The organism is Asticcacaulis sp. AC466 (assembly GCF_000495815.1).
In the GTDB taxonomy this organism is placed as follows: Bacteria; Pseudomonadota; Alphaproteobacteria; order Caulobacterales; family Caulobacteraceae; genus Asticcacaulis.
This window is the reverse complement of record NZ_AWGE01000017.1, coordinates 1-55,137: the sequence shown is the minus strand read 5'-3', so window position 1 is coordinate 55,137 and position 55,137 is coordinate 1. Positions and strand designations below refer to the sequence as shown.

General features: G+C 59.8%; 59 protein-coding genes, 2 tRNA genes and 1 riboswitch (1 of these 62 only partly in view). Of the genes, 25 read left to right on the top strand and 36 right to left on the bottom strand.

The features are described from left to right. Window positions 1-1,227, bottom strand: partial view of an MFS transporter gene (locus AEAC466_RS38350; RefSeq protein WP_023459227.1) — the 5' portion only. 39 nt of this gene lie to the left of the window's left edge; 1,227 of the gene's 1,266 nt are visible here — the first part of the coding sequence; its start codon is at window positions 1,225-1,227; its stop codon lies beyond the left edge, outside the window. A gap of 472 nt (window positions 1,228-1,699) precedes the next feature. Here AEAC466_RS38350 and AEAC466_RS38345 point away from each other — a divergent pair, with 472 nt between their 5' ends. Then, complete coding sequence (locus AEAC466_RS38345; protein WP_031239179.1) at window positions 1,700-2,488, top strand: FadR/GntR family transcriptional regulator; 789 nt, start codon at window positions 1,700-1,702, stop codon at window positions 2,486-2,488. Window positions 2,489-2,630: 142 nt separating this feature from the next. On the opposite strand, the gene AEAC466_RS38340 is transcribed toward AEAC466_RS38345, so the two are convergent. From AEAC466_RS38340 to AEAC466_RS38295, 10 genes are all read right to left on the bottom strand, one after another. Next, a tRNA-Phe gene (locus AEAC466_RS38340) sits at window positions 2,631-2,706 on the bottom strand. Window positions 2,707-2,814: 108 nt separating this feature from the next. Further along, window positions 2,815-3,054, bottom strand: coding sequence for a DNA gyrase inhibitor YacG (locus AEAC466_RS38335; protein WP_023459225.1), 240 nt, complete (start codon window positions 3,052-3,054; stop codon window positions 2,815-2,817). Next, window positions 3,051-4,061, bottom strand: coding sequence for a ribonuclease E/G (locus AEAC466_RS38330; RefSeq protein ID WP_023459224.1), 1,011 nt, complete (start codon window positions 4,059-4,061; stop codon window positions 3,051-3,053). The genes AEAC466_RS38335 and AEAC466_RS38330 overlap by 4 nt, the downstream gene beginning before the upstream one ends. Beyond that, the gene (locus AEAC466_RS38325; RefSeq protein WP_052025166.1) at window positions 4,058-4,612 is read right to left on the bottom strand and encodes a Maf family protein; all 555 of its coding nucleotides are present in this window, start codon (window positions 4,610-4,612) and stop codon (window positions 4,058-4,060) included. The genes AEAC466_RS38330 and AEAC466_RS38325 overlap by 4 nt, the downstream gene beginning before the upstream one ends. 33 nt (window positions 4,613-4,645) lie before the next feature. Further along, a complete protein-coding gene (gene infA, locus AEAC466_RS38320; RefSeq protein ID WP_023450735.1) occupies window positions 4,646-4,867 on the bottom strand; it encodes a translation initiation factor IF-1 in 222 nt (73 codons plus the stop codon). A 159-nt stretch (window positions 4,868-5,026) separates the two neighbouring features. Beyond that, complete coding sequence (locus AEAC466_RS38315) at window positions 5,027-5,545, bottom strand: porin family protein (protein ID WP_023459222.1); 519 nt, start codon at window positions 5,543-5,545, stop codon at window positions 5,027-5,029. A 355-nt stretch (window positions 5,546-5,900) separates the two neighbouring features. After that, complete coding sequence (locus tag AEAC466_RS38310; protein ID WP_023459221.1) at window positions 5,901-6,353, bottom strand: UPF0262 family protein; 453 nt, start codon at window positions 6,351-6,353, stop codon at window positions 5,901-5,903. Between the two features lie 79 nt (window positions 6,354-6,432). Beyond that, entirely contained in the window at window positions 6,433-6,891 is a 459-nt protein-coding gene (locus tag AEAC466_RS38305) for a DUF2948 family protein (RefSeq protein WP_023459220.1), read from the bottom strand. After that, entirely contained in the window at window positions 6,891-8,186 is a 1,296-nt protein-coding gene (gene murA, locus AEAC466_RS38300; RefSeq protein ID WP_023459219.1) for a UDP-N-acetylglucosamine 1-carboxyvinyltransferase, read from the bottom strand. Before murA ends, AEAC466_RS38305 begins: the two co-directional genes overlap by 1 nt. 93 nt (window positions 8,187-8,279) lie before the next feature. After that, window positions 8,280-8,516, bottom strand: coding sequence for a hypothetical protein (locus AEAC466_RS38295; protein WP_023459218.1), 237 nt, complete (start codon window positions 8,514-8,516; stop codon window positions 8,280-8,282). A 161-nt stretch (window positions 8,517-8,677) separates the two neighbouring features. Here AEAC466_RS38295 and AEAC466_RS38290 point away from each other — a divergent pair. Further along, a tRNA-Thr gene (locus AEAC466_RS38290) sits at window positions 8,678-8,752 on the top strand. A 60-nt stretch (window positions 8,753-8,812) separates the two neighbouring features. Here the strand turns inward: AEAC466_RS38290 and AEAC466_RS38285 are convergent. The 3 genes from AEAC466_RS38285 to AEAC466_RS38280 all read right to left on the bottom strand — a co-directional run bounded on the left by AEAC466_RS38285 (window position 8,813) and on the right by AEAC466_RS38280 (window position 9,820). Then, a complete protein-coding gene (locus AEAC466_RS38285) occupies window positions 8,813-8,995 on the bottom strand; it encodes a hypothetical protein (protein WP_023459217.1) in 183 nt (60 codons plus the stop codon). Continuing rightward, window positions 8,995-9,159, bottom strand: a complete 165-nt coding sequence (locus tag AEAC466_RS44575) for a hypothetical protein (protein WP_023459216.1) — start codon at window positions 9,157-9,159, stop codon at window positions 8,995-8,997. Before AEAC466_RS44575 ends, AEAC466_RS38285 begins: the two co-directional genes overlap by 1 nt. Before the next feature lie 148 nt (window positions 9,160-9,307). Continuing rightward, window positions 9,308-9,820: a DUF4112 domain-containing protein gene (locus AEAC466_RS38280; RefSeq protein WP_023459215.1), complete on the bottom strand. Its 513-nt coding sequence runs from the start codon at window positions 9,818-9,820 to the stop codon at window positions 9,308-9,310. Between the two features lie 73 nt (window positions 9,821-9,893). Here AEAC466_RS38280 and AEAC466_RS38275 point away from each other — a divergent pair, with 73 nt between their 5' ends. Then, the gene (locus AEAC466_RS38275) at window positions 9,894-10,829 is read left to right on the top strand and encodes an endonuclease/exonuclease/phosphatase family protein (RefSeq protein WP_023459214.1); all 936 of its coding nucleotides are present in this window, start codon (window positions 9,894-9,896) and stop codon (window positions 10,827-10,829) included. A gap of 13 nt (window positions 10,830-10,842) precedes the next feature. Here AEAC466_RS38275 and AEAC466_RS38270 read toward each other — a convergent pair whose 3' ends face one another. From AEAC466_RS38270 to AEAC466_RS38255, 4 genes are all read right to left on the bottom strand, one after another. Next, complete coding sequence (locus AEAC466_RS38270) at window positions 10,843-11,421, bottom strand: hypothetical protein (RefSeq protein ID WP_155913755.1); 579 nt, start codon at window positions 11,419-11,421, stop codon at window positions 10,843-10,845. A gap of 97 nt (window positions 11,422-11,518) precedes the next feature. Further along, the gene (gene rlmJ, locus AEAC466_RS38265; protein ID WP_023459212.1) at window positions 11,519-12,352 is read right to left on the bottom strand and encodes a 23S rRNA (adenine(2030)-N(6))-methyltransferase RlmJ; all 834 of its coding nucleotides are present in this window, start codon (window positions 12,350-12,352) and stop codon (window positions 11,519-11,521) included. Then, entirely contained in the window at window positions 12,349-12,696 is a 348-nt protein-coding gene (locus tag AEAC466_RS38260) for an MmcQ/YjbR family DNA-binding protein (RefSeq protein WP_023459211.1), read from the bottom strand. Before AEAC466_RS38260 ends, rlmJ begins: the two co-directional genes overlap by 4 nt. Further along, complete coding sequence (locus AEAC466_RS38255; RefSeq protein WP_023459210.1) at window positions 12,693-14,378, bottom strand: amino acid kinase family protein; 1,686 nt, start codon at window positions 14,376-14,378, stop codon at window positions 12,693-12,695. Before AEAC466_RS38255 ends, AEAC466_RS38260 begins: the two co-directional genes overlap by 4 nt. A gap of 183 nt (window positions 14,379-14,561) precedes the next feature. Here AEAC466_RS38255 and AEAC466_RS38250 point away from each other — a divergent pair, with 183 nt between their 5' ends. After that, entirely contained in the window at window positions 14,562-15,473 is a 912-nt protein-coding gene (locus AEAC466_RS38250; protein WP_023459209.1) for a DMT family transporter, read from the top strand. 88 nt (window positions 15,474-15,561) lie between these two features. Here AEAC466_RS38250 and AEAC466_RS38245 read toward each other — a convergent pair whose 3' ends face one another. Continuing rightward, window positions 15,562-16,380, bottom strand: a complete 819-nt coding sequence (locus AEAC466_RS38245) for a DMT family transporter (RefSeq protein ID WP_023459208.1) — start codon at window positions 16,378-16,380, stop codon at window positions 15,562-15,564. A gap of 156 nt (window positions 16,381-16,536) precedes the next feature. Here AEAC466_RS38245 and AEAC466_RS38240 point away from each other — a divergent pair, with 156 nt between their 5' ends. From AEAC466_RS38240 to AEAC466_RS38225, 4 genes are all read left to right on the top strand, one after another. Continuing rightward, complete coding sequence (locus AEAC466_RS38240; RefSeq protein WP_023459207.1) at window positions 16,537-17,916, top strand: aminotransferase-like domain-containing protein; 1,380 nt, start codon at window positions 16,537-16,539, stop codon at window positions 17,914-17,916. A gap of 80 nt (window positions 17,917-17,996) precedes the next feature. Then, a riboswitch (SAM riboswitch) is annotated at window positions 17,997-18,103 on the top strand. Window positions 18,104-18,188: 85 nt separating this feature from the next. After that, a complete protein-coding gene (metX, locus tag AEAC466_RS38235; protein WP_023459206.1) occupies window positions 18,189-19,196 on the top strand; it encodes a homoserine O-succinyltransferase MetX in 1,008 nt (335 codons plus the stop codon). A gap of 2 nt (window positions 19,197-19,198) precedes the next feature. Beyond that, window positions 19,199-20,368: a cystathionine gamma-synthase gene (gene metB, locus AEAC466_RS38230; RefSeq protein ID WP_023459205.1), complete on the top strand. Its 1,170-nt coding sequence runs from the start codon at window positions 19,199-19,201 to the stop codon at window positions 20,366-20,368. 34 nt (window positions 20,369-20,402) lie between these two features. After that, window positions 20,403-21,284, top strand: coding sequence for a TIM barrel protein (locus tag AEAC466_RS38225; protein ID WP_023459204.1), 882 nt, complete (start codon window positions 20,403-20,405; stop codon window positions 21,282-21,284). 59 nt (window positions 21,285-21,343) lie between these two features. Here the strand turns inward: AEAC466_RS38225 and AEAC466_RS38220 are convergent, their stop codons facing one another. Next, a complete protein-coding gene (locus tag AEAC466_RS38220) occupies window positions 21,344-21,766 on the bottom strand; it encodes an organic hydroperoxide resistance protein (protein WP_023459203.1) in 423 nt (140 codons plus the stop codon). Window positions 21,767-21,872: 106 nt separating this feature from the next. On the opposite strand from AEAC466_RS38220, the gene AEAC466_RS38215 reads away from it, so the two are divergent. Further along, window positions 21,873-22,310: a MarR family winged helix-turn-helix transcriptional regulator gene (locus tag AEAC466_RS38215; protein ID WP_023459202.1), complete on the top strand. Its 438-nt coding sequence runs from the start codon at window positions 21,873-21,875 to the stop codon at window positions 22,308-22,310. A gap of 76 nt (window positions 22,311-22,386) precedes the next feature. After that, window positions 22,387-23,952: an alpha-N-arabinofuranosidase gene (locus tag AEAC466_RS38210; RefSeq protein WP_023459201.1), complete on the top strand. Its 1,566-nt coding sequence runs from the start codon at window positions 22,387-22,389 to the stop codon at window positions 23,950-23,952. A 152-nt stretch (window positions 23,953-24,104) separates the two neighbouring features. Here the strand turns inward: AEAC466_RS38210 and AEAC466_RS38205 are convergent, their stop codons facing one another. From AEAC466_RS38205 to AEAC466_RS38185, 5 genes are all read right to left on the bottom strand, one after another. After that, window positions 24,105-25,025, bottom strand: a complete 921-nt coding sequence (locus AEAC466_RS38205; protein ID WP_023459200.1) for a 3-keto-disaccharide hydrolase — start codon at window positions 25,023-25,025, stop codon at window positions 24,105-24,107. A 17-nt stretch (window positions 25,026-25,042) separates the two neighbouring features. Then, entirely contained in the window at window positions 25,043-25,852 is an 810-nt protein-coding gene (locus AEAC466_RS38200; RefSeq protein ID WP_023459199.1) for a PhzF family phenazine biosynthesis protein, read from the bottom strand. A 71-nt stretch (window positions 25,853-25,923) separates the two neighbouring features. Then, window positions 25,924-26,583: a DUF3617 domain-containing protein gene (locus tag AEAC466_RS38195; RefSeq protein ID WP_155913753.1), complete on the bottom strand. Its 660-nt coding sequence runs from the start codon at window positions 26,581-26,583 to the stop codon at window positions 25,924-25,926. A 126-nt stretch (window positions 26,584-26,709) separates the two neighbouring features. Beyond that, window positions 26,710-27,444, bottom strand: coding sequence for a uracil-DNA glycosylase (ung, locus tag AEAC466_RS38190; protein ID WP_235074320.1), 735 nt, complete (start codon window positions 27,442-27,444; stop codon window positions 26,710-26,712). Between the two features lie 55 nt (window positions 27,445-27,499). Further along, the gene (locus AEAC466_RS38185) at window positions 27,500-27,994 is read right to left on the bottom strand and encodes a DUF3617 domain-containing protein (RefSeq protein ID WP_023459196.1); all 495 of its coding nucleotides are present in this window, start codon (window positions 27,992-27,994) and stop codon (window positions 27,500-27,502) included. A 271-nt stretch (window positions 27,995-28,265) separates the two neighbouring features. Between AEAC466_RS38185 and AEAC466_RS38180 the strand changes: the two genes are divergently transcribed. Continuing rightward, a complete protein-coding gene (locus AEAC466_RS38180) occupies window positions 28,266-30,218 on the top strand; it encodes a CocE/NonD family hydrolase (RefSeq protein WP_023459195.1) in 1,953 nt (650 codons plus the stop codon). A 61-nt stretch (window positions 30,219-30,279) separates the two neighbouring features. Here the strand turns inward: AEAC466_RS38180 and AEAC466_RS38175 are convergent, their stop codons facing one another. Further along, window positions 30,280-31,032 (bottom strand): helix-turn-helix transcriptional regulator, encoded by a 753-nt coding sequence (locus AEAC466_RS38175; RefSeq protein ID WP_023459194.1) that lies wholly within the window; start codon window positions 31,030-31,032, stop codon window positions 30,280-30,282. A gap of 225 nt (window positions 31,033-31,257) precedes the next feature. Here AEAC466_RS38175 and AEAC466_RS38170 point away from each other — a divergent pair, with 225 nt between their 5' ends. The 4 genes from AEAC466_RS38170 (at window position 31,258) to AEAC466_RS38155 (ending at window position 35,679) form a co-directional block, all read left to right on the top strand. Then, window positions 31,258-31,863 carry a TetR/AcrR family transcriptional regulator gene (locus tag AEAC466_RS38170; protein WP_023459193.1) on the top strand — a complete coding sequence of 202 codons (606 nt, stop codon included), beginning with the start codon at window positions 31,258-31,260 and terminating at the stop codon, window positions 31,861-31,863. Window positions 31,864-32,098: 235 nt separating this feature from the next. Next, on the top strand, window positions 32,099-32,989 hold the full coding sequence (prpB, locus tag AEAC466_RS38165) for a methylisocitrate lyase (RefSeq protein WP_023459192.1): 891 nt from the start codon (window positions 32,099-32,101) through the stop codon (window positions 32,987-32,989). Between the two features lie 26 nt (window positions 32,990-33,015). Then, the gene (prpC, locus tag AEAC466_RS38160) at window positions 33,016-34,170 is read left to right on the top strand and encodes a bifunctional 2-methylcitrate synthase/citrate synthase (protein ID WP_023459191.1); all 1,155 of its coding nucleotides are present in this window, start codon (window positions 33,016-33,018) and stop codon (window positions 34,168-34,170) included. Between the two features lie 57 nt (window positions 34,171-34,227). After that, the gene (locus tag AEAC466_RS38155) at window positions 34,228-35,679 is read left to right on the top strand and encodes a bifunctional 2-methylcitrate dehydratase/aconitate hydratase (RefSeq protein ID WP_023459190.1); all 1,452 of its coding nucleotides are present in this window, start codon (window positions 34,228-34,230) and stop codon (window positions 35,677-35,679) included. Window positions 35,680-35,688: 9 nt separating this feature from the next. Here AEAC466_RS38155 and AEAC466_RS38150 read toward each other — a convergent pair whose 3' ends face one another. Continuing rightward, complete coding sequence (locus AEAC466_RS38150; RefSeq protein ID WP_023459189.1) at window positions 35,689-36,621, bottom strand: CAP domain-containing protein; 933 nt, start codon at window positions 36,619-36,621, stop codon at window positions 35,689-35,691. Between the two features lie 128 nt (window positions 36,622-36,749). Between AEAC466_RS38150 and AEAC466_RS38145 the strand changes: the two genes are divergently transcribed. Next, on the top strand, window positions 36,750-37,232 hold the full coding sequence (locus AEAC466_RS38145) for a GNAT family N-acetyltransferase (protein WP_023459188.1): 483 nt from the start codon (window positions 36,750-36,752) through the stop codon (window positions 37,230-37,232). Between the two features lie 5 nt (window positions 37,233-37,237). On the opposite strand, the gene mmsB is transcribed toward AEAC466_RS38145, so the two are convergent. The 5 genes from mmsB to AEAC466_RS38120 form a co-directional block, all read right to left on the bottom strand. Continuing rightward, entirely contained in the window at window positions 37,238-38,116 is an 879-nt protein-coding gene (gene mmsB / locus AEAC466_RS38140; protein ID WP_023459187.1) for a 3-hydroxyisobutyrate dehydrogenase, read from the bottom strand. Further along, window positions 38,113-39,156 carry an enoyl-CoA hydratase/isomerase family protein gene (locus AEAC466_RS38135; protein WP_023459186.1) on the bottom strand — a complete coding sequence of 348 codons (1,044 nt, stop codon included), beginning with the start codon at window positions 39,154-39,156 and terminating at the stop codon, window positions 38,113-38,115. The genes mmsB and AEAC466_RS38135 overlap by 4 nt, the downstream gene beginning before the upstream one ends. A gap of 1 nt (window position 39,157) precedes the next feature. Continuing rightward, complete coding sequence (locus AEAC466_RS38130) at window positions 39,158-40,282, bottom strand: acyl-CoA dehydrogenase family protein (protein WP_023459185.1); 1,125 nt, start codon at window positions 40,280-40,282, stop codon at window positions 39,158-39,160. Window positions 40,283-40,359: 77 nt separating this feature from the next. Further along, window positions 40,360-41,856, bottom strand: a complete 1,497-nt coding sequence (locus AEAC466_RS38125) for a CoA-acylating methylmalonate-semialdehyde dehydrogenase (protein WP_023459184.1) — start codon at window positions 41,854-41,856, stop codon at window positions 40,360-40,362. A 68-nt stretch (window positions 41,857-41,924) separates the two neighbouring features. Then, entirely contained in the window at window positions 41,925-42,998 is a 1,074-nt protein-coding gene (locus AEAC466_RS38120; protein ID WP_023459183.1) for a Leu/Phe/Val dehydrogenase, read from the bottom strand. A gap of 556 nt (window positions 42,999-43,554) precedes the next feature. Between AEAC466_RS38120 and AEAC466_RS38110 the strand changes: the two genes are divergently transcribed. Then, window positions 43,555-44,034: an Lrp/AsnC family transcriptional regulator gene (locus tag AEAC466_RS38110; RefSeq protein ID WP_023459181.1), complete on the top strand. Its 480-nt coding sequence runs from the start codon at window positions 43,555-43,557 to the stop codon at window positions 44,032-44,034. 4 nt (window positions 44,035-44,038) lie between these two features. On the opposite strand, the gene AEAC466_RS38105 is transcribed toward AEAC466_RS38110, so the two are convergent. Continuing rightward, on the bottom strand, window positions 44,039-44,272 hold the full coding sequence (locus AEAC466_RS38105; protein ID WP_023459180.1) for a BolA/IbaG family iron-sulfur metabolism protein: 234 nt from the start codon (window positions 44,270-44,272) through the stop codon (window positions 44,039-44,041). 301 nt (window positions 44,273-44,573) lie between these two features. On the opposite strand from AEAC466_RS38105, the gene AEAC466_RS38100 reads away from it, so the two are divergent. The 5 genes from AEAC466_RS38100 (at window position 44,574) to AEAC466_RS38080 (ending at window position 48,709) form a co-directional block, all read left to right on the top strand. After that, on the top strand, window positions 44,574-46,079 hold the full coding sequence (locus tag AEAC466_RS38100; protein WP_023459179.1) for a porin: 1,506 nt from the start codon (window positions 44,574-44,576) through the stop codon (window positions 46,077-46,079). A 61-nt stretch (window positions 46,080-46,140) separates the two neighbouring features. Further along, window positions 46,141-46,932 (top strand): molybdate ABC transporter substrate-binding protein, encoded by a 792-nt coding sequence (modA, locus tag AEAC466_RS38095; RefSeq protein ID WP_023459178.1) that lies wholly within the window; start codon window positions 46,141-46,143, stop codon window positions 46,930-46,932. Between the two features lie 7 nt (window positions 46,933-46,939). Beyond that, on the top strand, window positions 46,940-47,305 hold the full coding sequence (locus AEAC466_RS38090; protein WP_023459177.1) for a VOC family protein: 366 nt from the start codon (window positions 46,940-46,942) through the stop codon (window positions 47,303-47,305). Beyond that, the gene (modB, locus tag AEAC466_RS38085; protein ID WP_023459176.1) at window positions 47,305-47,982 is read left to right on the top strand and encodes a molybdate ABC transporter permease subunit; all 678 of its coding nucleotides are present in this window, start codon (window positions 47,305-47,307) and stop codon (window positions 47,980-47,982) included. The genes AEAC466_RS38090 and modB overlap by 1 nt, the downstream gene beginning before the upstream one ends. Next, a complete protein-coding gene (locus tag AEAC466_RS38080) occupies window positions 47,975-48,709 on the top strand; it encodes an ATP-binding cassette domain-containing protein (RefSeq protein WP_023459175.1) in 735 nt (244 codons plus the stop codon). Before modB ends, AEAC466_RS38080 begins: the two co-directional genes overlap by 8 nt. Here AEAC466_RS38080 and AEAC466_RS38075 read toward each other — a convergent pair. Both AEAC466_RS38075 and AEAC466_RS38070 read right to left on the bottom strand, forming a co-directional pair. Further along, a complete protein-coding gene (locus tag AEAC466_RS38075) occupies window positions 48,699-50,345 on the bottom strand; it encodes a PQQ-dependent sugar dehydrogenase (protein WP_023459174.1) in 1,647 nt (548 codons plus the stop codon). The genes AEAC466_RS38080 and AEAC466_RS38075 overlap by 11 nt on opposite strands. Then, window positions 50,345-50,995, bottom strand: coding sequence for a peptidoglycan DD-metalloendopeptidase family protein (locus AEAC466_RS38070; protein WP_023459173.1), 651 nt, complete (start codon window positions 50,993-50,995; stop codon window positions 50,345-50,347). Before AEAC466_RS38070 ends, AEAC466_RS38075 begins: the two co-directional genes overlap by 1 nt. Window positions 50,996-51,051: 56 nt before the next feature. On the opposite strand from AEAC466_RS38070, the gene AEAC466_RS38065 reads away from it, so the two are divergent. After that, on the top strand, window positions 51,052-51,813 hold the full coding sequence (locus tag AEAC466_RS38065; RefSeq protein ID WP_023459172.1) for a pseudouridine synthase: 762 nt from the start codon (window positions 51,052-51,054) through the stop codon (window positions 51,811-51,813). 87 nt (window positions 51,814-51,900) lie between these two features. Here the strand turns inward: AEAC466_RS38065 and AEAC466_RS38060 are convergent, their stop codons facing one another. Further along, window positions 51,901-52,497, bottom strand: a complete 597-nt coding sequence (locus AEAC466_RS38060) for an alpha-ketoglutarate-dependent dioxygenase AlkB (RefSeq protein WP_023459171.1) — start codon at window positions 52,495-52,497, stop codon at window positions 51,901-51,903. Here AEAC466_RS38060 and AEAC466_RS45220 point away from each other — a divergent pair. After that, the gene (locus tag AEAC466_RS45220; RefSeq protein ID WP_200863978.1) at window positions 52,390-52,941 is read left to right on the top strand and encodes a recombinase family protein; all 552 of its coding nucleotides are present in this window, start codon (window positions 52,390-52,392) and stop codon (window positions 52,939-52,941) included. The two genes, AEAC466_RS38060 and AEAC466_RS45220, sit on opposite strands and share 108 nt — an antisense overlap. A gap of 53 nt (window positions 52,942-52,994) precedes the next feature. After that, a complete protein-coding gene (locus AEAC466_RS38055; RefSeq protein WP_081714676.1) occupies window positions 52,995-54,806 on the top strand; it encodes an AAA family ATPase in 1,812 nt (603 codons plus the stop codon). Window positions 54,807-55,137 lie beyond the last annotated feature (331 nt).

Genomic DNA, 55,137 nt, shown 5'->3' with positions numbered 1-55,137 from the left:
CAACAGCCAGAGCAATGCAGCGCCCACCAGATCAAGCCCGCCAATCAGAATGAAAAAGGGGCCGTAGCCGATCTTCGCAACCAAAAGACCGATGGCCAGGGATATCAATAATGCGCCCAGGTTGGCGGCGGCGCCGACCATTCCGGCGACTGTGGCGACTTCTCCGCGCGGAAACAGATCGGAGGCCATCGTAATCACATTGACGGACAGGGTCTGGTGCGCAAACCCGCCCACGCATAAAAGGGCGATCGCCACATAGGGGCTTGAAACATAGCCGACAAAGGGAATGCATGTCATCATGCATGCGCCGACCGTAAACGCCCACCGTCGCGCGTTGATCAGATTGACGCCTAACCGTTGAATCCATAAGGCCAGAGCCGGGCCGAACAAGCAGCCCAAATCCGCGGCCGCAAAAGGCAGCCAGGCAAACAGGGCAATGTGTTTCAGATCGAAGCCGCGCACCGAACTCAGATAAAGCGGAACCCAGAACACCAGCGTCCCCCAGGTCGGATCAGCGAGAAATCGAGCAATCGCCAGCCCCCAGAAATTGCGCTGGCTCAGTATCCGCAGCGGCGATGGTTTCGGCGCGCGGGACTCCAGATGACTCTCCTGCCCGGCCTTGATGTAGTCGCGTTCCGCCGGGGACAACCCCTTGTGTCGGGCCGGCGACTGATAGCAGGCGTACCACAGCACGGCCCATACCAAAGCTAACCCGCCGGATATGATAAAGGCGGCCTGCCAATTATATTGAATAATAGCCCAGGCCACCAAAGGCGGCGCCAGCATCGAGCCAACCGAGGCGCCGATATTGTAGATTCCGCTGGCGAACCCCCGCTCCTTAGCCGGAAACCATTCGGCGACAACCTTTAGTCCGCCCGGCTGCGCGATTCCTTCGGCAAAGCCTTGCAGACCACGCAGGAAGGCAAGGCTTTGCCAGTTTCCCGCCAGGGCGTGCGCCATGGTAATCACCCCCCAGGCCACAGCAAACAAGGCGAGACCAAGTTTCAGTTTGACGAGGTCCAGGATGTACCCGGCGATCGGCTGAAGCATGATGCCAAATTGAAAAATGCTGGTAATCACACCGTAGTTTTTCTCGGTCATGTGCAACGAAGCCATCATCGTCGGCGCGGCGACGCTCAGCGCGCTTCGGGTGAGGTAGTTGATTATGGTGCCAAGCATGACCAGGCATATGATGCCCCACCTGGTCATTCCCGTGTTTTTGGCCATTCCACCCTCCAATAGCCTTAGGACTCTCCCGGCAAGATGGCGGTCTTGGCTTGGCTCACATGCGAGGCCAGGCAAACACGGCGCGGACTTTCCAGGACATTCGCCCTTTTGCTACCTCTGTTTTTTGGTATGGCTACCACGTTATGTCTGGCTTTATCAAGGCGCGACACACTCCGGCGCAGTCGATCCTTTATTCCGCGTCCGGTATCGCGCATTTGGCACATTTCAGACATCCCTGTATATTTATCAATGTTTTGCTAATATTGTGCTGTGTCATAAGCGGCGGTTACGCGACGAATCACGGCCGTCACCCTTAGGATTGAGTTTGAATCCATGCCGCATTTTGCCCTTTTCAGGCTGGGAAGCTCCATTCAATTCGTCTTACATAATGAAATTTTGGACTTCATGCGGCCTTTCCATATCTGCCAATCAAATATAGCCTGCGGACAACGAGATGCAGAGAGAGCCACATATGAATAAGCCAGGCCGCAAGCGGCTGGCAGCCGTCAGCAAACACGACGGGCTGGAGTCGGGCAAACTGGGCGAGTTGCATACGCAGTTGGCCCAGAAATTAGGGATAGATATTCTTGGACGGAAATGGCTGCCGGGCGAGATTCTACCCAGCGAAGTCGATATGGCCAATACATACGCGATTTCGCGGCCGGCCGTGAGAGAGGCGATCAGAACCCTTGCTGCGAAAGGGATGGTCGAGCCGCGTCGCAGGCGGGGCACTTGCGTTACCGAGCGCGCGAAATGGAACATGCTGGATCCAGACGTCCTGAGTTGGATGTTTGCGTCCAAGCCCGATGAAACGCTCGTGAAGAACCTGTTTGAGATGCGCCTCATCCTGGAGCCGGCCGCCGCGCGGCTGGCGGCGCAAAGACGGACTGAGGCCCACCTAAAAGCCATGTCCGACGCCCTGACGATAATGGGCCGGGAAACGCTGCTCACTGAAACCGGCCTTCAGGCCGATATCGATTTTCACGCCGCCCTCATGTCCGCAGCCGGGAATGAGCAGCTTGGCGCCTTAAACGCCTCAATCGGCGCCACTGTCGCCTTATCCAACCGCTACAAGATTGCCCACGACATTCTGGGCCGCGACCCGGTCCCGGCGCATATGGCCGTGTACGAAGCCATCTTGAATCGCGACCCGGAAGAGGCGCATTGGTGCATGCAGTACCTCGTCAGGCTGGCCGTCAAGGACCTGCTGCATATGGATGCCATCGAGGACCTACCGCCCGAGGCCGGCAAGGAGGCGTAACCAGACGCACCAGTCCTCGTGTTGGCCGCTCTGCGAAGGCTATAAGGATCATGCCCTCGTCAGCCCTTTGTGCAAATAGCGCAAGCGGAAGGCGGGACCTGTAAGTGTACAGGTAATGATAGGATATTTAGGGGAAATGGAGTGGTGCCTGGAGCCGGAATCGAACCAGCGACACGCGGATTTTCAATCCGCTGCTCTACCAACTGAGCTATCCAGGCCTTCTCATGAGCGTGTCCGGTAAGGGACGTCCTCGGGAGGGAGGCAGGTCTATAGGCGAGGTAATTGGGCTTGTCCAGCCATAAGCGACGGTATTTTTGAAAAATTTGTTAGTCTTCCCCATCATCTTTTGAATGAAGGCCGGTTGGGGCGTCACCATCGGTATCTTCGTCATTGACCGACAGACCGCCGGCGCCATCGATGACGTAATCGCCCTTCAGCCAGTGGACCAGATCGACATCGGCGCAGCGCTTGGAACAAAACGGCGCATAGCTTGGCGCGACGTTGACAACGCCTTCGATCGCTTCGCCGTAGGGTTTGCGGCAACGGGTGCAGTAACGGATACTCATAGGATAACCTCTGGCTTGGCGGCGGCGTCCAGGCGAATGATCGCCGACAGCGGGTCGTGGGATGCGGCCAGCAATGGACGCACAATATCTAATACCGATGGCGGTGCGCGCAAGGTCATCAGTCGCCCCGGCTGGTCGGCGGCCCGTTTCACCGCGTCGCGCAGCAGCCGGTGGGCCATACGCAGCGCAGGATCGGCGTCGATCAACGGGCAAGCGCTCCATGGCCGTACAAATTCCAATGTGCCGAATTTTCCGATGGGGGCCACAATGATCGATTCGCCGGAAAGGCCGGCAAGCAGTCTTTCGCGCAAGGTGTCGGCATCGTGCCGTTTGCCGATCAGGTCCATGACGACGAGGCCCGCCAGACCGGACAGACGCAGGCGCCGTCCGATGTCGTTTGCGGCGCGCTCATTACACGCCTTGGCAAAGGCGCGTGGCGTCGCCACGCCGGACTCAACGCCATTTCCCCCCACCGAATCAACATCGCAGGCAATCAGGGCGCGTGTTCGTTCGACGCTGAGAAAACCGCCTTCCGGCAGCGGACCGGACGGATTGAGCGCCCCCTCCTCCGCGTCATCCAGGGCATCGGCTATGGCGTCTGGCTCAGTTAGCTCCGCAACCGGCCCATCAACGCGGGCCAGCAGGCGGGCCTTCAAGTCGCGCACCGCCGTCACTCTGCGTGGCTCACCCTGCGCCACCCCGATCAGGCGCGCACGGGTGCGTTTCTCAAGCCGCGCCTCAGCTATGATTTCAACCTCAAGCGCCGCGCCTTCGGCGATCTTGGCCACGGCCTCCTGCGGGGCGTCGAGGACGGCCTCTGCGCCATCCGCCAAGCGCAGGAAAGCTATGCCACCGGCCTTGGTGCGCAGACGCGCAACCGAGCGCACGCCAAGCAAGGTCAGCGCGGGATCGTTGTCATAGCCTTCGAGATAAAAATGCGGACGGCCATCGACCAGGATCGCGGCCCGCGCCAGGCTGAAGCGGCTGTCATAGGCCAGGGTTTTCACCGGCTGAGGCCCGCGCCTTCGAGCAGGGTGCGCGTTTCATACAGCGGCAGCCCCATCACGCCGGTGTAGCTTCCCACCAATTGCGTCACGAACGCCCCTGCCAGGCCTTGGATGGCATAGCCACCAGCCTTGCCCACCCCTTCGCCGCAGGCGATATAGGCGGTCCTGTCCGCATCGCTCAGGCGTTTGAAGGTCAGGCGCGTTTCAACCAGCCGCGACGACAGCTTTCCCGACGGACTGACCACGGCCACGCCCGTATAGACGCGATGCCCGCGACCGGACAGCAGGGTGAGGCACGCCGCGACATCCGCGTCCGTGGCGGCCTTGTCGAGCACACGACGCCCCACGGCCACGACCGTATCCGCGGCCAGCACGAAGGCGCCCGTATCCATCGCCACCGCCTGCGCCTTGGACACAGCCAGACGCAGCGCGAGTTGCGCCGGTGTTTCGGTTTTCAGCTGGGTTTCATCCAGATCCGCCGCGACGACAGCATCAGGGGCCAGGGCGATCAGGCCCAGCAAATCGCGGCGGCGCGGGCTGGCGCTGGCCAAAATAAATCTAGCGCGTTCAGCCACGGAACAAATTTACTTGAAGCGGTAGGTGATGCGGCCCTTGGTCAGGTCGTAGGGCGTCATTTCAACCAGAATGCGGTCGCCGGCCAGGACGCGAATGCGGTTCTTGCGCATCTTACCTGCGGTGTGGGCGATGATCTCGTGACCCGACTCTTCCAGCTTGACGCGAAACGTCGCGTTGGGAAGCAGTTCGACCACGGTGCCGGGAAACTCGAGTAGTTCTTCTTTTGCCATTCGGCCCTCTGGTTACCGGCCTGCTGAAGACTCAGGCCGTTGAGAAAATTGAGATTGCGCCCTTTATACCCAAAGGCTGGAAGTGGAAAGCCCTAAAACGAAATGCGCCCCTTGCCGCGAAGGCAAGGGGCGCATGAAACGCGGTCTAGAAGGGGGAAACTAGAACGCCTTCACGAGGCTGATAGTGGCCGTATTGGCGGTACCCTTATCGCTCTGGAAGTCCGAACGCGTGTAGTCCGCGCGCAGGGCGTATTCCGGATTGATGTGATATTGCGCGCCCACACCGTAATCGAGGGCGGTGCCTTGCTCATACTTGCCATTTACGGCAGGCGACTTCAGCTTGGTGTCGGAAACACCGACGCGGCCGATCAGGTCAAAGCTGCTGGATACCGGTAGATAGCCGACGCCGTAGACGCCTACCTTGTTGGTCAGCTTGGTGCGACCGGCTGCGGTGTTGTCATCATCGGTGCCGAAAGCAGCTTCGCCTTCAACGCCGAAGTGCGGGGTGATCTTAGTGCCGACGCGGGCGTTGACACTGCCCAGCTTTGTATCGGTCTTATCGTTGTCGGTTTGCTGATAGCCGAGCGAGCCATACACGTGACCAACGTCCTGAGCCGAAGCAGCGGTGCCGATAGCGAGGGTGGCCACAGCGGCCGTAGCAATCAAAAAGGTCTTCATAGTCTGTGCTCCAAATTTAAATGGGTCACGCATCGGGGAGGATGCGGGCCGGGCGATCATCTTGTCGCCTGACTGTAATATGGAGATCCGACCGGGCCTTCGTGGGGCTATTACGAGGTCATTTTAGGGTAATTGCAGCCAAATAAGACCTTATGGTCACGGTCTGGCCCCGTATAAGGCGAACGGCGTGATATATGGCCGGTTTGCGCCGCAATCAGGCCCTTTTGATGAACCAATATGAATGAAGAAAATGTAATGAATTCATAAGGATAGGCAATTATTGCCGACTCGACTGCCCCGCACCTCGTCCCACCTGACCATGCCACATTCACCCCTTCTGAATGCGGCCGCGCTTTCAGGATCTGACCAACGCATTTACCAGGGTGAACAAACGCCGCGCCGTTTCATGGTCGATGGCGATCTTGCCCTTGAGCCGCTCGCTCAGCAATTCGGCGCCTTCGTTGTGAACCCCGCGGCGCCCCATGTCGATCGACTCAATCTGGGTCGGCGTGGCGTTTTTCAATGCGTCATAATAGCTTTCGCAAATCATGCGATAATCGCGCAGCATGGTTTTGAATGGCGCCAGCGACAGCATGATCTTGCGCGCGAAATCCGGTCCCGTGACATCGAAGACCAGCCGGTTGTCTTCCAGCGCAAGTCGTAAATCGAAAGGCCCCTGCGTGGCGCCTTCCGGAGCGAAGCTGTTTTTTTCAATCAGGTCGAACATGGCGACCTTGCGTTCATGCTCCACCTGGTCGGACGGCGCGCTCAAAGACTCTTCGTCGATATCGATTCGGGCGATGCGCATGATGTAATCTCTCAAATGTCCGCGTTACGATGAGCACAAATCGCAGTGATTTGGCAAGTCGGCTTAGCGGTGCAATACTTTACAGCGCGTGATCTGGCAGCATCTTGGCGCGGCGCGGCGGCGCCAGGTCGAGAAGCAGTACGTCCAGGCATTCGACCTCTATACGCATATCACGATCCGCCGCACCGGCGAACCGCAAGGTCAAGGCGAAGGCGGGGGCTTCCAGCGGTTCGGCGGCAATGTCGAGCAGGCTGAGCGGCAAGGTCTTTTGTTTCGTATCCAGGCCGCGCGTTTTGACGCCAGTCACGTCAGAAATCCGCAGGACGCTTGGGGCGCGCAAAGGCACGGCGCCCGCTTTTTCATGACAGAAACGGCTCATCTGCAAGGTTACAGACCGGCCGGCCGGATCGTAAGCAATATCCGCCATCCTGAGCGCCGCGTCCTGAACCAGAGCAGAAATCGCAGGCAGGTCTTCGGCATCCTGGGCCAGAAGGCGCAGGGGCTTGGCAGGCGCTTTACCGAAACCGAACAAACCCATTATTCCTCTTCCATTATCGGGCTATCGCCCTTAAGCCGCCTGATATTGGCGCCACAGGCCGACAACTTGCCTTCCAGATTTTCGAAACCGCGATCCAGGTGATAGACGCGGTTGACGATGGTTTCGCCCCGCGCGGCCAGGCCGGCAATGACCAGGCAGGCCGATGCCCGCAGGTCCGTCGCCATTACCTGAGCGCCGCGCAGTTCCGTAACGCCGTGTACGCGGGCCTCATTGCCCGTGACGCGAATGTCAGCCCCAAGACGGCTCAATTCCGGAACGTGCATGAAGCGGTTCTCGAAAATTGTCTCGCGGATAACGCTTTCCCCGTCGGCCAGGGTCATAAGCGCCATGAACTGCGCCTGCAAATCGGTGGCGAACCCCGGATACACGTCGGTGGTCAGATCGACCGGGCGGATCTTGGCATCCTTGCGGCGAATGGTCACCGTATCGGCGCCGCGTTCGACCTCGCATCCGGCCTCAACCAGCTTATCGAGCAGAATGGCAATCAGTTCCGGACGGACCCGGGTCAGGCGCACTTCGCCGCCCGCCATGGCACCGGCCACGGCATAGGTCCCGGCTTCAATGCGGTCGCAGATCACCGACCAGTCCGCACCGTGCAGCGAGGTCACGCCTTCGACTACGATAGTGGTCGTCCCCTGCCCCGACACCTTGGCGCCCATAGCGTTCAAGCATTCGGCCAAATCAGCGATTTCCGGCTCGCAGGCGCAATTTTTCATAACCGTCGTGCCATGCGCCAGAACGGCCGCCATCAGGGCGTGTTCGGTCGCGCCGACAGAAACGAAGGGAAATTCGATCTCGGCGCCCTTCAACCCTCGCGGCGCCTGGGCGAACACATAGCCCTCGTGCATGTCGATATGGGCGCCCAGCGCCTCCAGCGCCTTGAGGTGCAGATCGACCGGCCGTGCGCCGATGGTGCACCCGCCCGGCAGGGACACCTTGGCATGGCCAGTGCGGGCCAATAGCGGCCCCAGCACATTGAACGAGGCCCGCATCTGGCGGACCAGTTCATAGGGCGCGAAGGAAGAGGTGATTTCCGGCGTGTGCAGCACGGTTTGCTGACCGTCCGGTCCATCAGATTCGCTGATTTGCGTCCCGAAACGCGCCAGCAAGCGACCGAGCAGCCGAGTGTCAGCCAGACGCGGCATGTTGGTCAGACGTACAGGTTCCGAGGTCAGCAGGGACGCGGCCATCAGCTTGATGGCGGAGTTCTTGGCGCCCGAGATGGGTATGTCCCCGAAAAGAGGGCTACCGCCCTCGATGGCAATGCGATCCATAATACGTCCGTACAAGGCAAATCGCGCCGGACCGGCGCGAGGAAACGAATGTGCGCTTCTACATGACAATGCGCTACAGGCAACAGCCTGAAACTACTTTTCGCCGTCGTTTTGTTTCGCTTTTTCGTGATGGTCAGGTTCAGGCGTATTCACCGCCTTACCGTTAGCAACCTTACGGCGGCGCAGATTTTCACGCAAGGCGGCCTGCAACTGCGCGGTGCGGCGCTCTGCCTGAGTCTTGGGCTGAGTCTTTGGCGGAGTCTGGGGCTGGCTCTGGGGGCGCTTGGGTGCGGCCTGCGGCTCGCGCGGTTCGTCTGGACTATCGGACATGAAATGGGGCCGGCTGGAGGAAAGTATGTGGCTCCGACTTAAGAAATCCGGGGATTAAATGCAAGCCGGGGCATTTTTCAGCCCACCACCTTCACTTTTCGCTTTGTCTTTTCAAAAACTTTGGCTATAGCCCGCGCCTCGGATGTTTTTACATTCCGTCGGCCGTATTAGCTCAGTGGTAGAGCGCATCCTTGGTAAGGCTGAGGTCGGCAGTTCAATCCTGCCATACGGCACCACCGGGCCCCTGTCGGAAACGATACGGGGCCCGACCTGTTTCTGGGCCATACCTGTTAGACTCAATCCGCGTCGAATCGCGCAGCCTGGACTTCTTCGTCGAATTTCATTTCCGCCTGATCAAGCCGGGAATAATCCATCTGCTCATTTTCGCCCCAACGAACAGAAAAGCGAACCTCAGGCGCGTCAACGCCGTTATCCCACAGCTCCACACGGCCCTGCTTCTTAAGGTGCTGGCCGGGCATCAGTTGTGAAGGTCATTGATGGCCCGATACAGTTCCGTGTCGAAGCCACACAGATGGCGCAAGGTGTCCGATGTATCCAGCTTCCGTTTGAACGCATCCTCGCTCACGCCGAAACGCGCGCGGGCAGGCTTTAGACGGGTCAAGGAAAAATTGAAGCGGAACATGTTACGCACCCTTTGGAGTTCAAGTCTGTAACATACCGTAACATTGCGACAATAGAAGGGCCATAGCGCTTTATCCCAACAATTGCAAAAACAGGGTAAATAACCCCACTTCATATTACCGCGGGCGTTCGCCACCTATACGCGGGTTTCAGCCCAGATAGACAAGCCGCTTCTTGCCTTTGGTGGCGCGCATTTCCGACCTATTGGCATGATGGTCGCCATCCGTGGGCTTTCCATCGATATAGAGGGTCTTTTTTATATCCTGCTGAATCAAGTGGGCCGCGTACAGGTGTCCCTGAAACAACGCGTCGATACCGCCTGGAATAAGCCCGAGCACGGCGCCGGCGCCGGGGATAACCTTGACCACGTCCTCAACCGTCGTAATACCGGCGTCTATTGCCAGAATGAGCAGGCTGAGGATCAGGGTTAGCGGCGTGACACGCGCCCGCGCGCCCTGGACAAGCAGGATCAGACCCGCGCCAACGGAATAGACCGTAGACAGGCCGGGAATCGGCAAAAGCGCCAGAATCCCATCGAGGCCGATGATGTTGATCGGCCCAATACCGATAATGCGGTCTGACAACCGCTTGACGGTCTCAACAGAGTCGTAGATTTGGTCGATATCAGCCTGGCTTTTCGCGAACACGTCCTTGCCCCCCATAGCCGGGTTCCTCTACCCTGTTAACCAAGTGCGGTGCGAACGCCGTTTTTGTCAATACGATTTGGATAGCCGCATGCGCCTCCTCAAACTGCTTTTCGGAGCCCTGTGTCTTGCGGCTGCGCTGGCGGCAATGGGTGTTGCCATAATATGCCTGATGAACCCGCACAGGCCGCAACTCTATCTGATCGATATTTTCAGCGTCCCAATCACCAGCGGCGTATGCCTTCTGGCCGTGGCCCTTTGGCTTGTGCGCCAAAAGGGTGCGGCGGGCCTTGCTACGCTGGCGGCGGCGCTACTGATTGCGTCTATCTGGCCGCAGGGGCATCCGGTACAAGGGGTTTCCGATCCGTCGCGACCCGCCGTGCGGATGATGTTCGCCAACCTGCTTATCCGCAACACGACCCCGGAAAAGCTGCTGCCATGGGTGGAAAAGCAGAACCCGGATGTGGTCGCCGTCGTCGAGGCGAACCAGCACTACCGTGATCAATTGGTGGAAGGCCTGAAGGCCAACCGTCCGTACATTGCGACCCGTTACGACATGGTCGTCGCCTCACGGTATCCCTTGTCGGATCAGCAGAATTATCCCACGGGCTTCGCGCTCATGACGGTGAAGGTAAAGACGCCGGACGGCCCCCTGACCCTGGCAGTCGCCCACCTGACGCGTCCATGGCCCTATACGGGCGCACAAGACCAACCGCGTCAATTCGATCGCCTGGCGCACACGATTACCCCCATGACGACTGAACGCTTTGTGGTGGTTGGGGACTTCAACTCGTCCCCTTGCGCCGTTCGATTGCAGGATCTGGCCAAGCGCACAGGCTTACACATAGCCCCGGCGTTTCGCGGCACGTGGCCGACCTTTTTGCCGGGTATATTCCGTATTACCATCGACAACGGCCTGGCGAGCCACGACCTCACGTTCAGCCGCCGTCACGCCGGGCCGTTCGATGGATCCGACCATCGCCCTATCGTTTTTGATATTCGTCCCGTACGGAACGCCATGCCTTAGGGTTGCTTCGGCCTTAAGGCTGCTTGGGCTTTACCGCCGATACAGCCTTGGCGATCGGCTTGGGCGTTGCTTTCGGGCTAGCCGGCTTTGGCGCCGCCTTGGCGGCTTCTTTCAGCACCGCCGGTGCTTCGACGGCCGCAGGCTGAATGGCGACGGGCGCTTCGACCACCGGATCAAACACGACCTTGGGCTCAGGTGCGGCGTCCACCGCCTGGACCACCGCGCCTGAAGCCTCATCTACCACTTTTTCAGCGGCCTTTGCCGTCGATGCGACCGCATCGGCAATGGTATCGGCGGCATCGACGCTCTTTTCGGCAAGCTGCGACGGCGTAAGCGCGCCCCAAACGCCCATGAACCCAGGCCATTTCGGGGCCATTTTCGCCATTTCGGGGATTTCCTTCAGCAGCCCCTCGCTCTTGCCGAGGCTCTGGGTCATGGCCCATGCACTCAGCCCGAAGCTGGAAGCGGCCCAAAAAGGCACCCACATGGGAGACAAGGCGCCGACCCAGAAATTCATGACCTTCTCGGACGCGGCCTTCATTTCTTCGGGGGTCGGGACAGTGGCGAATTTGGTTAATTCAGGGTCAGTCATGGTGAGCATGGTATCCTCTGTGTGGCTGCAGTGGCAAACAATCCATATTGCGCCGCAGCATAACACGAAAATGACAAGTCTCCAATGAGGCGAGTCATCACAAAATGCGGACCTTGGCCACAGCCCCCTCTTCGCCGAAGGTTCTGACCACATCTTCGGAAATTGCCGTCAATAACGGCGTAAAGGCCTCAGGTGCATTGACCGCAACCAAGGCGCACCCGTTCATCTTCATCGGGTTCCAGAGGGGACGCAGGCGTAATTCGGCGACGAGAATTTCCGTTACCTCGCCGATTTCACGCTCCATGTGCCTTAGCCAGGCATCGAAGGTTTCAAGGTCCTTCAACGGCAGCCAGATCAGCGCCCGCGCATCCGGTCGCAAGGTCAGAACGTCCCGCAAGGTGGAGGTTATGCGGGCATAATCGTCGGCCTTTTCAAACGGCGGATCGATCAGATACAAAAGCGCATTGGGGGTGTCCATCACCTGCAACGCGATCTTGTAGCCATCCGCCTTTATGGCCTGGCCGCGCGGCTCGATCCGGTCGTATAGCAGACGATAGTCGTCATCGCGCAGTTCGCAGCCGACATATTGATCGTTCGGACGCTGGTGATCGAGGATCAGGACCGGCGAACCGGGATAGATGCCGATGCGGTCCTTGAAACCGGCCTTGGCGTTCTTGGCGCGAACATAGTCGGCCAATGGCTTCAGGCTATCGGGCACATCGCGGCTCATCAGATACTTGATGCCCGCCTCCGCCTCACGGGACCGCGCGAAGTCCGGATTGGATAGGTCATAGAACCCCGCGCCGGCATGGGTATCGATCACCATTTGCGGCTGATCGCCATCGCGCAGCAGGCGCAAAAGCGTCAATACCGCTGCGTGTTTGGCCAAATCGGCAAAATTTCCGGCGTGAAAGCCGTGTCTGTAATTCATGTCAGGAGCCCGAGCTCTCTTTTCGTCTTTTTAGGCAAGGCGGCGGCGATGAGGTCGTAGGATCCGCGCACATGATCCTTTAGCTCAGAATCGGCAATATCAAACGCCTGAATCCACTTCATGCCGCGCGATGCCAGATACGGCGCGGGACGGCAGCCGTCGGCATCGCCCAGAATTTCAAACGCCATCGGCGTCACCTTGAAACTGACCTTCAGGCCGCCGTCATCGGACGCAATGGCAAAGACCTTGCCGCCGATCTTCCAGACGTCCGATCCGCCCCATTGCACAACGTGCGAGGCGTGGGGCAAACCGGCGCAAAAGGCGTTGAAGGCTTTCGGGGTCACTTGAGCGGCATGTCGCGTGCGATTTGGAGCGTATCCGCCAGAAGCGACTCCGAGGTCGGCCACGCGCCCGCCCCCTTGCCCGTAACATACCAGGTTTCACCGGTGTCCAGTTCGATGATGGCGCGGTTCTGTTCGCCGCGCGCACCGACCAGATAATGATCGGCGTCCAGCACTTCGAGTTTCATGGAGCCTTGCAGGCCGTCCGCCGTTGGATAGGCGCGCGCCACGTAGCGCAGCCCCTTGCCCTGCGGGATGACCAGCGAGTCTTCGGTAATCTGGCCGACCTCGATATGTTTCGGCGACTGACCGGGGAAGGCGATTTCCCGCAGCAGCTTCAGCTTGGCGCCAACGTCCGTGCCGTCCAGGTCGGCCGTCGAATCCGGTTCGGCGAAACCGAGCCGGCGCGCTTCGTCCATGGCGGTATCGAAGCTCTTGCCGGACTCGACCTGGTCGATGACGAAGTTGGACGTACCATTCAGCACCCCGGCCAGCGAGGTCACCTTATGCCCTGCCGCCGCAGCGCGTTTCAGCGCCTCGATGATCGGGGCGCCACCGCCGACGGAAGCCGAATAGGTCAGAAGAGCGCCGGAGGACTTGGCGGCAGCACGCAGCTTGTCCGCCGAGGCGGCGACGGCCTGTTTGTTGGCGCTGGTGACGCTGACGCCCGCCTTAAGGAAGCCTTCCAGCAGTTCGGCCGACGGCGACACGCCCGTGCCGATATCGACGAAGACATCGACATCGTTGCGGACGAAGTTGCGGGCGTCGGAAGTAAATTTGGCCGCCAGTGGATGATCGCGGCGTTTGGAGGCGTCACGGACCAGGATGCGGTCGACCTCGATCAGATCGCTCCACTCCAGGCACCGTTCCAGGAATTTGGAGCCCACGCCGCCGGCGCCCATAACGGCGATGCGGATCGGACGCTTAAGGGGTGACGTCTTGCGGTAAGCCGTCTGGCCGCCCAGCACGGTCTGGTAGCCCTTGGCCAGGCCCGCGACCTCGACGGTCAGACCGTTGTCGGCGGCGTAGCGCATGGCCTTGCCTTGCACGACCGGGAAAGCGATCTTCAGCGCTTCGGTCCAGCTCAGGCCTTCATACGGTTTGGCGGAATCGCCGACCGTCGCCGGATCGGCGTCATAGACGGCGTCAACATCCTTGATCAGACGGGCGGTGGCCTTCACGCCTGCATCGTTCAACGCCTTGGCGATATAAACGGCCGTCAGGTCCGAACCACCACGGCCGAGCAGCACGGGTTCACCGGCGGCGTTTTCAGCCACATATCCCGGCACAACGACCAGATCGACGGTTTCAAGATCACGCGTCAAAACATCGGCCTTGATCGATACGGGATTGGCGTTCAGGTGTTCGCCATCGGCAATCAGGCCGATTTCATAGGCCGAACGGAAGCGCGTCACGATACCGGAGCGTTCCGCCGCCATGGCCAGCAAGGTCGCTGCGCGCATTTCGCCGGTCGCCACCAAATGCGGGGTCGCCGATGAGACGGAGGCCTGGGTATAGCTGCCGGCCAGGCGCAGCAGTTGGTCGGTCTGCCCCTTGAAGGCCGAAACAACGGCGATCACCTTATGTGCGTCGCGGACATAGCGGTAAATCTCCGCCACGGCGCGTTGCAACGCGCTTTCGCTCGTGAGAACCGAACCACCGAACTTGACGACGAGGATAGACATAATTCACCTGTTTGAGAGCAGTTTGCACGGTCGCTATAAGACTTTTCCGCTAGAGCCAAGAAAAAACATTCAAATCCTGGGTTATTCTTCGGTCTGGTTTCGTTGGAAATCAGTTGCCAGGAACAGTTGTGACCAGGGCGCATACTGTCTTGATCGGCCCCCCGGTGAACGCTAAGAGCGGATATGTCCTCTCGCGCCCCCGTCAAAGCGTACGCGCTTCTTATCCTGACCAGTCTGATCTGGGCAGGCAACAGCGTCGCCGGCAAGATCGGCGTCGGCCATGTCGATCCCATCCTGCTCACCACCCTGCGCTGGTGGATTGCGGCCATAGTGATCGTCACGCTGTCACTAAAACCACTGAAACGCGACTGGCCGGTCATCAAGGCGCACTGGCCACTTTTGTTGGGCTACGGTGCCACCGGCTTCGCCCTGTTCAATATTCTGCTCTATTCCGCCCTCACCCAGACGGCGGCGGTCAATGTGATGATCGAGCAGGCGGGCATTCCGCTGATCATCTTTCTCGGCAATTTCATCCTGTTCCGAACCCGCGCGACGGTGGCGCAACTGATTGGCTTCGTCCTGACCGTCACCGGGGTGGTCATCACCGCCACGCACGGCGATATTCACCAATTGCTGCACCTCAAGCTAAACGCTGGCGACGCCATGATGCTGTTGGCCATCCTGGTTTATGGCGGCTACACGGTCAGCCTGAAATGGAAGCCGCCTTTGCACTGGCAAAGCCTTCTGGCCATACCCTGCGCTGGCGCCGCCCTGACGTGTCTACCGTTCTTGGCCTGGCGCTACACAACGCACCCGTTCACCGCCCCCGACACAACAGGATGGGGCGTCGTGCTTTATGCCGCCATCCTGGTCGCTCTTGTCGCCTCGGCAACCTATATCGCGGGAATAGAATTGATCGGGGCCAATCGCGCCGGCCTGTTTATCAATCTGCTGCCGATCTTCGGGGTCTTCCTGGCCGTGCTGATCCTGCGCGAACCCTTGCACAGCTTTCATGTCATTGCCCTGATTTTGGTCAGCGCTGGCATCGTTCTGTCCGAATGGAGCCGTCTGCGCCCTGCCCGGCAGGCGGCATAGATCGCCGGCCCAACCAGGTCAGACAATAAGCATAGAACATTGTTTTAATTATCTTAATCCGCATGCGAATCACGTTCGACTAACGCTCTTAATTCGCGAAACGCCGCGCCCCGGCCACGCAAACGACAATGGCCGCCATCACAGCGATCACGGCGCCACCGATCGGTTCTTTCAGCAGGCACGCGGCCAATATCAACGCCAGGAACGGCTGCATAAGCTGTAGCTGGCCCACGGCGGCGATGCCGCCCATGGCCAAGCCGCGATACCAGAAGACAAAGCCGATAAGCATAGAAAAAACGGAGACATAGCCCAAACTCACCCAGGCGGGCCACGCAATAGCCGACAGGTCCACCGGACGCGTCACGAAGGCCAGGATCAGCATCACTGGCAAGGCGACTACCAAGGCCCAGCAAATGACCTGCCAGCCACCCAGACGCCGCGACAACCGCGCCCCTTCGGCATAGCCGAAACCGCAGACGGCGATGGCGGCCAGCATAAGCAGGTCGCCGACGGGCGAGACCGAAAAGCCCTGCGTCAGGGCGTAGATGACAATGCACGCCCCGCCCAGTCCGGAAAACAGCCAGAACAAACGCGGCGGATGCTTTTCACCCAGCAGGCTGGCGCAGACGGCCGTCGAGATAGGCAGGAGACCGGTAAAGACGATGGAATGCACCGAATTGATATGTTGCAACGCCATGGCCGACAGCAAGGGAAAGCCCACGACCACGCCCAAGGCGACCCATATCAGAGAGCGAATATCGCGCGCCCCAGGCCGTGCCGCGCGGAACACCACCAGACCCCCCGCCGCCAGGCCTGCCGCGATCACGGCCCGAGCGCCGGTCAGGAAATAGGGCGACATGGCCTGTACCGCCACCTTCGTCGCCGGCAGAGAACCGCTGAACGCCAATATACCGAGTCCCCGTTGATCCAGCCGATCGTCTTTGTGTCCATAGTCGTCTCCGTTCGCGACAAACAGCGTCTATGCCGAAACAGGGGCTGGCCTCGACAGAGACGATTCAGTAAAATTGATCTAAACTGTCATGGTATGGAAAGCAGTACAGTTATGACAATTGCGCCGACATTGACGACCCAGGTCATGGATCAGATACGGGACCGCATCGCGCGCCAGCAATTGGCGCACGGGGCCCGCCTGCCCTCCATCCGCGCCATGGCTGAGATGCAGAAGGTATCCAAATCGACCGTTGTTGAAGCCTATGATCGCCTGCTGGCCGAAGGCGTGATTTCCGCCCGACGCGGTTCCGGCTATTTCGTTGCCACCCCGCATCCGCCGATGACATTGGCGGCAATAGGGCCGAAACTGGACCTTCACGTTGATCCCCTGTGGATATCACGCCAATCGCTGGAAACCGAAGGCGACTACCTTAAGCCCGGTTGCGGGTGGCTGCCGTCAGGCTGGCTGCCCGAGGCCGACATCCGCCGCGCCATGCGGACGCTGGCGCGGGACGAACAGGTAAACCTGACCGAATACGCCACGCCCATGGGACATGCGCCCCTGCGTCAGATCCTGTCCCGCCGCCTGTCGGAACACGGGATAGACGCCGCCCCACAGCAAATCCTGCTGACCGGATCGGGCACCCAGGCCATAGATTTGCTGTGCCGGTTTTTACTGACGCCCGGCGACGCCGTGCTGGTCGATGACCCGTGCTATTTCAATTTCCTGGCACAGCTGCGTGCCCACCGCGTCACCATCATCAGCGTTCCGGTCACGCCCGACGGCCCTGACCTCAATGCCTTCGCCGACGCTTTGATCACCCACAAACCCCGCCTGTACATCACCAATACGGCCCTGCATAATCCGACGGGGGCGACCTTATCGCCCCTCACCGCCCATCGCCTGCTCAAGCTGGCCCAGGCACATGACCTGCTGATCATCGAAGATGACATCTACGCCGATTTCGAACACACCCCGGCGCCCCGCCTTGCAGCTTTCGACGGCCTTGACCGAGTGATCCATATCGGCAGCTTTTCGAAGACACTGTCGGCGGCCATCCGCTGCGGCTTCATAGTTGTCCGCGCCGACTGGCTGGCGCCCCTGATCGATCTCAAAATAGCGACCGCCTTCAGCCATGATCCGCTGTCTGCGGAGATGCTGTATCATCTGCTCAGCGGCGGCCATTACCGCAAGCATATGGCCGATGTCCGCGAACGGCTGGCGCACCTGCGTCCACGCATACTGAAAAACCTAGCCAGTCTCGGGATTCGGCCGTGGCATGTCCCACAGGCGGGCATGTTCGTCTGGTGCGCCTTGCCGGCGGGTGTCGATGCGTCCGACCTGGCGCGTCAGGCTTTGACGCAGCGCCTGGTGCTAGCGCCCGGCAATGCCTTCAGCCTGTCCCAGACCGCCGGCGGCTTCATGCGCGTCAATATCGCCCAAATGCAGGACAATGCAGTGATGGACACCTTGAAGCAGATACTGAACTGACGCCTGGGCCAAGATATTTGTCCGACAGCCCACCCGATACCCGCTCTTGACGCCGCCGAGGTTTTTCCGCATAAGCGAGACACTCATCGAGACCAGTCGAGGGAAAGGCCCGACGACGCTGGGGCAACCGCTGCAAACGCAGAATGGTGCCAACTCCTACAGGGCGCATTTCCCTGACAGATGAGAGGATGATTCTTCCCGTGCGGATGCGCGGCGTAGTGTCTGCTCTCGACTGGTTGCGATGATTTTAGACTCCCGTGACCGGACACACCATGAACGCCCCAACCTTGCCCCCTCAGGCCTTCGATCCTTCGACCGCGCCCGATCTGATCGGCACCGACATCATCGTCGCCCTGCCCACCGACTTCCGCCTGCAAAGCGGCATGAAGCTGGAGCAGACGGACGTCGTCGCGCGCCTGTACGGTCCTAAGGACGCGCCGGTCGTTGTAGCCGCGGGCGGGATTTCCGCCGGCCGCGTGCTGTTCGCCAAGGAAGATTCGACCGAAACCGCGCCCGGCTGGTGGGAAGGGGTAGCGGGCCCCGGCGAAGCGCTCGATCTCAACCGGTTTCGCGTGCTGTCGATCGAATTCGCCCCACGCCTGCCCGCGTCCAAGGTCTATACCATCACCACCCACGATCAGGCGCGGCTGGTTAAGCTGCTGCTCGACAAAATCAATGTTGACAAAATCTACAATTTCGTCGGTGCCTCCTACGGCGCGATGATCGGATTGGCCTTTGCGGAACTCTATCCCGACGCGGTCGAACGCCTGTGCATCATATCCGCCGCACACCGCGCCCATCCCATGGCCACGGCGTTTCGCGGCCTGCAACGCCGGATGCTGAAGTTCGGCCAGGACAATGGCAAGCCCGCCGAAGGCATATCGCTGGCCCGGCAACTGGCCATGACGACCTATCGCTCCGACGCCGAGTTTTCCGAGCGGTTCGACGGCCCCGCGCCCGAAGCCGCCGGCGGCAATTACGTCGTTTGCCAATATTTGCGGGCACGCGGCGACGCCTATTCGGCGACCGACGTCAATCGCTGGATTTCCATGTCTGACAGCCTGGACCGTCACCGGGTCGATCCGTCCAAGATCAAGGCCAAGGTTTTCCTGGCCGCCGTGCCGACAGACCGTCTTGTCCCCTATGACGACATGAAGGCGCTGCACGAACAACTGCGCGACAGCGTGTTCATCGAATTTCCCTCACTTTATGGACACGACGCTTTCCTTAAGGAAATCAAGCTCGTTTCCGATATCGTTCGTACATCTCTCAAAGAGTAATCATGTCAAAAGACTATCTCAAGACCGCCAAGCTCGGCACAAAGGTCATAAATATAGGCATCGATTCGGACAAGGCGCATGGCGCCGTCATGCCGCCGATCTACCTGACCACCAACTACACCTTCGAAGGCTTGGGCCAGAAGCGCACCTATGACTATGCGCGCTCGGGCAATCCGACGCGTGAGATCATCGCTGAGGTCATTGCCGAACTGGAAGGCGGCGTCGGGGCCGTGATGGTCGCGTCTGGACTGGCTGCGCTCGACCTGCTGTGGCAAGACCTGCCTGGCAATCGCCGGGTTGTCGTCCCGCACGATTGCTATGGCGGCACGCAACGTCTGCTCAATGCCCGCCACAAGCAGGGCCTGATCGATCTGGTCTATGTCGATCAGGGCGACGACGCGGCCGTCACAGCCGCCTTATCGGAACCGACGGCGCTCCTTCTGCTCGAAACGCCATCCAATCCGCTGATGCGCCTGATCGACCTCAAAAAACTGATCGATCTGGGCCACAAAGCCGGCGCGAAGGTCGCGGTCGACAACACCTTCCTGTCGCCTGCCCTACAAAACCCGATCAAATTCGGCGCAGATTTCGTTGTTCATTCGACGACCAAATATATCAACGGCCATTCCGATGTCATCGGTGGTGCCCTCGTCTGCACCACCCCGGAAGACGTCGCCACTTACCGCTGGTGGGCCAACTGCGTCGGCGCCACGGCCGCGCCGTTCGACAGCTACATGACCCTGCGCGGCGTCCGCACCCTGTTCGTCCGTATCCGCCAGCAGCAACAGTCGGCGCAAAGCATAGCCGAGTTTCTGCACAGCCACCCCAGGGTCAAGGTTGTCCATTATCCCGGCCTGCCCAGCCATCCGCAACACGAATTGGCCAAGGTACAACAGGCCGGCTTCGGCGCCATGATGAGCTTTGAACTGGCCGGCGGGCTGGAAGCGGTGAAGCAGCTCTTCGATCATATAGAGCTGTTTTCGCTGGCGGAATCCCTCGGCGGCATAGAAAGCCTGATCGTGCATCCGGCCTCGATGACCCACGCGGCCATGTCGCCCGAAGCCCTGGCGACCGCCGGTATCAGCGAGGGACTTGTCCGATTGTCGATTGGGCTGGAAGATGCGGCCGACCTGATCGCGGCCCTCGATCGCGGGCTTTCCCAAATCGCCTGACCGTCATAGAGTGCCTTCAAACAAGGAGGACTCTATGACCCAACTGACGCGCCGTGCCGCATTCGCCATGGCCGGGCTGGCGGCGACGCCCATAGCCGCAGCGGCCGCCGTGCCCGATCGTAAAGCCGCGCTGCGACCATTTGCCTGCAATCTGGACACCTGGTTCACCGAAGTCCCCTTCGCCGACCGGTTTGCACTGGCGGCACAGGCCGGTTTCAGCCAGGTCGAATTCTGGCCGGTTCGGCGCGCAGACGACAAGATGGACGCGACCCGCGCCCGCGCCCTGCTCGACGCCAATGGGCTGGTTCTGACGCAATATGCGCCCACAGCACCGAATTTTTCCGATCCGGCCAATCACCCCGCCCTGGTAGCGATGATCAGGGAGGCCATTGCCGATTCGGCTATACTGGGATGCAAGGCGATCACCCTGGTCGGGCATCACCAGGTCGATGGCCTGTCGCGCGAAGCCATGCTGAGCGGCTATACGGCCGGTCTGATGCGCATCGCCCCGCTCCTCGAAGCGGCCGGGCTGATGGCACTGGTCGAGCCCTTCAATACCGTCAACCACGTGGGACATCTGCTCAATGGCTCGCGCCCGGCGGCTGCAATTGTCCGGGCCGTCAATTCGCCGATGGTCAAGCTCCAGTGGGATTTCTACCATATGCAGCTGGAAGATGGCGACCTGATCGAAAAATTCACCGCCGGCGTGGATACGGTGGGTTATGTGCAACTGGGTGACGTGCCCGGCCGGCATCAGCCCGGCACAGGCGAAGTCAACCACGTCAATCTGCTCAAGGCCATTCGGGCGGCCGGTTACAAAGGCCCGATGGGGCTGGAATACTACCCGCTGGACAAGGACAATGAGCGCGCCGTTCGCGAGGCAGCATCCTTGTCTCAGGCATCAGGCCTCGTCTGACACAGGAAAGCCCTCCGGCCAGGCCGGAGGGCTTTCAACAGGTTACCGAAGGTGATGACCTAGGCGCGTATCAGGTTCACATTGATGTTGCCGCGCGTGGCGTTCGAATAGGGGCATACCTTATGGGCCTCTTCGATGAGCTTGTCGGCAACGGCGGCGTCGACACCCGGGAGTGATATCTTCAATTCAACCTCAATACCGAAGCCTGCGGGGATCGGGCCAATGCCGACGCTGGATTCGATCGAGGTATCGGCCGGTACGACCACTTTGTCACGACCGCCGACGAACTTCAGCGCACCGATGAAACAGGCGGCGTAACCCATGGCGAACAGCTCTTCCGGATTGGTGCCGTCTCCGCCTGCGCCGCCGAGTTGCTTCGGTGTGGACAATGTCAGATTTTGATTGCCGGCAGAGGCGGTGCCTTCGCGGCCGCCCGTGGCCTTGCCATGCGCGGTGTAAACGGCGGTGATCGATTGGGTCATGGGTAGCCTCCTTTTGAAAATTCAATAATGCACAATTATATTGTGTACAATTTGATGTCAACTAAATTGTGCACTATCTTTACGATGCATATGAGAAAGTACCGTTATGTCCGCCTCCCCCCCCGAACTACGCCTGGAAAATCAGCTGTGCTTTGCCGTCTATTCGGCAGCCCATGCCTTCGCCCAGGCCTATAAGCCGCATCTCGACCCGATGGGGCTGACCTATCCGCAATATCTTGTCATGCTATTGCTGTGGGAACAGGACGGACGGTCGGTCAATGAACTGGGCCAGCCCTTGCAACTCGATTCGGGTACGCTCACGCCGTTGTTGAAGCGCATGGAAAAGGGCGGTTTCGTCACGCGCCAACGCGACGCCCGCGATGAACGCGTCACCCGCATTCACCTGACTGAACATGGAAAATCCTTGCGTGACAAGGCGCGCGCGATCCCCACCGCCCTACTCTGTGCCTCGGGCCTGACGCTCGATCAATTGAACAATCTGCGTGACCAGGTGCGTGTATTGGGGGAAAACCTGCGTGAATAGACGGCGCTTGCCAGCCCCTTTCAATTGTCCTACAAAATAAGGATCTTATAAAAATCCCAGGGACAGGACTTATTTCATGCGCAACACCGCCATTTCCTTGACGGCACTTGGCCTTATGGCATTCGGCTGGACCGCCATGGCCGAAGCCGCTACGCCCGTCACCAAGGTTTCGGTTGACACCACCAAACCTGGCGCGACGATTGACCGCCACATCTTCGGGCAATTCGCCGAACATCTCGGCACGGGAATCTATGGCGGCATCTGGGTCGGCAAGGACTCCCCCATTCCCAACACACGCGGCATCCGCAATGATGTGGTGGCCGCCCTGAAAGCGCTGCACGTCCCAAACGTGCGCTGGCCGGGCGGGTGTTTTGCCGACGAATATCATTGGCAGAAGGGGATAGGTACGGGCAAGCGTCCCGTCACGCTCAATTCCAACTGGGGTGGTGTGCTGGAACCCAACACCTTCGGAACCGACGAATTCATGGATTTCGTGGGCCAGATCGATTCGGAAGCCTATATCTCGGCCAATGTCGGCTCATCGACGCCGCAGGAAACCGCCGAATGGCTGGAATATATGACCTCTGAAAAGGAAAGCAGCCTGGCCATGGCGCGCCGTGAAAACGGCCATCCCGCGCCCTATTCCATCGCGTTCCTCGGCATCGGCAATGAAAGCTGGGGCTGCGGCGGGAACATGACGCCGGAACATTATACCGATGAATTCCGCCAGTTCACCACCTATGCCAAGAACTACAACCCAGCGCAAACCGGCGACAAGCGCATGAAGAAGGTCGCCTCCGGCGCCAATGTCGACGACTACAACTGGACCGAAACCTTCATGAAGAACAAGGGCGGCGAAGTCGATGCCCTGTCGCTGCACTACTATTCCGGCTTCGAGCAATGGCCGCCTTACCAGCCGGCGTCCGGCTTCGATGAGACGCAATATGCCAAGGTGATCAAAACCGCCTTGCGCATGGAAGAGCTGGTCAGCAAGCACAGCGCCATCATGGACAAGTACGATCCCGAAAAGAAGATCGCCCTGGCGGTTGACGAATGGGGCGCGTGGTACGCCCAGACGCCGGGCAGCACATCGGGCTTCCTCGTCCAACAAAATTCACAGCGCGATGCCATATTGGCGGCTGTATCGATCAACATCTTTACCCGCCATGCCGATCGCGTGCGCATGGCCAATATCGCGCAGATGATCAACGTCCTTCAGGCCATGATCCTGACAGATGGCGACAAGATGGTGCTGACGCCGACCTATCATGTCTTCAAAATGTACGTGCCGTTCCAGGATTCTAAGGCCATTCCGGTCAGCTACGATGCCGGCACCTACACGCACGACGGCGTCACCCTGCCGCGCGCCGATATTGTCGCCGCCAAGGGCAAGGATGGCAAATATTATCTGTCCGTCACCAATATTGACCCGGATGAACCTCTGGAAGTCGATGCATCCATTCTGGGGTTCACGCCGAAAAAGGCGACCGGCCAGACCTTAGTGGCCCCTAAGATCGACAGCATCAACACCTTTGAGCAGCCGAACCTTGTCGTACCGAAAGCTTTTTCGGCGACAGCCAAAAATGGTGCCCTCACCTTGAAGGTCGCTCCGGAGTCGGTCACGGTCGTGGTGCTGGAATAGTCCCTGCTCTACCCGCCAGATCAGGCCCCGCCGTGTCTAGAGCATTTCCCGATCATGTTGAACCGGACAAATGCTCTAGACTTTTGTTTTGGCACACTTTTTGATCCGAAAAGTGCTGTCACGGCGGGGCTTTTCCGTATGTTATATGGGCGCTATTTGGCCAGTTCGATGGCCGGCAGACTGGAGATCGGTTCCAGCGTGATATTGCGGAAGAAGGTCTCCGCGCCCTCTGACTGCAACTGAATGGCGCCGCGGATCAATGGCAGGCAAGGCGCCTTTTCGCTGGCCTTGTCGCACATGCCCCACACTTCCATCACCGGCACGCCGTTGACGACATGGACGGCGTGGTTGGCGAAGACGTACAGGTCGAGCGTATTCCACTCCCCAACGGGCTTGTCGGCATTGACATTGTTTTCGACATTCCAGTTCGCGGTGTTGCCGACCGCCGACCCCAGAGGCGCCCCGAACATATAGCGTTGCTTGGGATCGATGAGCGCATCGTCATGCGCTACGCTGGTATCGACGCGAAGCCCATCGCCCACCGGAACCACCATACCGACGCTGCCGGTCATGATCTCAAATTCGACCGCACGCGACCAGGTGCCCCACACCGCACCCGGCTTGCCATGGCTATGATAGAGAAGTCCGTTGTTTTCCGGCGCATCGAGGCGTGGCGCATACCGCTTTCCACTCCACTTGTATTCCAGATGCAGGTGGTAATTAGCGTAATTTCCCTTATGAACCAGGCTGCCCCAGGTTTCCCCCGACACCCGAAGCGCCGGCGCGCCGTCTTCGGTCACGACCGTAAAGATCGTACCGACACCGCCAGGTCCAATCGGCTTGGCCGTCCCGGCCTTGTAGGTCAGAGACGGATCTTTATAGCCCAGCCACCCCGTCCAGTCTTTCAAATCCTTGCCATTGAATAGCTTGACCGCGGCCCCCGTGGCCTTGGGGATATTTTTTAGAACCAGCTTTTGCGGCTGAAATTCCGGCGCGGCCGCGAATGCGCTTCCGGAGGTAACGGACAGGGCGAAAGCGCCGCACAAGGCGGCGAGCAGATTGGATTTGAACATGAGTCTTCCCGTATTGGTTATAGGTTCAGCTCTGTCCGGGCGACGGTAACTGCCTGTCCGCGCAGCTTGACGCGATCACCAGTCACCTCACACTGCATATACGCGCCACGCCTCGGATGCGCTTGATAATAGGTCATGACCGCCCTGCCGGTCAACGACTGGTAGAGCGGTGCCAGCATGCAATGCATCGATCCGGTGGCCGGGTCTTCGGGTATACCCATGTCTGGCGCAAAGAGCCGGCTGACGACATCATAGGGACGATTGGCATCGGCCTGAGCCGTGACCACCAGGTGGCGATCGGTGTAAGCTGTTCCCTGATAGGCGGGCAGGCGCGACACATCCGGCACGATCTGACGTACGGTGGCTTCACAATCCAGCAAGGCAATCAGAGCCGGTCCGCCATAGAGCGCAATGGGCTCCACGCTCAGCGCATCTACAACCGTCGACATTGCCGGTATTTCAATTGGTATGTAGGCCGGAAAATCCATCTCAAGCCGGTCATTCGCCTGCCGCACTCGCAATTCACCGGACAGGGTGTCAAAGCGCAGGTCGGTCGCGGCGACGCCCCACTCGCGAAACAGGGCATGGGCCGACGCCAGGGTGGCATGGCCGCACAGCGGCACCTCCATGGTCGGCGTGAACCAGCGCAAACCGAACCGTTGCGGGTCTTCTGTGCGCAACAGGAAAGCCGTTTCCGCCTGATTGTTTTCCATGGCCAAATTTTGCATGAACGCGTCCGACGGCCAGACATCGAAGGGGGCGACCACGCAGGCTGGATTTCCCGTGAACGGGCGGTCGGCGAAGGCATCGATCAGGTATTGAATCATGGCTTCCACGCTTCACTCAACGGCGCGCCTCCATGGGCGTCCCAATTCAAACGGTCCCCCTGTAGCCGTCATCAGCCGAATTTGGCCAGCAATTTCCCGACTTTCAGATGGACGCCATCGCCGGTGATATAGTCGCCCGGCTTCATACTGGACGGACAGGCCCCCAGCCACTTGGCGTCGGTGATGGTCATCTGAGCGCCATGGCCGGCGAAGGCGGGTGAATATCGCGTCTCGACGGATTGGTGGAAAGCCTCATTGCCGATAACATCGACATGGATATGAGATGTCAGGGTCGTGTCCTTGATCATGCAGATCGTATCGATGTCCGCGCCGTCATGCAGCTTTTTCACCGATCGGGCGGAACAGGACAAATCAACCATTTCGGCCTTGCCCGGCAGGTCATGACCGATATAGGCGAGCTTTTCGCCTTGGGCATCATCCACGCAAATCTTCGCGACACTCTTGCCATCCACCTGAGGCAGGGTCTGCGTCAATTGCCACAGGCCCGCCCTTTGTCCGAGGCGGCTGACGGTGTAGGTTTGCGCTGCCGCCGCGGACTCGGCGCTGACAGACGCGCTCATCTCTCCGACCGCTTCCGAAGAAGCCGCCTCGGACAGTTCCGCGCCATCCTCGACGAAGGGAGTCTGTGGTTTTTCCGGTTTCTTGTCGCAAGCGGCAACAAGGCAAACCAGTCCGATCAGGGCGCAATACTGAATTCCCCGGCCTGACATGATCAGCAAACACCCAGTCCGTTCCCGGCAATGGCGGCATTAGGAAGAAAAGGCTTCATGATCATCTCCTTTTTCACTTTGTTCCAGGGACCTTAGATCGCGAGATATAAAGGCGAAATTCGGAAATCAAATGGCCGGACCGTCAGGCAGTTTCCAGTCTATCGGTGGATAGCCCTTGGAAACCAAAAAGTCGTTAGCGCGTGAAAATGGCTTGGTACCGAAAAAGCCATTGTGCGCCGACAGCGGCGATGGATGGGGCGACTTGATCACCAGATGCTTCGATGTATCGACAAAAGCCGCCTTTTTCTGGGCGTAGCTTCCCCACAGGATGAAGACCACCGGCTGCGGCAAAGCATTGACCGCGCGGATGACCGCGTCGGTAAACAATTCCCACCCCTTGCCCTGGTGCGCTGCCGCCATACCCATCTCTACCGTCAGGACGCTATTTAGCAGCAAGACGCCCTGGCGGGCCCAATGCTCAAGAAAGCCATGACGCGCAGGCGCTACCCCCAGATCGGTCTGCAACTCCTTGTAAATGTTGACGAGAGACGGCGGAATACGCACGCCCGGCTTGACCGAAAAAGACAGGCCGTGCGCCTGGCCTTCGCCATGATAAGGGTCCTGGCCCAGGATAACTACGCGAACCGTGTCTGGCGGCGTGAGGTCGAGCGCGCGGAAATAATCCGCCCCTTTGGGAAATATACGGGCGCCGGCGGTCTTCCGCTCCTGCAGATAGCCCTTGAGCTGCGTCATGTAGGGCTTTGAAAACTCCGTCTCAAGCAGAGCTTTCCAGCCGTCGTCCAGTTTGATGTCTGTGGTCGCCATGCCCGCAATCGACAACGACTCCGGGGGCGGTGTCAATATGCCAGCACCTAATCACACTCGCCTAATCACACTCGACGACTGACCAACACCTTCAGGACTTGGTGCAGGTGCCCGTCACCTTCCCCGTAACATGCGAGGTGGTATCCCGGCCGCCGGACGATGCAACAACGTCACCACTGAACGACTGGTGGTCTCCGGCCAAGGTCAAAGACCCCGTGCCCTTGACCGCTTCGCAGTCCGTCGTCCAGGATACGGTATTGCCTGCCGGATTGAACATCTGGGACTCGCATTGCGAACCCGTTATGGCGACGGGCGGCGCTTTCAGATCTTCGGCGCTGGCGCACAGGCTGGCGGTCGTCGTGGTCGGCGCCTGGCCGGCGACCGTTGTCTGGGTCGTAATTTCCCACAACGAGTCCGGTCCTGGCAGTACGGCCGTATCGGGCACCACGTCAGTGGCTACGTCCGCTACGGCGCTGGCGGCGGCAGGTGGCGTACCGGGCGTCACCTGGTCGATCAAGGCAGGTCCGGCCACGCCGAACAAAAAACCGGCGGCGGACGCGAAGGTTAAGGCAAGCGTAGGCGACATGAAACCGCTCCTGTGACAGCAAAACCTCCGCCTTCCCGCAAACCATTCTATTCCGAGCGTGGCCAGACGCAATCCCCGACGCGTACAAATCTTTGAGATTTATAGCTTTTTTATTTCTAAAAATGTGCAATATCAACGGTGTGCGCCAGACTCCGCCATCGCTTTTTTGCGCGCAGACCACTTCGATACAGGCGAAACCGTCGTATATTGTATCATGGCGTCAAGTGTGTATTGTCGCTGTCGCCAGATCGTCCGGCCCCGGAGCTTCATCATGAAATACCGCACCCTTGTCAGCGCCGCCGCGCTGATTTCGCTCGCCTTTGCCGCCCCCACCTTTGCCAAGCCTAAGCCTGCCGACACACCGGCAGTGATTGCCAACGGCCCCGTCACGCCGATGACGCCGGACATGATGCCGCGGTATGACAGCATTCGTCCCGACGCGGACTATATCAAGCGCGTCGAGATGATTCCGATGCGCGACGGCGTGAAGCTCTACACCGTCATCGTCATGAAGAAGGGCACCAAGGACGGTCCGATCCTGCTGTCGCGCACGCCCTATGACGCCAAGGGGACTATGGCGCGGTCCGCTAGTCAATCGGCGACCGAGATTCTGCCCGCCATGTACGAGGAGTTCGTCAATGACGGTTACATCATCGTCACTCAGGACGTGCGCGGTCTCCACGGTTCGGAAGGCGATTACATCATGAACCGCCCGCTGAAAGGCAAGGCGGGCAACACCGGCAGCGACGATTCGAGCGATGCCTATGACACCATCGACTGGCTGGTGAAGCACACGCCGGAATCGAATGGCAAGGTCGGCATCATCGGCTCATCCTATCTGGGCTTCACGTCCCTGATGGCCGAAATCAACCCCCACCCGGCGTTGAAAGCCGCTGTCCCGCAAAGCCCGATGGTTGACGGCTGGATGGGTGACGACTGGTTCCATAACGGAGCCTTCCGCAACAATACCTTGTCCTATGTTGCCGGCCAGACGACAAACAAAGCCGAGGGTGGCGGTGGCATCCCCGAAGGCGTCGGTGACGACTATTCGCGCTGGCTGAAGGCGGGCTCGACCGGCGACTATGCACGCCAATGGGGTCTGGACAAATATCCCTTCACGCAAAAGCTGATGCAGAACCCGGCCTATACCAAGTTCTGGTCGGATCAGGCAGTGGACAAGTGGCTGGGCGAGCAGCCCTTGAAGGTGCCGACCATGCTCGTCGTCGGCCAATGGGACCAGGAAGACAGCTATGGCGCACCGGCCGTCTATCGCGCCATTGAACCCAAGGACACCGCCAACGACATGGTCACCTTGGTCATAGGGCCATGGCGCCATTCCGGCGTCAATCACTACGGTTCTGAACTGGGCAATCTCCAGTTCACCGGCGACACCGCCAAGGAATTTCGCGACAAGTATCTGAAGCCCTTCTTCGATCACTATCTGAAGGGCGCGCCCGATCCGAAGACACCCCCCGTCCTGACCTATGCCACAGGGATCAATCAGTGGCAGGAAACGGCGAAATGGCCGATGGGGACAATGACGCCGCTCTATGTCGGCGACGGCTTCACGGCCAGCTTCACCAAGCCGGCCACGGCGGGACATGACGACTATGTCTCCGACCCGTCGAAGCCCGTGCCCTACACGCCCCGCCCCGTCGGTTTCGACAACGGCACGCAATGGAAGACCTGGCTCGTCCACGACCAGCGTTTCGCCTCGGATCGCCCTGACGTGCTGGTCTATGAGACAGCCGCCCTCGATGCGCCCGTCCACATCATGGGCGCGCCGCAGGTCGATCTCTATGCCGCCACCAGCGGCACAGATTCCGACTGGGTGGTAAAGATCATCGACGTGTATCCCAATACGTCCAGCGAAGGCGCGGGCCAGGGCCATGTCGGTATCGAAATGGCCGGCTTCGAATTGCCGATCGGTATCGAAATCTTCCGCGGCCGCTATGTTCACGGGTTCGGCACGCCCGCCGCTTTGACGCCAGGCAGGGTCGAGAATTACAAGTTCAGCCTACCCAATGTGAATCATGTCTTCCTGCCCGGACACAAGATCATGATCCAGGTTCAGTCGTCGCTGTTCCCGCTCTATGATCGTAACCCGCAGACCTATGTCGACAATATCTTCAACGCCAAACCGGCAGACTACAAAGCGGCGACGGAAAGCGTCTATCGTGGCGGCGGACAGGCCTCGGCCGTCTGGCTGCCCATCGTTCAGTAACACCTTCAACCCGCAAGACGGAACGCCTCCTGATCCTCAGGGGGCGTTTTGCTATCTGGCTTCATTGCATCTGGCTTGAGACTTCCACATCGGGGCGTGTTTTAGCCGGCAATTCCGCCTCGCACCGGGCGATTTCCTCGTCGCGTTCACGCTTCCACGCCTTCAACAGGATGGGTCGGCGTTTAGGGTAGCGGTTGTCCAGCGGTGACCAGGACACAATGCGGTCGGCCCTCAGGTGGCGGAAGGCCTGGCGCAACTCACACCACACCACAACGATACGCACATGTTCGAAGAAGCCGAGGGCGATGGGCCAGACCACCCGCTCGGTCGTCACCTCTTTCAGGTCGATATAACGCACATCAACCCGGCATTCGCTGCGGATCGAGGCGCGTATATCGCCCAGGTCGATACGGCTTACTGGCGTTGACCAGCTCGGTACGACCAGCAGTCCCGACGTCTCGATCTCGTCTGACAGGTCGCGGGGCAGGACGGCGGTAATCTTGGTCAGGGCGTTCTGCGCCGCCTCGCCCAGACGGGCATCGCCGCGATCCGCCACCCAGCGCACGCCCAGAACCAGGGCTTCCAGTTCTTCCTGTGACAGCATCAGCGGCGGCAGCATGTATCCCGGCCGCAAGACATAGCCTACGCCCGGCTCGCCTTCGATATGCGCGCCCTGGGCCTGCAAGGCGCCGATGTCGCGGTACAGGGTGCGCAGACTGATATCGAGCTCCCGCGCCAATTCCGCGCCCGCGACCGGGTAGCGATGACGGCGAAGCAATTGCAGCAGGTCCAGTAGTCGAGTGGCGCGCGACATGGCAAGCGTCCTTGGATAAAGTAGAGTCCCGTCCGACCTGAGAGGATCAAGGCAAGGCTCTGAATTTTTGTTTTCGGGATGACGTACGCTTACTGGTGGCGGTTACACCGCATCCTAGTGACAATTTATGTCAGCATCCAGCGAAAACAGGCCGGCATCTAGAGCGAAGCTGAATTCGGGCATTTTACGATTGACTCCGCAAAAGGCACATACATACTGGTAGGTATGTCACAACCTGCCTTGCCCCGCGCGCCATCTCACACTCGCCAGCGACTGGTCGAAGCCGCCTTCGAGGAAGTCTATCACTCCGGCTTTCGCAGCAGCGATATCAATACCATTCTAACCAAGGCGGGCGTCACTAAAGGGGCGCTCTATCACCATTTCACCGGCAAGGAGGCCTTGGGCCATGCCGTGGTGGAACAGGTCATCGCCAAGATCACCAGCGATAAATGGCTGGCACCGCTCGACGACGTAGACGATCCGATCGATGCCCTGCTCGGCATTCTCAACGATACCGCCCTCAGTCCGGCCGAAGTCAACGGCGGCTGCCCCCTGAACAATCTGGCGCAGGAAATGTCCCCGCTCGACGAAGGCTTTCGACGCCGGCTGTCGGAAATCTTCAGCACCTGGATATCCGGTGTCGCCGACGCTCTGCGCCTGGGTCAGGTCAATGGCAAGGTCCGCTGCGACTTGGACCCGGTTGACACAGCGACGTTTTTTATCGCGACCTATGAAGGCTATATCTCAATGGCGAAGGTCGCCCAGGACCCTCGCGTGCTCGACTCAGGCCTGCGCCAGTTGCGCGCCTATCTCCACACGCTGCGTCGTTAAGTCGCCGTGAAAAAGCCAAATCAAGTCCAACGTGAGTTGACGAAAATATTGACGCGGGCGTAAATGTTTGGGCCCCTATCCGGAGGGTGAACCGGCGTCGTTTTGGCCGCACGCGGCCCGTCACAACGGCGGGATCACGGGCCAAAGGACAAGGACCAATGGATACGGGCACCGCCGCTTGACCTGGGTAGTTACATAAGATACTTCCAGATTAAAACAGAACAGGGACTACGCCATGACCATCGCTTCCGCAGGCGCCAAATTCCGTGCTGCACTGGCGGCTGAACAGCCGTTGCAAGTGATCGGTACGATCAATGCCAACCATGCTCTGCTGGCCAAGCGGGCCGGTTACAAAGCCATTTATCTCAGCGGCGGTGGCGTGGCGGCGGGATCGCTCGGCATGCCCGATCTCGGCATCAACACACTGGATGACGTGCTGGTCGATATCCGCCGGATTACCGATGTCTGTGACCTGCCGCTGATGGTCGATATCGATACGGGCTTTGGCCCCTCCGCTTTCAATATCGAGCGCACCATCAAATCGCTGATCAAATTCGGCGCCGCCGCCTGCCACATCGAAGACCAAGTCGGCGCCAAGCGATGCGGCCATCGCCCGGGCAAGGAAATCGTATCGACATCCGAAATGGTTGACCGGGTCAAGGCTGCGGCCGACGCCAAGACCGACCCTGACTTCTTCCTGATTGCGCGCACAGATGCCATTGCGGTGGACGGCGTGGACGCGGCCATAGACCGGGCGGTCGCCTGCGTCGAAGCCGGTGCCGACGGCATATTTGCCGAAGCGGCCTATGATCTGGACACCTATCGCCGCTTCGTCGATGCGGTGAAGGTCCCGGTCCTGGCCAATATCACCGAGTTCGGCAAGACACCTTTGTTCACGCGTGATGAACTGGCCAGCGCTGGCGTCGCCATCCAGCTTTATCCGCTGTCGGCCTTCCGCGCCATGAACAAGGCGGCGGAAAATGTCTACCAGGCCATTCGCCGCGACGGCCACCAGAAAAACGTGCTCGATACCATGCAGACCCGCGAGGAATTGTATGACCGTATCGGTTACCATGCGTTCGAAGAGCGCCTCGACGCCCTCTTCAACACCAATAAAACAAAATAAGACAACAGGAAAAAGAGGAATGCCCAATGGACGGAGATACGCCTACCGGCTTTAAGCCAAAGAAGTCCGTGGCCCTGTCGGGCACGGTGGCGGGCAATACGGCCCTGTGCACGGTCGGCCGCACCGGCAACGACCTAGCCTATCGCGGCTACGATATTCTTGACCTGGCCAAGACCTCGGAATTCGAGGAAATCGCCTTTCTGCTGGTGCATGGCAAATTGCCCAATACCGGCGAACTGAAAGGGTACAAGGCCAAGCTGAAATCCCTGCGCGGTCTGCCGGTCGCCGTCACCGACGTGCTGGAAAGCTTGCCGGCCTCCGCCCATCCGATGGATGTCATGCGCTCCGGCGTTTCAGCCCTGGGCTGCGTCCTTCCGGAAAAGGACGACCACAATACGCCCGGTGCGCGCGACATCGCCGACCGCCTGATGGCCAGCCTGGGCTCTATGCTGCTCTACTGGTATCACTTCGCTTTCAACGGCAAACGGATCGAGGTCGAGACAGACGACGATTCCATCGGCGGGCATTTCCTCCACCTGCTGCACGGTCATCCCGCGCCGGATAGCTGGGTACGGGCCATGCACACCTCACTTATCCTGTATGCCGAACATGAATTCAACGCCTCGACCTTTACCGCTCGCGTCATCGCCGGCACGGGGTCGGACATGTATTCGTGCATTACCGGCGCCATCGGCGCCCTTCGCGGACCCAAGCATGGTGGCGCCAACGAGGTCGCCTTCGAAATCCAGAAGCGCTACGACACGCCCGACGAAGCCGAAGCCGATATCCGGGCGCGCGTCGCCAACAAGGAAGTCATTATCGGTTTCGGCCATCCGGTCTATACCGTTTCCGACCCGCGCAACGTGGTCATCAAGGACGTGGCCCGCTCCCTATCGCAGGAAGCCGGATCGACCAAGATGTTCGACATTGCCGAGCGGCTGGAATCCACCATGTGGGACGCCAAAAAGATGTTCCCCAACCTCGATTGGTTCTCGGCGGTCAGCTATCACATGATGGGCGTGCCGACCGCGATGTTCACGCCCCTGTTCGTCATTTCCCGCACCTCCGGCTGGTCGGCGCACGTTATCGAGCAACGCATCGATGGCAAGATCATCCGCCCCAATGCCAACTATACCGGTCCGGAGGACAGACCCTTTGTTCCCCTCAAGGACCGCCCGTAAGTCAATCGTCTCCCGCGTTGCCCTGCATCACGCAGGAGATGTTATCAAGGAAGCCTCATGTCCGCCCATATCCCCAACGAACGCCCCGCCCCCGACCAGGTTCTGACCGATATCGTCGATTATGTGCTCGACTACACGGTCACGTCCGACCTGGCCTATGAAACGGCGCGCAACTGCCTGATCGACACCCTGGGCTGCGGACTGGAGGCGCTCGACTATCCGGCCTGCACCAAGCTTATGGGCCCAATCGTTCCAGGTACGGTGGTGCCCCACGGCGCCAAGATCCCGGGCACCCAGTTCCAGCTCGATCCGATTCAGGCCGCCTTCAATATCGGCGCCATGATCCGCTGGCTAGACTTCAACGACACCTGGCTGGCAGCCGAATGGGGCCATCCGTCGGATAATCTGGGCGGCATACTGGCCGTCGCCGACTGGCTGTCGCGCAACGCCGTTGCCGCCGGCAAGACACCCTTGACCATGCGCGACGTTCTGACCGCCATGATCAAGGCGCACGAAATCCAAGGCTGCCTGGCGCTGGAAAACAGCTTCAACAAGGTGGGCCTCGACCATGTCGTGCTGGTGAAGGTCGCATCGACCGCCGTCGTGGCCCAGATGCTCGGGCTCGACCGTGAAGAGATCATCAATGCCGTCTCGCTGGCCTGGGTTGACGGTCAATCCCTGCGGACCTACCGCCATTCGCCCAATACCGGATCGCGCAAGTCGTGGGCTGCCGGCGACGCCACCTCGCGCGCCGTTCGCCTGGCCCTGATGGCGGGCAAGGGAGAAATGGGCTATCCGTCGGTACTGACGGCGAAGACCTGGGGCTTTTACGACGTGCTGTTCAAGGGGCAGCCTTTCCGGTTCCAGCGCCCCTATGGCAGCTACGTCATGGAACATGTGCTGTTCAAGATCAGCTTCCCGGCCGAATTCCACAGCCAGACCGCCGTCGAGGCCGCCATGATGCTGCATCAGAAGCTGGGCGCGTTCGGGTACACCACCGAAGACATCAAGCGGGTCACCATCCGCACGCATGAGGCTTGCATCCGTATTATCGACAAGAAGGGCAAGCTCGACAATCCGGCCGACCGCGACCACTGCATTCAATATATGGTCGCCGTGCCGCTGATCTTCGGCCGCCTGACCGCCGCCGATTATGAGGACGGCGTCGCCGCCGATTCCCGCATCGATGTCCTGCGCGACAAGATTTTCTGCGTCGAAGATGCGCAATTTACCGCCGACTATCACGATCCGGACAAGCGATCGATTGCCAATGCCCTGACGATAGAACTGAACGATGGCACAGTATTCGACGAGGTCGTCGTGGAATATCCGATCGGTCACAAGCGCCGCCGCCAAGACGGCATTCCGCTGCTCGAAGCCAAGTTCCGCACAAATCTGGCGCGACGCTTCCCGACCAAGCAACAGGCCGCCATCCTCAAGGTCAGCCTGAATCAGCAGGCGCTGGAAGCCATGCCGGTCAACGACTATGTTGATCTGTATGTGATCTAAAGCAAGGAGTTAGCGGCCGAGATTGAGCGGCATGGCGAAGACTTGCGTCCAATACGCCCTGAGAGTGCCCGGAACCCCGGCAACGGCCGTGTCATCGGGTTGGTAGGCGACCGCTATTCCGGTTTCACGAAAGGCGCACATCAGGATGTTTTCGCGGTGGCCGGGGCTTTTCATCCAGGCCTCGACCACCCCTTGCGGATCGTAGGTGTTGACCTCGATGTTTTCACCGACCATCTGATAGACATAGCCGGTCGCGCGGACACGTTCACCGGGCGTTGCTCCGTCCGGCGCGGTATGGCTGAAGAAATGCCGGTCGACCATGTCCTGGCTTTCACGATTGGCCGCAGCCATCAGACGCGTTTCGACGTGCAAAGGCTGGCAGCCGTGCTTGGCGCGTTCCGCATTGATCAGGTAAAGCACCCGTTCGGTTGACCGGTTGCTGTTGACGACCTGGATCGGTTCCGGCGTGGCAAATATCTGAGTCCAATAAAAGCTATCGAACGGCCCATCCCTCTTTATACGCGCCGCGATGCCGGTTTCGGTATAGGCGCAGTTGAGCAGGTTTGCGCGCTGAGACGCGTTTTCCATAGTGATATCGGCTACTTCGGACAGAACACCACTGCTGACCTGAATATTTTCGCCGAGGTCACCGGAGCGGTAGCCGGTATCGGCGACCCGCGAGGTGAGTGTAGAGCCGGTTGGCGACACATGGTCGATGAACCCTTCGGTGATCATGTCGAGGCTGTGGCGATCCGCCGCCGCGACCAGGCGGTCATCCATCCGCAACGGCCCGCATCCATGGGCGACGCGCTCGCGATTGATCATGTCCAGCAATCGCTCGGCATTGGCCGTTGCGTGGGTCTGCCCCCCACCCCCGTTCGCCGTCTCGGCGTTAACCGGTGCCGCCAGCAAGAAACCAGCTATTATCAACAGGATACGCATACACCCTCAAATCTTCGCCCAATATGAGTTGTCTTAAGTATGCATGACGCGCGTTAAGGTTTAAACAAAAGACGCAGTTACGCGTTCGTTAAGCCTGGTGCGCAGCTCTCGGCATGGTATAGGGCGGCATGATTATTCGACCCGCCACCGCTGAAGACCACAACGCCATATGGGCGATCATCGAACCCACCTTGCGGGCCGGTGAAACCTATACCTTGCCACGCGACTGGGATCGGGAGGCCGCCCTCACCTACTGGTTCGCCCCGCCGCATAAGGTTTTCGTGGCTGAGCAGGAGGGCACCGTCCTGGGGCACTATTTCCTGACGCCGAACCGTTTGGGTGGCGGCGCACATGTCGCCAATTGCGGTTTCATGACCGACCCGGCGGCCACCGGTCGCGGCGTGGCGCGTGCCATGTGCACCCATGCGCTGGACACTGCGCGAGCTGAAGGGTATCGCGCCATGCAGTTCAATTCGGTTATCAGCACGAATACGCGCGCCGTCGCCCTGTGGCAAAGCTTCGGGTTCGATATCATGGCCCGCCTGCCGGAAGCCTTCCTGCATCCGACCCTCGGCTATGTCGATATTCTGCTCATGTACCGGAAGCTTTAAATCCGTTAGGCGCCCCGGCGTATGCGTTCCATAATATAGGAAAAATCCTGGGCGGCGTGGCCCTGGCTGCACAGGGCCTCATAAAGCGCATGTGCCTTGGCGCCCAGCGGCGTATCCGCGTCGGTCTGGCCCGCGGCCTGCATGGCCAGGGTCAGGTCCTTGAGCATCAGCGCGGCCGCAAAGCCTGGCTGATAATCTTTATTGGCCGGCGACGTCGGCACCGGCCCCGGCACCGGACAATAGCTGGTCATCGACCAGCTTTGCCCCGACGCCTTGGAGGCAATATCGAAAAACGTCTGGTCCTTGAGCCCCAGCTTTTCGGCCAGGGCAAAGGCTTCGCACGTCCCGATCATGGTAATGGCCAGGAGCATGTTGTTGCATATCTTCGCCGCCTGCCCGGCACCTGGGTCACCGGCATGGATCACCGCTTTGCCCATCCGCGCCAGGATCGGCTCCGCGCGGTCAAAGGCGGCTTGCGTTCCCCCGCACATGAAGGTCAGAGTCCCCGCCGCGGCACCCGCGACACCGCCGGATACGGGGGCGTCGACCATGTCGAAGCCCGCCGCAGACGCCTGCGCCGCCACCTGACGCGCGGTTTCAACATCGATGGTCGAACAGTCCATCAGAATGGCCGCCGTCGGCGCGTGGACAAAGACCTGGGCATAGACCGACAGCACATGCTGGCCGGCCGGCAGCATGGTCACCACCGCTTCGGCGCCCGCGCAGGCCTGGCTCAGAGACGTGGCGGCGACGCAGCCGTCCGCGACGGCCTGGGTCATCGCGGCTTCGCTCAGATCAAAGGCCTGGACCGTGTGACCGGCGCGCACCAGATTGGCGGCCATCCCCGACCCCATGTGACCCAGACCGATAAAGGCGATGTTCATAGCCGAAGCTCCTCTGCTACCGGAGCAAAAACGGCCTCGACCATCTGCGGGGTCACGCCCGCCGGGGATTGCGGCGACCATTTCGGCGCATGATCCTTGTCTTCGATCACCGCCCGCACGCCTTCCGAAAAATCATTGCCACGGATGATGTGACAGGCGATGCGGTATTCCATGCGCATGACCTCTTCAAAGGTAGACATTGCCTCCCCCCGCCGGAGTTGTTCCAGCGCCACAGCCATGGACAGGGGGGATCGCGTCTTGAGAATATCGGCCTGCGCCGTCGCCCAATCGTCATCCGCCATTTTCAACGCCAGGCAGATGTCGGTAACCGTTGGCTTGGCGAAACAGTGGTTCATCGTGGCGAGATGTTCGGCATAGCTGGGATGACCTGCGGGCTCGGCATAGTCGGCCAGTATCGCATCGATATCATCATGCGTCCGGGCGGCACCCAGGCGCGGTTTCAGCGCCTCCAAGGCCGCCGACGGTACATAGTGGGTCGCGATTCCCGCGGCCAGCACGTCACGGCCTTTCAGGCGCGCGCCGGTCAGGGCCAGCCAGATACCTATCTGACCCGACAGGCGCGGTAAAAACCACCCGCCGCCGACATCGGGGAACAGGCCGATACCGGTTTCGGGCATGGCAAACAGCGTGTTTTCCGTCGCGATGCGATGCGAGCCATGGATCGAAATGCCAACCCCGCCGCCCATGGTCACACCGTCAAGAATAGCGACATACGGCTTAGGGAACCGTTTGATCCGGGTATTCAGGCGATATTCGATATTAAAGAACTGCGCGCCATCGCGGCCATCGACCCGGCCCGACTGCGCCACCATGCGGATATCACCGCCGGCGCAGAAACCGCGCGTACCCTCTCGGTGATCGATCATGAGCAAATGCACATCGTCGTCGTCCGCCCACGCCGTCAGCGCGTCATACATGCGCTGGCACATGTCGGTATTAAGCGCGTGCAGCGCCTGGGGGCGATTGAGCGTGATGCGCCCGACACCATCTTCGACGCGGATGAGAACCGGCGCTTCCATATCAATGCCCTTTCGTCATGGCGCGCGATACGATCACGCGCATAATCTCATTCGTGCCTTCGAGAATCTGGTGCACACGCAGGTCGCGGACGATCCGCTCGACCCCGTAATCGTGCAGATAGCCGTAGCCGCCGTGGATCTGTAAGGCGTCATTGGCGATCTTCGATCCGGCGTCGGTCACGAACCGCTTGGCCATGGCGCACCATTTGGTCGCATCCGGTGTTTTGGCGTCCAGGTGCGCCGCCGCCTCGTACAACAAGGTGCGCGAGGCCTGAAGTTCGGTCTCCATGTCGGCCAGCTTGAATTGCGTCACCTGAAATTCGTTGATCGGTTTGCCGAACTGGCTGCGCTCGGCCGCATACTGGCTGGCCCGATCGAGGGCGTCCTGCGCCCCACCGAGCGAACAGGCGGCGATGTTCAGGCGGCCGCCATCCAACCCCTTCATGGCGAACCTGAAGCCCTCGCCTTCGTCGCCGATGCGGTTTTCCGCCGGAATGCGGACCGCATCAAAGATGACCTGGCGGGTCGGCTGGGCGTTCCAGCCCATCTTCTTTTCATTGGCCCCGAAAGACAGGCCAGCGGCGTCCTTGGGGACGACGAAGGCCGAAATCGTTTCATCCGTTCTGGCCATCACGACATAGAGGTCAGAGACGCCCGCGCCCGAGATGAATTGCTTCGCGCCGGTCAGGACGTAGCTGTCGCCGTCGCGGACCGCACGCGTCTTCATGGCGGCGGCGTCAGACCCCGATCCCGGTTCGGTCAGGCAATAGCTGGCGATCCGCTCCATACTGACCAGTTCCGGCACAAAACGGGCACGCAAATCGTCAGAGCCAAAACTGTCGATCATCCAGGTGCACATGTTGTGGATGGACAGAAAGGCCGCGGTGGCAACGCAGCCGCGCGACAGTTGCTCAAAGATCAGCACCGCGTCGAGGCGCGTCATCCCCGATCCGCCGTGCGCTTCGCCGGTATAGATGGCGGCAAAGCCAAGCGCCGCCGCCTCACGCATTACGTTAACGGGAAAGTGCTTCTGCTCGTCCCAGTCTCCGGCAAAAGGCCGCAGCCGGTCGTAGGCAAACCGCTGGGCCGCCGCCTGGATCATCCGTTGGTCGTCATTCAATGGCATCGTCGTCCCTGTCCTTACCGCCTCGGTCTTGTTTGGTCCGGATGTCCGGCCACCGTTTACGGCTGTGTATTCTTAAGCTAGGTCATGGTTGGAATAATAAACGCCTGGTCGCCAATGTCACCGTCGGGCCAGCGCTGGGTGACCGTCTTGACCTTGGTATAGAAACGTACGCCGTCTTCGCCATACTGGTTCATGTCGCCGAAAGCCGACCGCTTCCAGCCACCAAAGCTGTGATAGGCCACGGGGACCGGGATCGGCACATTGATTCCGACCATGCCGACATTGACCTTGGCCGCAAATTCGCGCGCGGCCAAGCCGTTGCGCGTGAAGATAGCGACGCCGTTGCCATAGGCATGTTGGGACGGCAGGGCCGCCGCCTCTTCCAGGGTTTCGGCGCGGACGATCTGAAGCACTGGCCCGAAAATTTCTTCCTGATAGGTGGTCATGGCCGGGGTGACATTGTCGAACAGGGTCGGCCCGATGAAGAAGCCGCCTTCGTGGCCCTGTAAGGTCAGACCGCGCCCGTCAAGCCTCAGCGATGCGCCCTCATCGACGCCCATCTGGATATACCCCTCGACCTTGGCTTTATGCGCCGCCGACACAACCGGGCCGTAATGAGCCTCGGTGTCGGTCGAGATACCGACCTTGAGGTTGCGGGCAGCGTCGATCATGCGCTCTACGAATGCATCCGCCGTCTTGCGGCCGACCGGCACCGCGACCGGAAGGGCCATGCAGCGCTCGCCCGCCGAACCGTAGGCCGCACCGACAATATCCTTCACGACCTGGTCGAGATCGGCGTCGGGCATGATGATGCCGTGGTTCTTGGCGCCGCCCATGGCCTGGACCCGCTTTCCGTGCGCCGCGCCGGTGGCATAAATATATTGGGCGATGTCGGAAGAGCCGACAAAGGAGACCGCCTTGATATCCGGATGCGTAATCAGGGCGTCCACCGCCACCTTGTCGCCATGCACGACCTGAAAAACCCCTTCGGGCAAGCCTGCTTCGATCAACAATTCACCCAGGCGCACAGGAACACTGGGGTCCTTTTCCGATGGCTTGAGGATAAAGGCATTGCCGCAGGCCAGGGCCACGGCCGACATCCACAACGGAATCATGGCGGGGAAGTTAAACGGGGTGATACCGGCCACGACCCCAAGCGGCTGACGCATGGAATAGACGTCGATGCCCGGCCCCGCGCCGTCCGTATAGTCGCCTTTCAGCAGATGCGGAATGCCGCAGGCGAATTCAACCACTTCGAGGCCGCGCTGAATATCGCCCTTCGAATCGGCAATCACCTTGCCGTGCTCGCTCGACAACAGGCGGGCCAGATCTTCCATGTCCCGCTCGATCAGCGCCTTAAAAGCGAACATAACCCGGGCGCGGCGTTGCGGGTTCATGGCGGCCCAGCCCAACTGGGCCTTAGCTGCCTTGCGGACAGCATCGTCGATTTCCGCCGCCGTCGCCAGGGCGACCCGCGCCTGAACCTGACCTGTATTGGGATCGTAGACATCGCCGAACCGGCCAGACGTCCCTGCTACGCTTTTGCCGTTGATGAGGTGATGGATGTCGCGCATGGGATCGTCCTGTTTAAGGCCTGTTATAAGCACCGTGCCGATCAGCACGGCACGGTGCCTGGCATGGATTACGCCGCTTCGGCGTGACGCGCCTTGGCCCGGCCCGCTGAGGCAATCTTATCCTTCGCCATCGAATCGGCAACCAGATTTGTGATCACATTTTCGGTTTTCGCCCGCGCAAAGATGTCGGCCAGGCGCGGGCCAATGGCGTCCACCTGCGCCAGAATATCGGCCTCATCATTATTGCCCGAAATTTCCCCGGCCACCATGATGATGCCGCCGGCGTTTATGACATAGTCCGGCGCATAGAGAATGCCACGATCGCCAAGAATGATACCTGCGCCGGGCGTCAGGAGCTGATTATTCGCTGCGCCGGCAACGACGCGGGCCTGAAGACGGCTGGCCACGTCTTCGGTTATGGCGCCGCCCAGCGCACAGGGCGCCACCACATCTACGGGCTGAAGCAGTATGTCGTTGACACTGACACTTTCGGCGGCAAAGCGGGCGCAGACCTCCTCGACACGGTCGGGATTAATATCGGCAACCGTCAGCTTGGCGCCCAGATTGAACAGTTCTTCGCACAGATAGGTGCCGACATGGCCCAAGCCCTGGACGGCAACCGTCAGGCCCGCCAGATCCGACCGCCCCAGCCGAGCTTTCACGGCAGCCTCGATACCGACACGAACGCCCCGCGCCGTAAAGGGGGACGGATCGCCGCCCGATTTGCCGACGGCGGCGTCAAGACCCGACACGTATCCGGTCGTGCGCGAGACCACCTTCATGTCGGCAACGGATACGCCGACATCCTCGGCGGTGATATATTGACCATCCAGGCTTTCAACGGCCCGCCCGAAGGCCTCAAGCACGGCTTCGCGCCGGTCGGCCGGGACTGGCCCAAGAATGACCGCCTTGCCACCGCCCATAGGCAGGTTCGCCATGGCGTTCTTGTAGCTCATGCCGCGCGATAGGCGCAGGGCGTCTCCCAGGGCACTGACACCCGATTCATAGCGCCACAGGCGGCACCCGCCGGCGGCGGCGCCCAAGGCCGTGGAATGGACGGCGATGATGGCTTTCAGCCCGGAAGCGGCGTCTTCCACCATCAGTACTTTTTCGTGGCCGTCATAGTCGGGATGGTCAAACATGGATCTGATCTTTCTTACACTCTTAGGCAGGTCTTTTAGGCGTTACGGGTGTGGCATTGGCGGAAGAAAACCGTCCCGGCTCTGCGGCAGGATCGGTCGCACGCGGTCGAAGCCGCGTATGGGGGAAACGATAAGATCAGAGGAAAAGGCGAGGTCCAGCGCGCCGCGTAGCACGCTGGTTCCCGCAATAGCAGCACCCGTGGGGGCGCCTGCGCGATTGAAATCCGCTTCCCTGCGAACAGAGCGCCCGCCTCGGATACCGAGCGGAGACTCTCGGCATCCGAACATTGCGCCTCTCCTGTCGAGCGTTTGCCGGCACATGTCCGGCGCGTATGCGTCCGTCACTGTCATGTCAGCGCGCATTACGTTTTCCCTGTCTTATCGTCGTCGATCATTTGCGCTGCCGGGGCAGCGCCGGATCGTTAGAACGGACCCTAAACCAGGGCCGTCAGAAAGTGCTTCTTAACTGCCACCACAAGAGACTGGTATCAGGTGAAATTTTCTGCGATAATTGCCAAACGCGGAATAAAAATTTGCTGCAGGGCAAAAAGACGACATGAAGAGTACTAAAGACGTCCAGTCACTGGATGAAATCGACCGCAAGATATTGCGTCTCCTGCGCGAAGATGCCCACCTGACGACGCAGGAAGTGGCCGACAAGGTCGGTCTGTCTCAGACGCCGTGCTGGTCGCGCATAAAGCGGCTGGAGGAATCGGGCGTGATTGCGGGTTATGTCGCCCTGCTGTCGCCGGAAAAGATCGGCCGGCCACTATCGGTCATCGTCGAAGTCAATCTCGACATGCATGACGATGAAAAGATTGAGAATTTCTCGCGCCACCTGGCTCAGTTGCCAGAGGTTACCGATGCGTACCTGACCACCGGTGAATACGACTACGTTATCATCGCCGCGGTGGAAGATACAGAAGACTACGAAGGCTTCCTGCGTAAGCGCTTGCTGAAATTCCCGGGCATCCGCCATGCCCGCTCGACCTTTTGCCTGCGTCGCCTCAAGCGGGATCCGTCACCGTCCTTGTAAGGCCTCAGCCTTTGGCGACGGTTTCCAGCGCCAAAGCGTGCAACGGGCCGCTAAGCAGGTCGGCCAGCGCCTTGTTGACCATCTGATGCTGACGCACGCGCGGCAGGCCGTTGAAGGCGTCCGAAACAATGCGTGCCTTGTAATGATCGCCGTCACCGGCCAGATCCGTAATAATCACCTCCGCCCCCGGAAACGCCGCCTCTATACGAGCTTGAAGATCACTTTGCGCTACGGCCATGCCAGGCTCCTTCGTTTGAGCGTCGCGATTTAGCCCGTTTTCGCCGCCATGGCCAGTCTTTAACCGCCGTCTTCCCAAGACCTGCACCAGGGCCTATCGCGCTCCCAGTCGCAAAATTGTACTTACATGCCCACATAATGTCGCACATGGCGCAGAAATTTTCTTAATAAATAAAATGACTTAATGGGCACTTTCAACCGCATTCAAATCTGCCCCCTCAGCGCATAACGCCGCTCTCCCAATTTAAGGACGTAATTAACCAAATCAACCTATTGTGGCATCACCCTAACAGGAGCTGTTCATGCGTACCCTAACCGTCACCACCGCCAGCTTGGCGGCCCTCATATTCGCCGTCCCCGCCCTCGCCCAGCAAGTCCCGCCCGATGTCCAGGCCAAGATGGACGCTATGCAGGCGCAAATCGATGCCCAGCAATCCCAGCTGAATCAACTGAAGGCGCAAGTTGCCGCCCAGTACAATGCGCCCAATAGCGCCCCGCCCGCCGCCCCCAAGCCGAGCCCCGCCGTTGCCGCCGCCCCAGCGTCCACGACCGCCGTTACCTTCAAGAATGGCACGCCCAGCATAGCGTCTTCCGATGGCGCTTTCACCATCGCCTTCCACGGCATCATCCAGGGGGATGCCGCCACCTACAGCCAGGACAAAAACCTGCCCGCCGCCGTCACGGCGCGCGATCTAAACAGCGGCACCAATTTCCGTCGCGCCCGACTTGGGATGAATGGCAAGCTGTTCAAGGATTTCGACTACAATATGGTGTTCGACTTCGGTGGCGCCGGAGCCGAAGACGTCGGCCGCATCCATGAAGCGTGGATCCAATATTCCGGCTACAAGAACGCCAAGGTGCGCGTGGGCGAATTTGCCCCTTCGTCCGGCCTGGCCGATGCCGGATCTGCGAACGCCTCGCCATTCCTGGAACGCGCCGCATCGGCTGAAATCGCCCGCAATGTCGCCGGTGGCGACACGCGAATGGGGGTGGCGGTCTGGAATGCCTATGATCGCTGGCTCTATTCCGTAGCGCTTACCGGCAACACGGTCTCAGCGCTGAACACTGCCGCCACCGGCTTTAACGTCGTCAATAACGACGAACAACTGGGCGTCGCTGCCCGCATTGCCGGCACACCGTACAAGAGCAAGAGCGCACTGGTCCATGTCGGCCTCAACTATTCGGCCATTATAAATCCGGCCGATACCGGTGCTGCCTCTGCTGTCCGCCGGCCGGTACAATTGCGTGACCGGCCAGAGTTGCGTGTCGACGGCACCCGCCTGATAGACACCGGCGCTATAAATGCCGACTCGGCTCGGGCAACAGGTATCGAACTGGCCTGGCAGTATAAGACGGTCTATCTGTCTTCCGAAGCCTTCCAGTTCGACATCAAGCGTTTGGCCCCGGCCGCCGGGGTAACCGATCCGAAATTCTCGGGCTGGTACGTCGAAGGCGGATGGGTCCTGAGCGGCGAAACCCGCAAGTACAATACCCAGACAGCCGCCTTCGACGGCATCACGCCGGCACACAATTTCGACCCCAAGGGCGGGCATTGGGGCGCTTTCGAACTGGTCGGACGATATTCCACGATCGATCTCGACTATCACGATCTGTCGACCGTAGTGGCCGACCGGGTGCGCGGCGGCCAGCAGGACATCGCCACGCTTGGCCTGAACTGGCAGCTTAATCCGGCAATCCGTTTCGTTTTCGAAGGGCAATCCGTCAAAATCGACCGCCTCAACGGCGCCGGCGCGCAAATCGGCCAGGAATACACCGCCTTCGCCGTCCGCAGCCAGTTCAACTACTGATCCGGCTTGCTCTCACCGGATGCGGTGGCTAAAGTCACCGCATCCGGTGAGGGGACAAGCCATGACACATGCCCTGAGACACGCCTCCAGAGAGGCCTATTCCAAACCGTCGCGCCTGCGGCGCGCGGTCCTCGCGGGCATAGCCGCCATCGCCCTGGTCTTTCCCGCGCTCGCGCTGGCCAAGGACATCCAAGTGGCGGTCGCCGCCAACTTTACCGAACCCGCCAAGGATATTGCGCAAGCCTTCGAGAAGAAGACCGGTACGCATGTCATCATGACGTTCGGGGCGTCGGGCGCCTTCTATAGCCAAATCCAGCAGGGCGCGCCGTTCGACGTCATGTTGAGCGCCGACGCCGAGCGTCCATTCAAGCTGGAAGACAGCGGCCTGGGGATCAAGGGCACGCGGTTCACCTACGCCTATGGCAAGCTGGTTTTGTGGAGCGCCAATCCCGCCCTGATAGACCCCGCCGGCAAGGTTCTGGCCCAGGGCAATTTCCAGCATCTGGCGATCGCCGATCCCGTCTCCGCCCCCTATGGCGCGGCAGCGGTCGACTACTTGCGCAAGCGCGGCCTGTACGACGTCCTGGCGCCCAAGATCGTCAAGGGCGCGTCCATCGCCCAGGCATTCAGCTTCATCGATACCGGCTCCGCGGAGATGGGTTTCGTTGCCCTCTCGCAAATTCATAAGTCACATAAGGGCTCCCGCTGGGTCGTGCCGATCAGGGACTACCCGGCGATCGAGCAACAGGCCATCCTGCTCCACGAAAATCCCGATGCCCGCGCATATCTGGCCTTCCTGAAATCGCCAGCCGGCCTCAATATCATCAAATCCTACGGCTACGACGTAAAGTGAGACTCCAATGATCGATCATATGGGCATCCTGGTTTCCAATCGCGAAAACAGTAAATCCTTCTATACGGCGGCCTTTGCGCCACTGGGTTACACGCTGGTCATGGATGGTCCGTGGGGCAGCGGCTACGGCGTCAACAAGCCCGAGGTCTGGCTGACCGACGGCAAGCCGACCGACCACATCCACATCGCCGTAAAAGCGCCAAACCGTGCGGCAGTTGACGCTTTCTACGCCGCCGCCATGGCCGCCGGGGGCCGTGACAATGGCCCGCCAGGGATCCGGGCGCATTACCATCCCAACTATTACGGCGCCTTCGTCCTGGATCCGGACGGCCACAATATTGAAGCCGTCTGCCACGCACCCGAAGGCGCCTAATGGCAGATGTCGGCGCGGCGATCTGGGTCACGGTTTGCCTGGCGACGATCACGACACTATGCCTGCTGATCATCGCCACGCCGCTCGCCTGGTGGCTGTCGCGCGGCCGCAGCCTGGTCAAGGACATCATTACGGCCATTGTCGCCCTGCCCATCGTTTTGCCGCCGACCGTGCTTGGGTTTTACCTGCTGGTCGCCATGGGCCCGCAAAGCCCCCTGATGACCCTTCTGCACCCCTTCGGTATCCGCACCCTTAATTTTAGCTTCGCCGGCCTGGTGATCGGATCGATCGTCTATTCCCTGCCCTTCGCCGTCCAGCCGATCCGCAACGCCTTTGAGCATCTGGGACGGCGCCCCTTCGATGTGGCAGCGACCCTGCGCGCCTCGCCCCTCGACACGTTTTTCTCGGTGGCCCTGCCCATGGCCAGAAAAGGTTTCCTGACGGCCGCTCTGCTGGTTTTCACCCATACGGTGGGGGAATTCGGCGTCGTTCTGATGATCGGCGGCGCTATCCCGGGCAAGACAGAAGTTGTGTCTATCCGCATCTGGCAGATGGTCGAGCAACTCGACTGGCCCAACGCCCATCGCCTGGCCGGCGGGTTGCTGGTCTTTGCCTTTACGGTCCTGCTGAGCCTGCTGATCATCGACCGGCGCCTGGGAAGCCCGCAACATGACTGACGCCGTGATCGACATTGCCCTGGACGGCCACACCGGCGGCTTCGCCTTGAACGCGGCCTTTATCGTACCGGCACGCGGCGTCACCGCCATATGGGGGGCGTCCGGCGCGGGTAAGACCACCTTGCTGCGCGCCATTGCCGGTCTGACGCGGCTGACCGGCCACGTTAGAATCGGCGAACAGGTCTGGCAGGACAACCAGCGTTTCGTGCCGGTGCACCGCCGCCGCGTCGGTTATGTCTTCCAGGAGGCGTCCCTGCTGCCGCACCTCACCGTGCGCGGCAATCTCGATTTCGCACAGAAACGCAACGGCGGCCATGCGGTGGAAACCGAACGCCTGATCGAGCGGCTGAAACTGGCGCCGCTACTGGCGCGCAAGGTCGATAAGCTGTCGGGCGGCGAACGTCAGCGCGTCGCCCTGGCCCGTGCCCTGTTTTCGGCGCCCGAAATCCTCCTGATGGACGAACCCCTGTCAAGCCTCGACGGAGAGGCCAAGGCCGAGATCGTGCCGATGATCGCCGCGCTGTCGCGCGACACCGCCCTGCCTGTGCTCTATGTCAGCCACGATGCCTACGAGGTGGAACGCCTGGCAGACCGCGTGCTGCGTTTGGCGAAAGGACGGATCATAGACACGCCGGACGCAGCCTTTTCCACGCAACTGGACGCCCTAAGCCCCGCACAGGTGCGGGCCCTGGCCGAAGCCGCCCTCAAGGCGGGTATCAGGGTTTAGCCGTCACGCGCCAGATACGGTTGCCCGCATCGTCGGAGATGTACAGCGCCCCTTCCGGACCGACCGCGACCGCGACCGGCCGGCCGGAAACCTTTTTGTCGTCGATGATGAAGCCGGTGAGGAAGTCCTCATAATCGCCGGTCGGCTGGCCGTTCTGAAACCGGACCAAGACCACCTTCGAACCCGTACGTTGCGCACGGTTCCATGAGCCATGCAAGGCTACGAACGCGACGCCATCATAGGACGACGGGAACGGGGCCGTGGCATCGGCGGGCGCCTGATAGAAGGTGAGCCCCAGCGGCGCGGAATGCGATCCGAAGAGCACATCTGGCAAAGCGATCTTGCCCTTCAGGTCGGGACGCATTCCGGCCTGGCGTGGGTCTTCGTTGTCACCGAGATAATACCAGGGCCAGCCGAAGAACTGCCCCTGATCGACCTGGGTGAAATAATCCGGCACCAGCTCGTCACCCAGCGTATCGCGTTCGTTGGTGGTGCAATAGACCTCATTGGTGCCAGGGCGCACGGCCAATCCCACGCAATTGCGGATGCCGGTGGCATACACCTGGCGGTCGCTGCCGTCAGGCTTGAACCGCAAGACCAAGGCGCGTCCCAACTCACTGCCCCAGCTTTCGCCCAGCGCGTGGCTGGCCACGAAGCCTTCGGGCGGCTTGCCCATGCCTTCGGCGACGTTGGAGGCGGAGCCGACGCTGACATACATGTATTGGCCGTCAGGTGAAAACGCGATATCGCGGCTGGAATGGCCGCCGGTGGTCGACAATTTCGGCACAACGGTTTCCACCTTGCCGCCCGTCATGGCCACCCGTACGACGGCTCCCGGCGTTCCGATGTAGACATAGTTGTCGTGGAAAGCGATGCCGAACGGGTCATCCAATCCTTCGGCCACGGTTTCACGCACCCGGCTCAGCACGCCGTTTTTGTTGCGGTAGACGCTGAGGCGACCAGCGCCGGCCTCCGTGACATAGAGATCGCCATTGGGCGCCGTGCGCATATTGCGCGGCCGTTCCAACCCAGTCTGGAAAACCGAGACGGTGAAGCCCGCCGGAACCTTCGGCAGGAAATCATCGGCCGGCGCTACATATTTCGGGCCATTGCCGGCGGATTCGCTGGCGAACGGCTTGGGCAGGTCCGCCACGGTGACGCGGTGGACGACACCCGGCGCATCCTGGCGCCAGTCGCGCGTGTCCGTGCCCTTCGCCGCGGCCTTGGCTGCGGTGGCCGGTCCGTCGCCGGTCAGGGACGACAGATAGGCAATCAGGGTGCGGCGCTCGGTGGCATCCTCGACACTGACCGGCATGGCGGTTCCCGGCATGGCCTTTTGTGGATCGGCCAGATAGGCGTCCAGATTGGTATCCGACCAGGTCTCCCCGCGCGCATGCGCCGTCTTTAGCGCCTCGGTATAGTCAAAGCCCTCAACCGACCCGACTTTTCGCCCGACAACGCCGAACAGGGCGGGCCCTTGAAAGGCGGCTTTCGCCGGGCTGGCGTCATGGCACAGGGAGCAATTGGCAGCAAAAACCTGCTTGCCGGCGGCGATGTCCGCCGGGGACGCCGCCTGGGAGCAGGCGGGCAAGGTGCTGGCCAGCAGCAGGAACAGACCGCCGAACAGGCGGCGCATTACAGCCCCAGCAGAGGGGCCGGATCGGGACAGATTCGTTTCCATTGGTCGCGCTCGCTCTTTTTGAATACCCCGGGATAGTCCCCTCGCCTGCCCTGCATATCCAGAATGATCTGAAAATGCAGATGTGGCGGCCAGTCGCCATTGACGTCGGCTGCGCCAAGGCGGGCGATGTTTTGTCCTGCCATCACCGCCATCCCCTCCACAACGCCGTCCAGGCTGTCACGGCTGAGGTGGCCATAGAGGGTGTAAAAAATCAGTTCGGATGTGACGGCATGTTCCAGAATGAGGGTTGGGCCGTAGTCCTTCGGGTTGGCATTGTCCTGGAAGCTGTGCACGCGTCCAGCCAATGGCGCAAACACAGGCGTGCCGGCGGCTTCGAAGATATCTATGCCCAGATGTATGGTCCGCGCTTCTCCCCCACCAGCCTCAAATACCGGTCCCGAATAGATGGCCCGCTCCTCGTCATAGCCGCCGATAAGCAGCCCCGGCGCCAGAACGGCATCGCCGGGCAAACCGTTTTGCAGCCCCAAAGCGCGCGCGCCGGCATCGTCGAGGCGAATGGGCGTGTAACCAGCGTGCACCCCTGGCATGATTTCAGCGCGGGGCGGCGCGGTGGCCAGCCAGTCGATAAAGCGGTCGTACGTCATCCGTGCGACCTTAGCCCGGACTTGCCGGCCCGGCAATCACGCTGTACGAGACGGACATGTCCATTACCAAAACCTATGACGGCGATGAGCCGATGCGCGTCAACAAATGGCTGGCGCAGAGCGGTGTCTGTTCTCGGCGTGAAGCCGACGACCTGATCGAACAGGGCCTGGTGCGTATTGACGGCGAAACGGTCACCAGCGCCGGGCACAAGATCATGTCCGGTCAGGTGCTGACGCTCGACCAGGGCGGCGCGGAAGCGCTCGATGCCCGCATGACAATCGTCTACCACAAGCCCATCGGCATTGTGTCGGGCCAACCCGAGCCCGGTGAAACGCCCGCCGTGCGCATGATCCGGCGTGCCAACGTCTTCGGTCCGGCCCATGTCTATCCCGACTTTACGACCAAGCTGGCGCCGGTGGGACGCCTCGACAAGGATTCGCGCGGCCTGCTCATCCTGTCCGACGATGGCGTCCTGGCCAAGGCGATCATCGGTCCGGAGAGCGACCTCGAAAAGGAATACCGTGTTCAGGTGCGTGGTCCGATTTTCGAGGAAAAGCTGAAGTGGCTGCGCCACGGCCTGGAACTGGATGGCCGCCAGCTCAAGCCGGCCAAGGTGATCCAAACCGGAGACCAGTCGCTGACCTTTATCCTGAAGGAAGGCCGCAATCGCCAGATTCGCCGTATGTGCGACATGTGTGAACTGCGGGTTATCGACCTGTATCGCGTCCGCATCGGACCGTTGCGGATCGGCGACTTGCCGGAAGGACAATGGCGCTATCTCACGCCAGAGGAACGCGCTGCGATCATTCGGGGCTAGAGCATCATGCCAAAAAGTGGACGCCACTTTTTGGAAAAACATGATGCAAATCAGATACCTAGAGCGAAATAATGATTCGATTTAAAATTATTTCGCTCTAGGCGCGACAAATCGGAACGTCACCGATATGCGCCGGCCCCTGGGCATGATCAGGCCGCCGACACGATCGGATTTTCGCCCCACAATGCCGTGCATCCATTTGTCCCGCGCCTCTCCGCTCATGGTCAGCAGGCTGCGCGGATAAAGATAATGCGTGCGGGAATCATGGCCGAGGCGGGTAAATTCCATCATGATCGGCGCCCCCAGGCTGATAATCGCCACCGACCGGATACGATCGACATCGCGGTCCTTATGCGCCCCGATCCCCTGACCGGGATGATATTCGTTGACAAGCGCCCGCTCCGGTACGCCGGCAAAGATCGCGTCTTGGTGCAAGCGGTCGGCCAGCCAGCGCATCCACTCCGGCATGGGCTGCGGCTGATATTCCTGTGGTGAGCCGTAAGCCGTGTCATCCGGCGCCCAACCATACCATTGGCGACGGCGCAGCAATTCCATCGACCAGGGCTGACGGTCGATGTGAGCGATCAGTGCCGCTTCTTCCTCCGCCGAAATATAGCCATCGCGATAGGCGAGGCCCGGAAGCGGCGCCTCTTCAAACAGGGACAATGGGGACTGTGCAGCCATTCTGCGCTCTCAAATTTAGAACAAAAAGAGAACATAAATGACCACCAAAATCAACCGCGTGGACAGACTAAAAGATGGAAAACGATCACGCCTCTAAGGAGGTGGTGCGGCCAGCCGGGATCGAACCGGCATAGGATTGCTCCTGGCAGATTAGTCGTCTGGCAGTTCGACCGGCTGGCGCGCTCGCTACGCCATCTGCTGGAAACGATTGAGAAGCTGGAAAGTCAAGAAATGAAATTCCACTCGCTGACAGAGGCTATCGACACCTGGACCTCAAGGCGGCAAGCTGATCCTTCGGTTCTTGGGCGATTGCCGAGTTTGAACTTGCGCTCATCAGCGAGCGGACAAAGGCGGAGGTTGGAAACTGCGCGGCTGAGGGGAGAAGGGGACGACAAGGAAAATAGCTCGTTAGCATCACTGCCATGGCTTCCCGCTTGTAACTAGTGCGTATTCGTCGTTAGGTTGTCAGAAAATGACCTTTCGATTCCGGGGCGGCAATGAAGATCGAAAAACTGCGCATTACAAACTACAAAGGCTTCCGGGACAGTGGGGAGATCAATTTCGGCGCAGGATTCAACGTCATTGTTGGTCAGAATAATTCAGGTAAAACGGCGCTTCTGGAAGCACTGCGGTTCACCGGTACATCGTCAAAGCCTTATCGCGGACTGACGACCGATCCAAAGAATATTGTTCCCACTTCAATAGTCGCGACTCAATTATCTGTCAGCGGCTCAGAACTGAAGACGGTACAAATACAACACGGTAATAAATGGCAAATTGCCATTGCACCAAATGATCCTCAATCTCAGGTAGATCAGCTATTCTCCGCAGGTGCACGTTCATTCAGCTTTGTCGCTAATCTAAACAATGTAGGTAATACTGTTTCTAGCCACGACTATCCCGCACACAAGCAATTTGTACAAACTGACGATCGACGCTCAATCACATTGCACTTATCTCCTGACAGACAGCATATTCAATTTTCTGGCCCATCTATGAATACGCCCGATCAATTTCCGGAATTACTTAATCAGGTTGTCTCTGCCCAATTTTATGTATTCCGCCCGGAACGCCTGAATATTGGAACTTGCCCGGTGCAAGATACTGACATCTTAACATTTGACGCTCAGAATCTGCCTGCCGTTCTACTGAAATTACAGGGAAATATCCGGAAATTTGAGCGCTTCAACGAGCATCTGCGGGAGATATTTCCCGGCGTTTTCAATGTCGTAGTTGTTCCAACTATTAACAATAATGTCAATGTTCGCATATGGACTGTTAATCCATCTTCAGAGCGCGACGACCTTTGCATTCCCCTTGAAGAATGTGGCACGGGCATAGGACAGGTGCTGGCGATCTTATATGTCGCCATGACTAGAACCGAAAACGTTCTAGCTATCGATGAGCCGAACAGCTTTCTTCACCCAGGTGCGGCGAAAAAGCTTATCAGGATTTTAAAGCAGTATGATCGTAATCAGTACATCATTTCGACACACGCGCCGGAACTGATTGCTGTGGCCGAACCGGACACGATTCACTCCGTACACTGGAATGGAGAAGAAAGTGTCGTTGAGGAATTCAATAAGTCCTCAATCGATGATATGCAGCGATTGCTCAACGATATCGGCGTGTCGCTGTCGGATGTGTTTGGCGCAGACCGCATTGTTTGGGTCGAAGGGCCAACGGAGCGTGAGTGCTTCCCGAAAATCGCCGCATTGCTGGACCCGCGCCCTATAGGCGTTTCCTTTGTATCATTGAGAAATACGGGGGATCTGGAGACCAAGTCTGACGCCACCGCCATTATGGAGATTTATGATAATCTCACGGCGGGAGCGAGCCTTGTTCCTCCGACGTTATCATTCAATCTGGACCGAGAAGATCGGTCCGATTCTCTAATAGCGGATATTGAACGGCGGACCCAACACCGGGTTAAGTTCCTTCCTCGCCTCACTTACGAAAATTACATCCTAGACCCTGATGCTATTTCGGCAGTCCTGGTAGCTGAAGCCATAAAATACGGGTCCGATCTCCACATTACTCCGGAACAGGTGACAGCATGGATTGTGGAACACGGCGAAGATTATGCAAATGGAGCCGTTTGGACGGGCGACTTTTCCAAGCCCGAATGGCTCGAACGATGCCACGCGCCGAACCTTTTAAAAAACCTGTTTAACAGCCTTACGGATGCGGCTTTCATATTCCGAAAGACTACACATTCGGTAACATTGACGTCATGGCTTATCGAAAACAAGCGCGCGTCTTTGTCCGGGCTTGTTGAATATGTCGGTAGCTTGACTACGAAACAATAACTAGCGCCGCCAAGGAAGGCCGGAATGCGGTAGACGGAGATGAAAAAATGCAATGGATGTGGACATGGAGTGGACAGTGTTTTGGTTACAGAGATGTCGATGATCTCTGGACTTATGACGGGAAGCACGTGGGCCATTTCAATGGGAATGACGTTTATGCCAGGGATGGACGGTACTTAGGCGAGGTGATGAGTGACAATTTTCTCATCACCAATAAAGCTAAGAAAAGCTGGCGCGGATACAGCTTCGCTCCATGGGGGCGTCGCGGGGCTTATGCACCATATGCCAATTATGCGGGTTACGCCATGTATGCTGGCTTTGAAGATTTTCC

Excerpts from the sequence above, each read along its gene's own strand:
- prpB (WP_023459192.1), top strand. The coding sequence starts at position 32,099 with ATGACCATCGCTTCCGCAGGCGCCAAATTCCGTGCTGCACTGGCGGCT.
- AEAC466_RS38155 (WP_023459190.1), top strand. The coding sequence starts at position 34,228 with ATGTCCGCCCATATCCCCAACGAACGCCCCGCCCCCGACCAGGTTCTG.
- AEAC466_RS38345 (WP_031239179.1), top strand. The coding sequence starts at position 1,700 with ATGAATAAGCCAGGCCGCAAGCGGCTGGCAGCCGTCAGCAAACACGAC.
- AEAC466_RS38295 (WP_023459218.1), bottom strand. The coding sequence starts at position 8,516 with ATGTCCGATAGTCCAGACGAACCGCGCGAGCCGCAGGCCGCACCCAAG.
- AEAC466_RS38205 (WP_023459200.1), bottom strand. The coding sequence starts at position 25,025 with ATGTTCAAATCCAATCTGCTCGCCGCCTTGTGCGGCGCTTTCGCCCTG.
- mmsB (WP_023459187.1), bottom strand. The coding sequence starts at position 38,116 with ATGAACATCGCCTTTATCGGTCTGGGTCACATGGGGTCGGGGATGGCC.
- AEAC466_RS38215 (WP_023459202.1), top strand. The coding sequence starts at position 21,873 with ATGTCCGCCTCCCCCCCCGAACTACGCCTGGAAAATCAGCTGTGCTTT.
- AEAC466_RS38255 (WP_023459210.1), bottom strand. The coding sequence starts at position 14,378 with ATGTCTATCCTCGTCGTCAAGTTCGGTGGTTCGGTTCTCACGAGCGAA.
- metX (WP_023459206.1), top strand. The coding sequence starts at position 18,189 with ATGAACGCCCCAACCTTGCCCCCTCAGGCCTTCGATCCTTCGACCGCG.
- AEAC466_RS38075 (WP_023459174.1), bottom strand. The coding sequence starts at position 50,345 with ATGCGCCGCCTGTTCGGCGGTCTGTTCCTGCTGCTGGCCAGCACCTTG.
- AEAC466_RS38200 (WP_023459199.1), bottom strand. The coding sequence starts at position 25,852 with ATGATTCAATACCTGATCGATGCCTTCGCCGACCGCCCGTTCACGGGA.
- AEAC466_RS38135 (WP_023459186.1), bottom strand. The coding sequence starts at position 39,156 with ATGGAAGCGCCGGTTCTCATCCGCGTCGAAGATGGTGTCGGGCGCATC.
- AEAC466_RS38055 (WP_081714676.1), top strand. The coding sequence starts at position 52,995 with ATGAAGATCGAAAAACTGCGCATTACAAACTACAAAGGCTTCCGGGAC.
- AEAC466_RS38305 (WP_023459220.1), bottom strand. The coding sequence starts at position 6,891 with ATGGGTTTGTTCGGTTTCGGTAAAGCGCCTGCCAAGCCCCTGCGCCTT.
- AEAC466_RS38105 (WP_023459180.1), bottom strand. The coding sequence starts at position 44,272 with ATGGCCGTAGCGCAAAGTGATCTTCAAGCTCGTATAGAGGCGGCGTTT.
- AEAC466_RS38070 (WP_023459173.1), bottom strand. The coding sequence starts at position 50,995 with ATGACGTACGACCGCTTTATCGACTGGCTGGCCACCGCGCCGCCCCGC.
- AEAC466_RS38130 (WP_023459185.1), bottom strand. The coding sequence starts at position 40,282 with ATGCCATTGAATGACGACCAACGGATGATCCAGGCGGCGGCCCAGCGG.
- AEAC466_RS38280 (WP_023459215.1), bottom strand. The coding sequence starts at position 9,820 with ATGGGGGGCAAGGACGTGTTCGCGAAAAGCCAGGCTGATATCGACCAA.
- modA (WP_023459178.1), top strand. The coding sequence starts at position 46,141 with ATGACACATGCCCTGAGACACGCCTCCAGAGAGGCCTATTCCAAACCG.
- AEAC466_RS38275 (WP_023459214.1), top strand. The coding sequence starts at position 9,894 with ATGCGCCTCCTCAAACTGCTTTTCGGAGCCCTGTGTCTTGCGGCTGCG.
- rlmJ (WP_023459212.1), bottom strand. The coding sequence starts at position 12,352 with ATGAATTACAGACACGGCTTTCACGCCGGAAATTTTGCCGATTTGGCC.
- AEAC466_RS38270 (WP_155913755.1), bottom strand. The coding sequence starts at position 11,421 with ATGACTGACCCTGAATTAACCAAATTCGCCACTGTCCCGACCCCCGAA.
- AEAC466_RS38145 (WP_023459188.1), top strand. The coding sequence starts at position 36,750 with ATGATTATTCGACCCGCCACCGCTGAAGACCACAACGCCATATGGGCG.
- AEAC466_RS38315 (WP_023459222.1), bottom strand. The coding sequence starts at position 5,545 with ATGAAGACCTTTTTGATTGCTACGGCCGCTGTGGCCACCCTCGCTATC.
- prpC (WP_023459191.1), top strand. The coding sequence starts at position 33,016 with ATGGACGGAGATACGCCTACCGGCTTTAAGCCAAAGAAGTCCGTGGCC.
- metB (WP_023459205.1), top strand. The coding sequence starts at position 19,199 with ATGTCAAAAGACTATCTCAAGACCGCCAAGCTCGGCACAAAGGTCATA.
- infA (WP_023450735.1), bottom strand. The coding sequence starts at position 4,867 with ATGGCAAAAGAAGAACTACTCGAGTTTCCCGGCACCGTGGTCGAACTG.
- AEAC466_RS38080 (WP_023459175.1), top strand. The coding sequence starts at position 47,975 with ATGACTGACGCCGTGATCGACATTGCCCTGGACGGCCACACCGGCGGC.
- AEAC466_RS38100 (WP_023459179.1), top strand. The coding sequence starts at position 44,574 with ATGCGTACCCTAACCGTCACCACCGCCAGCTTGGCGGCCCTCATATTC.
- AEAC466_RS38060 (WP_023459171.1), bottom strand. The coding sequence starts at position 52,497 with ATGGCTGCACAGTCCCCATTGTCCCTGTTTGAAGAGGCGCCGCTTCCG.
- AEAC466_RS38150 (WP_023459189.1), bottom strand. The coding sequence starts at position 36,621 with ATGCGTATCCTGTTGATAATAGCTGGTTTCTTGCTGGCGGCACCGGTT.
- AEAC466_RS38180 (WP_023459195.1), top strand. The coding sequence starts at position 28,266 with ATGAAATACCGCACCCTTGTCAGCGCCGCCGCGCTGATTTCGCTCGCC.
- AEAC466_RS38240 (WP_023459207.1), top strand. The coding sequence starts at position 16,537 with ATGACAATTGCGCCGACATTGACGACCCAGGTCATGGATCAGATACGG.
- AEAC466_RS38090 (WP_023459177.1), top strand. The coding sequence starts at position 46,940 with ATGATCGATCATATGGGCATCCTGGTTTCCAATCGCGAAAACAGTAAA.
- AEAC466_RS38250 (WP_023459209.1), top strand. The coding sequence starts at position 14,562 with ATGTCCTCTCGCGCCCCCGTCAAAGCGTACGCGCTTCTTATCCTGACC.
- AEAC466_RS38120 (WP_023459183.1), bottom strand. The coding sequence starts at position 42,998 with ATGTTTGACCATCCCGACTATGACGGCCACGAAAAAGTACTGATGGTG.
- AEAC466_RS38110 (WP_023459181.1), top strand. The coding sequence starts at position 43,555 with ATGAAGAGTACTAAAGACGTCCAGTCACTGGATGAAATCGACCGCAAG.
- AEAC466_RS38220 (WP_023459203.1), bottom strand. The coding sequence starts at position 21,766 with ATGACCCAATCGATCACCGCCGTTTACACCGCGCATGGCAAGGCCACG.
- AEAC466_RS38125 (WP_023459184.1), bottom strand. The coding sequence starts at position 41,856 with ATGCGCGACATCCATCACCTCATCAACGGCAAAAGCGTAGCAGGGACG.
- AEAC466_RS38285 (WP_023459217.1), bottom strand. The coding sequence starts at position 8,995 with ATGCCCGGCCAGCACCTTAAGAAGCAGGGCCGTGTGGAGCTGTGGGAT.
- AEAC466_RS38335 (WP_023459225.1), bottom strand. The coding sequence starts at position 3,054 with ATGAGTATCCGTTACTGCACCCGTTGCCGCAAACCCTACGGCGAAGCG.
- modB (WP_023459176.1), top strand. The coding sequence starts at position 47,305 with ATGGCAGATGTCGGCGCGGCGATCTGGGTCACGGTTTGCCTGGCGACG.
- AEAC466_RS38175 (WP_023459194.1), bottom strand. The coding sequence starts at position 31,032 with ATGTCGCGCGCCACTCGACTACTGGACCTGCTGCAATTGCTTCGCCGT.
- AEAC466_RS38195 (WP_155913753.1), bottom strand. The coding sequence starts at position 26,583 with ATGTCAGGCCGGGGAATTCAGTATTGCGCCCTGATCGGACTGGTTTGC.
- AEAC466_RS38185 (WP_023459196.1), bottom strand. The coding sequence starts at position 27,994 with ATGTCGCCTACGCTTGCCTTAACCTTCGCGTCCGCCGCCGGTTTTTTG.
- AEAC466_RS38225 (WP_023459204.1), top strand. The coding sequence starts at position 20,403 with ATGACCCAACTGACGCGCCGTGCCGCATTCGCCATGGCCGGGCTGGCG.
- AEAC466_RS44575 (WP_023459216.1), bottom strand. The coding sequence starts at position 9,159 with ATGTTCCGCTTCAATTTTTCCTTGACCCGTCTAAAGCCTGCCCGCGCG.
- AEAC466_RS38170 (WP_023459193.1), top strand. The coding sequence starts at position 31,258 with ATGTCACAACCTGCCTTGCCCCGCGCGCCATCTCACACTCGCCAGCGA.
- murA (WP_023459219.1), bottom strand. The coding sequence starts at position 8,186 with ATGGATCGCATTGCCATCGAGGGCGGTAGCCCTCTTTTCGGGGACATA.
- AEAC466_RS38065 (WP_023459172.1), top strand. The coding sequence starts at position 51,052 with ATGTCCATTACCAAAACCTATGACGGCGATGAGCCGATGCGCGTCAAC.
- AEAC466_RS38310 (WP_023459221.1), bottom strand. The coding sequence starts at position 6,353 with ATGCGCATCGCCCGAATCGATATCGACGAAGAGTCTTTGAGCGCGCCG.
- AEAC466_RS38210 (WP_023459201.1), top strand. The coding sequence starts at position 22,387 with ATGCGCAACACCGCCATTTCCTTGACGGCACTTGGCCTTATGGCATTC.